Source organism: Bradyrhizobium sp. USDA 3262 (genome assembly GCF_054060035.1).
This window is the reverse complement of record NZ_JBSSCT010000001.1, coordinates 5,246,461-5,299,410: the sequence shown is the minus strand read 5'-3', so window position 1 is coordinate 5,299,410 and position 52,950 is coordinate 5,246,461. Positions and strand designations below refer to the sequence as shown.

At 61.9% G+C, this 52,950-nt stretch carries 66 protein-coding genes, 2 tRNA genes and 4 pseudogenes (2 of these 72 cut by a window edge); 49 read left to right on the top strand and 23 right to left on the bottom strand.

The annotated features are described in order from the left end of the window. The 14 genes and pseudogenes from ACVWYP_RS24440 to ACVWYP_RS24375 all read left to right on the top strand — a co-directional run. Window positions 1-240, top strand: the 3' portion of a protein-coding gene (locus ACVWYP_RS24440; protein ID WP_370143610.1) for a hypothetical protein. Its footprint begins 264 nt before the window's first position; the window shows 240 of its 504 coding nt (coding positions 265-504); the start codon falls outside the window, past its left edge; it ends in the stop codon at window positions 238-240. Between the two features lie 198 nt (window positions 241-438). Further along, window positions 439-768, top strand: a complete 330-nt coding sequence (locus ACVWYP_RS24435) for a hypothetical protein (RefSeq protein ID WP_304495111.1) — start codon at window positions 439-441, stop codon at window positions 766-768. Between the two features lie 30 nt (window positions 769-798). Next, window positions 799-4,231 (top strand): annotated as a pseudogene (locus ACVWYP_RS24430) (adenosylcobalamin-dependent ribonucleoside-diphosphate reductase). Then, window positions 4,231-4,527 carry a hypothetical protein gene (locus ACVWYP_RS24425; protein ID WP_456684321.1) on the top strand — a complete coding sequence of 99 codons (297 nt, stop codon included), beginning with the start codon at window positions 4,231-4,233 and terminating at the stop codon, window positions 4,525-4,527. The pseudogene ACVWYP_RS24430 and the gene ACVWYP_RS24425 overlap by 1 nt, the downstream one beginning before the upstream one ends. Next, window positions 4,430-4,759: a DUF6197 family protein gene (locus ACVWYP_RS24420; protein WP_456684150.1), complete on the top strand. Its 330-nt coding sequence runs from the start codon at window positions 4,430-4,432 to the stop codon at window positions 4,757-4,759. The genes ACVWYP_RS24425 and ACVWYP_RS24420 overlap by 98 nt, the downstream gene beginning before the upstream one ends. Then, complete coding sequence (locus ACVWYP_RS24415; RefSeq protein WP_456684149.1) at window positions 4,756-5,139, top strand: nucleoside triphosphate pyrophosphohydrolase family protein; 384 nt, start codon at window positions 4,756-4,758, stop codon at window positions 5,137-5,139. Before ACVWYP_RS24420 ends, ACVWYP_RS24415 begins: the two co-directional genes overlap by 4 nt. Window positions 5,140-5,202: 63 nt before the next feature. Next, window positions 5,203-5,592, top strand: coding sequence for a hypothetical protein (locus tag ACVWYP_RS24410; RefSeq protein ID WP_456684148.1), 390 nt, complete (start codon window positions 5,203-5,205; stop codon window positions 5,590-5,592). Between the two features lie 189 nt (window positions 5,593-5,781). Next, a complete protein-coding gene (locus ACVWYP_RS24405; RefSeq protein ID WP_456684147.1) occupies window positions 5,782-6,669 on the top strand; it encodes a TAXI family TRAP transporter solute-binding subunit in 888 nt (295 codons plus the stop codon). Between the two features lie 74 nt (window positions 6,670-6,743). Beyond that, window positions 6,744-7,241, top strand: a complete 498-nt coding sequence (locus ACVWYP_RS24400) for a hypothetical protein (RefSeq protein WP_304495106.1) — start codon at window positions 6,744-6,746, stop codon at window positions 7,239-7,241. Continuing rightward, window positions 7,238-7,408, top strand: a complete 171-nt coding sequence (locus tag ACVWYP_RS24395) for a hypothetical protein (RefSeq protein WP_456684146.1) — start codon at window positions 7,238-7,240, stop codon at window positions 7,406-7,408. The genes ACVWYP_RS24400 and ACVWYP_RS24395 overlap by 4 nt, the downstream gene beginning before the upstream one ends. After that, on the top strand, window positions 7,405-7,572 hold the full coding sequence (locus ACVWYP_RS24390) for a hypothetical protein (protein WP_456684145.1): 168 nt from the start codon (window positions 7,405-7,407) through the stop codon (window positions 7,570-7,572). Before ACVWYP_RS24395 ends, ACVWYP_RS24390 begins: the two co-directional genes overlap by 4 nt. After that, window positions 7,569-8,426, top strand: coding sequence for a thymidylate synthase (locus tag ACVWYP_RS24385; RefSeq protein WP_456684144.1), 858 nt, complete (start codon window positions 7,569-7,571; stop codon window positions 8,424-8,426). Before ACVWYP_RS24390 ends, ACVWYP_RS24385 begins: the two co-directional genes overlap by 4 nt. Continuing rightward, window positions 8,423-8,740 carry a hypothetical protein gene (locus tag ACVWYP_RS24380; protein WP_456684143.1) on the top strand — a complete coding sequence of 106 codons (318 nt, stop codon included), beginning with the start codon at window positions 8,423-8,425 and terminating at the stop codon, window positions 8,738-8,740. The genes ACVWYP_RS24385 and ACVWYP_RS24380 overlap by 4 nt, the downstream gene beginning before the upstream one ends. Next, window positions 8,737-8,967 carry a helix-turn-helix transcriptional regulator gene (locus tag ACVWYP_RS24375; protein WP_456684142.1) on the top strand — a complete coding sequence of 77 codons (231 nt, stop codon included), beginning with the start codon at window positions 8,737-8,739 and terminating at the stop codon, window positions 8,965-8,967. The genes ACVWYP_RS24380 and ACVWYP_RS24375 overlap by 4 nt, the downstream gene beginning before the upstream one ends. A 150-nt stretch (window positions 8,968-9,117) precedes the next feature. Here the strand turns inward: ACVWYP_RS24375 and ACVWYP_RS24370 are convergent. The 4 genes from ACVWYP_RS24370 to ACVWYP_RS24355 all read right to left on the bottom strand — a co-directional run bounded on the left by ACVWYP_RS24370 (window position 9,118) and on the right by ACVWYP_RS24355 (window position 11,550). Further along, window positions 9,118-9,194: transfer RNA gene (locus ACVWYP_RS24370), tRNA-Pro, on the bottom strand. A gap of 120 nt (window positions 9,195-9,314) precedes the next feature. Next, the gene (locus ACVWYP_RS24365) at window positions 9,315-9,752 is read right to left on the bottom strand and encodes a DUF192 domain-containing protein (protein WP_304500297.1); all 438 of its coding nucleotides are present in this window, start codon (window positions 9,750-9,752) and stop codon (window positions 9,315-9,317) included. A 163-nt stretch (window positions 9,753-9,915) separates the two neighbouring features. Then, window positions 9,916-10,578 (bottom strand): cold-shock protein, encoded by a 663-nt coding sequence (locus ACVWYP_RS24360; RefSeq protein WP_018271501.1) that lies wholly within the window; start codon window positions 10,576-10,578, stop codon window positions 9,916-9,918. Window positions 10,579-10,788: 210 nt separating this feature from the next. Beyond that, a complete protein-coding gene (locus ACVWYP_RS24355; protein WP_304500166.1) occupies window positions 10,789-11,550 on the bottom strand; it encodes an SIR2 family NAD-dependent protein deacylase in 762 nt (253 codons plus the stop codon). 251 nt (window positions 11,551-11,801) lie between these two features. On the opposite strand from ACVWYP_RS24355, the gene ACVWYP_RS24350 reads away from it, so the two are divergent. Beyond that, window positions 11,802-11,963, top strand: a complete 162-nt coding sequence (locus ACVWYP_RS24350; RefSeq protein ID WP_162832435.1) for a hypothetical protein — start codon at window positions 11,802-11,804, stop codon at window positions 11,961-11,963. A gap of 871 nt (window positions 11,964-12,834) precedes the next feature. Here the strand turns inward: ACVWYP_RS24350 and ACVWYP_RS24345 are convergent. Beyond that, a complete protein-coding gene (locus ACVWYP_RS24345) occupies window positions 12,835-13,278 on the bottom strand; it encodes a GrlR family regulatory protein (RefSeq protein ID WP_304500165.1) in 444 nt (147 codons plus the stop codon). A 73-nt stretch (window positions 13,279-13,351) separates the two neighbouring features. Between ACVWYP_RS24345 and ACVWYP_RS24340 the strand changes: the two genes are divergently transcribed. From ACVWYP_RS24340 to ACVWYP_RS24325, 4 genes are all read left to right on the top strand, one after another. Next, on the top strand, window positions 13,352-13,525 hold the full coding sequence (locus ACVWYP_RS24340) for a hypothetical protein (RefSeq protein ID WP_018271496.1): 174 nt from the start codon (window positions 13,352-13,354) through the stop codon (window positions 13,523-13,525). Window positions 13,526-13,593: 68 nt separating this feature from the next. Beyond that, complete coding sequence (locus ACVWYP_RS24335) at window positions 13,594-13,821, top strand: hypothetical protein (RefSeq protein WP_304500164.1); 228 nt, start codon at window positions 13,594-13,596, stop codon at window positions 13,819-13,821. A gap of 1,023 nt (window positions 13,822-14,844) precedes the next feature. Further along, entirely contained in the window at window positions 14,845-15,297 is a 453-nt protein-coding gene (locus ACVWYP_RS24330) for a VOC family protein (protein ID WP_028342102.1), read from the top strand. A gap of 357 nt (window positions 15,298-15,654) precedes the next feature. Beyond that, window positions 15,655-16,296, top strand: a complete 642-nt coding sequence (locus ACVWYP_RS24325) for a glutathione S-transferase family protein (protein ID WP_304500296.1) — start codon at window positions 15,655-15,657, stop codon at window positions 16,294-16,296. Window positions 16,297-16,314: 18 nt separating this feature from the next. On the opposite strand, the gene ACVWYP_RS24320 is transcribed toward ACVWYP_RS24325, so the two are convergent. From ACVWYP_RS24320 to ACVWYP_RS24310, 3 genes are all read right to left on the bottom strand, one after another. Next, complete coding sequence (locus ACVWYP_RS24320; protein WP_304500163.1) at window positions 16,315-16,563, bottom strand: hypothetical protein; 249 nt, start codon at window positions 16,561-16,563, stop codon at window positions 16,315-16,317. Window positions 16,564-16,693: 130 nt separating this feature from the next. Further along, a complete protein-coding gene (locus ACVWYP_RS24315) occupies window positions 16,694-16,951 on the bottom strand; it encodes a PilZ domain-containing protein (RefSeq protein ID WP_018271493.1) in 258 nt (85 codons plus the stop codon). Window positions 16,952-17,036: 85 nt separating this feature from the next. Beyond that, entirely contained in the window at window positions 17,037-17,246 is a 210-nt protein-coding gene (locus ACVWYP_RS24310; RefSeq protein WP_304500162.1) for a hypothetical protein, read from the bottom strand. A gap of 251 nt (window positions 17,247-17,497) precedes the next feature. Between ACVWYP_RS24310 and ACVWYP_RS24305 the strand changes: the two genes are divergently transcribed. From ACVWYP_RS24305 to ACVWYP_RS24210, 20 genes are all read left to right on the top strand, one after another. Continuing rightward, window positions 17,498-18,139, top strand: coding sequence for a methyltransferase domain-containing protein (locus tag ACVWYP_RS24305; RefSeq protein WP_051447968.1), 642 nt, complete (start codon window positions 17,498-17,500; stop codon window positions 18,137-18,139). A gap of 624 nt (window positions 18,140-18,763) precedes the next feature. Next, window positions 18,764-19,939, top strand: coding sequence for a tyrosine-type recombinase/integrase (locus ACVWYP_RS24300; RefSeq protein ID WP_304500161.1), 1,176 nt, complete (start codon window positions 18,764-18,766; stop codon window positions 19,937-19,939). Then, complete coding sequence (locus ACVWYP_RS24295) at window positions 19,936-20,370, top strand: hypothetical protein (RefSeq protein ID WP_304500160.1); 435 nt, start codon at window positions 19,936-19,938, stop codon at window positions 20,368-20,370. The genes ACVWYP_RS24300 and ACVWYP_RS24295 overlap by 4 nt, the downstream gene beginning before the upstream one ends. 82 nt (window positions 20,371-20,452) lie before the next feature. After that, window positions 20,453-20,647, top strand: coding sequence for a MerR family transcriptional regulator (locus tag ACVWYP_RS24290; RefSeq protein ID WP_304500159.1), 195 nt, complete (start codon window positions 20,453-20,455; stop codon window positions 20,645-20,647). A gap of 193 nt (window positions 20,648-20,840) precedes the next feature. Then, the gene (locus ACVWYP_RS24285) at window positions 20,841-21,536 is read left to right on the top strand and encodes a DUF3102 domain-containing protein (protein WP_304500158.1); all 696 of its coding nucleotides are present in this window, start codon (window positions 20,841-20,843) and stop codon (window positions 21,534-21,536) included. Next, complete coding sequence (locus tag ACVWYP_RS24280) at window positions 21,533-22,438, top strand: toprim domain-containing protein (RefSeq protein ID WP_304500157.1); 906 nt, start codon at window positions 21,533-21,535, stop codon at window positions 22,436-22,438. The genes ACVWYP_RS24285 and ACVWYP_RS24280 overlap by 4 nt, the downstream gene beginning before the upstream one ends. Next, the gene (locus ACVWYP_RS24275; protein WP_304500156.1) at window positions 22,431-23,729 is read left to right on the top strand and encodes an AAA family ATPase; all 1,299 of its coding nucleotides are present in this window, start codon (window positions 22,431-22,433) and stop codon (window positions 23,727-23,729) included. The genes ACVWYP_RS24280 and ACVWYP_RS24275 overlap by 8 nt, the downstream gene beginning before the upstream one ends. Beyond that, window positions 23,730-24,464, top strand: coding sequence for an ATP-dependent Clp protease proteolytic subunit (locus ACVWYP_RS24270; RefSeq protein WP_304500155.1), 735 nt, complete (start codon window positions 23,730-23,732; stop codon window positions 24,462-24,464). Then, window positions 24,461-24,739, top strand: a complete 279-nt coding sequence (locus ACVWYP_RS24265; protein WP_304500154.1) for a hypothetical protein — start codon at window positions 24,461-24,463, stop codon at window positions 24,737-24,739. Before ACVWYP_RS24270 ends, ACVWYP_RS24265 begins: the two co-directional genes overlap by 4 nt. Next, window positions 24,736-25,293 carry a hypothetical protein gene (locus tag ACVWYP_RS24260; protein ID WP_304500153.1) on the top strand — a complete coding sequence of 186 codons (558 nt, stop codon included), beginning with the start codon at window positions 24,736-24,738 and terminating at the stop codon, window positions 25,291-25,293. Before ACVWYP_RS24265 ends, ACVWYP_RS24260 begins: the two co-directional genes overlap by 4 nt. After that, on the top strand, window positions 25,286-25,726 hold the full coding sequence (locus ACVWYP_RS24255; protein WP_304500152.1) for a hypothetical protein: 441 nt from the start codon (window positions 25,286-25,288) through the stop codon (window positions 25,724-25,726). The genes ACVWYP_RS24260 and ACVWYP_RS24255 overlap by 8 nt, the downstream gene beginning before the upstream one ends. After that, window positions 25,723-25,956 carry a hypothetical protein gene (locus ACVWYP_RS24250; RefSeq protein ID WP_304500151.1) on the top strand — a complete coding sequence of 78 codons (234 nt, stop codon included), beginning with the start codon at window positions 25,723-25,725 and terminating at the stop codon, window positions 25,954-25,956. Before ACVWYP_RS24255 ends, ACVWYP_RS24250 begins: the two co-directional genes overlap by 4 nt. Window positions 25,957-25,977: 21 nt before the next feature. Next, on the top strand, window positions 25,978-26,181 hold the full coding sequence (locus ACVWYP_RS24245; RefSeq protein WP_369525577.1) for a cold-shock protein: 204 nt from the start codon (window positions 25,978-25,980) through the stop codon (window positions 26,179-26,181). Between the two features lie 479 nt (window positions 26,182-26,660). After that, window positions 26,661-27,347, top strand: coding sequence for a hypothetical protein (locus tag ACVWYP_RS24240; protein WP_304500150.1), 687 nt, complete (start codon window positions 26,661-26,663; stop codon window positions 27,345-27,347). Window position 27,348: 1 nt separating this feature from the next. Continuing rightward, window positions 27,349-28,491 (top strand): hypothetical protein, encoded by a 1,143-nt coding sequence (locus tag ACVWYP_RS24235; protein ID WP_304500149.1) that lies wholly within the window; start codon window positions 27,349-27,351, stop codon window positions 28,489-28,491. A 591-nt stretch (window positions 28,492-29,082) separates the two neighbouring features. Continuing rightward, window positions 29,083-29,433 carry a phage terminase small subunit P27 family gene (locus ACVWYP_RS24230; protein ID WP_304500148.1) on the top strand — a complete coding sequence of 117 codons (351 nt, stop codon included), beginning with the start codon at window positions 29,083-29,085 and terminating at the stop codon, window positions 29,431-29,433. Then, window positions 29,387-31,204, top strand: coding sequence for a terminase large subunit (locus ACVWYP_RS24225; RefSeq protein ID WP_304500147.1), 1,818 nt, complete (start codon window positions 29,387-29,389; stop codon window positions 31,202-31,204). Before ACVWYP_RS24230 ends, ACVWYP_RS24225 begins: the two co-directional genes overlap by 47 nt. Window positions 31,205-31,215: 11 nt before the next feature. Then, the gene (locus ACVWYP_RS24220; RefSeq protein WP_304500146.1) at window positions 31,216-31,614 is read left to right on the top strand and encodes a hypothetical protein; all 399 of its coding nucleotides are present in this window, start codon (window positions 31,216-31,218) and stop codon (window positions 31,612-31,614) included. A gap of 165 nt (window positions 31,615-31,779) precedes the next feature. After that, window positions 31,780-32,421, top strand: coding sequence for a DUF433 domain-containing protein (locus ACVWYP_RS24215; RefSeq protein WP_304500145.1), 642 nt, complete (start codon window positions 31,780-31,782; stop codon window positions 32,419-32,421). A 52-nt stretch (window positions 32,422-32,473) separates the two neighbouring features. After that, window positions 32,474-32,824 carry a hypothetical protein gene (locus ACVWYP_RS24210; protein WP_304500144.1) on the top strand — a complete coding sequence of 117 codons (351 nt, stop codon included), beginning with the start codon at window positions 32,474-32,476 and terminating at the stop codon, window positions 32,822-32,824. A gap of 88 nt (window positions 32,825-32,912) precedes the next feature. On the opposite strand, the gene ACVWYP_RS24205 is transcribed toward ACVWYP_RS24210, so the two are convergent. Together ACVWYP_RS24205 and ACVWYP_RS24200 are read right to left on the bottom strand one after the other, a co-directional pair. Beyond that, the gene (locus ACVWYP_RS24205) at window positions 32,913-33,047 is read right to left on the bottom strand and encodes a hypothetical protein (protein WP_304500143.1); all 135 of its coding nucleotides are present in this window, start codon (window positions 33,045-33,047) and stop codon (window positions 32,913-32,915) included. A 496-nt stretch (window positions 33,048-33,543) separates the two neighbouring features. Then, window positions 33,544-33,978, bottom strand: a complete 435-nt coding sequence (locus ACVWYP_RS24200; protein WP_304500142.1) for a hypothetical protein — start codon at window positions 33,976-33,978, stop codon at window positions 33,544-33,546. 535 nt (window positions 33,979-34,513) lie between these two features. On the opposite strand from ACVWYP_RS24200, the gene ACVWYP_RS24195 reads away from it, so the two are divergent. Next, window positions 34,514-34,756 carry a hypothetical protein gene (locus ACVWYP_RS24195; RefSeq protein ID WP_304500141.1) on the top strand — a complete coding sequence of 81 codons (243 nt, stop codon included), beginning with the start codon at window positions 34,514-34,516 and terminating at the stop codon, window positions 34,754-34,756. Window positions 34,757-35,068: 312 nt separating this feature from the next. Here the strand turns inward: ACVWYP_RS24195 and ACVWYP_RS24190 are convergent, their stop codons facing one another. The 5 genes from ACVWYP_RS24190 to ACVWYP_RS24170 all read right to left on the bottom strand — a co-directional run bounded on the left by ACVWYP_RS24190 (window position 35,069) and on the right by ACVWYP_RS24170 (window position 36,933). Continuing rightward, window positions 35,069-35,527, bottom strand: a complete 459-nt coding sequence (locus ACVWYP_RS24190) for a helix-turn-helix domain-containing protein (protein WP_304500140.1) — start codon at window positions 35,525-35,527, stop codon at window positions 35,069-35,071. A gap of 69 nt (window positions 35,528-35,596) precedes the next feature. Beyond that, window positions 35,597-35,857 carry a hypothetical protein gene (locus tag ACVWYP_RS24185; protein WP_304500139.1) on the bottom strand — a complete coding sequence of 87 codons (261 nt, stop codon included), beginning with the start codon at window positions 35,855-35,857 and terminating at the stop codon, window positions 35,597-35,599. A 264-nt stretch (window positions 35,858-36,121) separates the two neighbouring features. Then, window positions 36,122-36,196: transfer RNA gene (locus tag ACVWYP_RS24180), tRNA-Glu, on the bottom strand. 158 nt (window positions 36,197-36,354) lie between these two features. Then, window positions 36,355-36,504, bottom strand: a complete 150-nt coding sequence (locus ACVWYP_RS24175) for a hypothetical protein (RefSeq protein WP_016844593.1) — start codon at window positions 36,502-36,504, stop codon at window positions 36,355-36,357. Between the two features lie 84 nt (window positions 36,505-36,588). Then, on the bottom strand, window positions 36,589-36,933 hold the full coding sequence (locus ACVWYP_RS24170) for a hypothetical protein (RefSeq protein ID WP_304500138.1): 345 nt from the start codon (window positions 36,931-36,933) through the stop codon (window positions 36,589-36,591). Window positions 36,934-37,111: 178 nt separating this feature from the next. Here ACVWYP_RS24170 and ACVWYP_RS24165 point away from each other — a divergent pair, with 178 nt between their 5' ends. Next, window positions 37,112-38,344, top strand: coding sequence for a hydantoinase/carbamoylase family amidase (locus ACVWYP_RS24165; RefSeq protein ID WP_456684141.1), 1,233 nt, complete (start codon window positions 37,112-37,114; stop codon window positions 38,342-38,344). A 7-nt stretch (window positions 38,345-38,351) separates the two neighbouring features. Here ACVWYP_RS24165 and ACVWYP_RS24160 read toward each other — a convergent pair whose 3' ends face one another. Then, window positions 38,352-39,257 (bottom strand): sulfite exporter TauE/SafE family protein, encoded by a 906-nt coding sequence (locus ACVWYP_RS24160; RefSeq protein ID WP_304500136.1) that lies wholly within the window; start codon window positions 39,255-39,257, stop codon window positions 38,352-38,354. Window positions 39,258-39,611: 354 nt separating this feature from the next. Here ACVWYP_RS24160 and ACVWYP_RS24155 point away from each other — a divergent pair, with 354 nt between their 5' ends. The 5 genes and pseudogenes from ACVWYP_RS24155 (at window position 39,612) to ACVWYP_RS24135 (ending at window position 44,572) form a co-directional block, all read left to right on the top strand. Then, on the top strand, window positions 39,612-40,649 hold the full coding sequence (locus ACVWYP_RS24155; protein ID WP_304500135.1) for a PrsW family glutamic-type intramembrane protease: 1,038 nt from the start codon (window positions 39,612-39,614) through the stop codon (window positions 40,647-40,649). 78 nt (window positions 40,650-40,727) lie between these two features. Further along, window positions 40,728-41,297, top strand: a pseudogene (locus tag ACVWYP_RS24150) (acyltransferase family protein); the annotation flags it as partial. A gap of 181 nt (window positions 41,298-41,478) precedes the next feature. Continuing rightward, window positions 41,479-42,588, top strand: a complete 1,110-nt coding sequence (locus tag ACVWYP_RS24145; protein ID WP_304500133.1) for an acyltransferase family protein — start codon at window positions 41,479-41,481, stop codon at window positions 42,586-42,588. 88 nt (window positions 42,589-42,676) lie between these two features. Further along, window positions 42,677-43,250, top strand: a pseudogene (locus ACVWYP_RS24140) (HdeD family acid-resistance protein). 236 nt (window positions 43,251-43,486) lie between these two features. Beyond that, the gene (locus ACVWYP_RS24135) at window positions 43,487-44,572 is read left to right on the top strand and encodes a 3-deoxy-7-phosphoheptulonate synthase (protein WP_304500132.1); all 1,086 of its coding nucleotides are present in this window, start codon (window positions 43,487-43,489) and stop codon (window positions 44,570-44,572) included. A 66-nt stretch (window positions 44,573-44,638) separates the two neighbouring features. On the opposite strand, the pseudogene ACVWYP_RS24130 reads toward ACVWYP_RS24135, so the two are convergent. The 4 genes and pseudogenes from ACVWYP_RS24130 to epmA form a co-directional block, all read right to left on the bottom strand. Further along, window positions 44,639-44,885, bottom strand: a pseudogene (locus ACVWYP_RS24130) (hypothetical protein). A 43-nt stretch (window positions 44,886-44,928) separates the two neighbouring features. Then, complete coding sequence (locus ACVWYP_RS24125) at window positions 44,929-45,141, bottom strand: hypothetical protein (RefSeq protein ID WP_304500131.1); 213 nt, start codon at window positions 45,139-45,141, stop codon at window positions 44,929-44,931. A gap of 7 nt (window positions 45,142-45,148) precedes the next feature. Next, window positions 45,149-46,240: a lysine-2,3-aminomutase-like protein gene (locus ACVWYP_RS24120; RefSeq protein ID WP_304500130.1), complete on the bottom strand. Its 1,092-nt coding sequence runs from the start codon at window positions 46,238-46,240 to the stop codon at window positions 45,149-45,151. Then, the gene (gene epmA, locus ACVWYP_RS24115) at window positions 46,237-47,289 is read right to left on the bottom strand and encodes an EF-P lysine aminoacylase EpmA (RefSeq protein WP_304500129.1); all 1,053 of its coding nucleotides are present in this window, start codon (window positions 47,287-47,289) and stop codon (window positions 46,237-46,239) included. Before epmA ends, ACVWYP_RS24120 begins: the two co-directional genes overlap by 4 nt. Before the next feature lie 536 nt (window positions 47,290-47,825). Here epmA and efp point away from each other — a divergent pair. The 3 genes from efp (at window position 47,826) to ACVWYP_RS24100 (ending at window position 50,876) form a co-directional block, all read left to right on the top strand. Continuing rightward, window positions 47,826-48,392 (top strand): elongation factor P, encoded by a 567-nt coding sequence (efp, locus tag ACVWYP_RS24110; protein WP_016844580.1) that lies wholly within the window; start codon window positions 47,826-47,828, stop codon window positions 48,390-48,392. 128 nt (window positions 48,393-48,520) lie between these two features. Then, the gene (locus ACVWYP_RS24105) at window positions 48,521-50,125 is read left to right on the top strand and encodes a M23 family metallopeptidase (RefSeq protein ID WP_304500128.1); all 1,605 of its coding nucleotides are present in this window, start codon (window positions 48,521-48,523) and stop codon (window positions 50,123-50,125) included. A 328-nt stretch (window positions 50,126-50,453) separates the two neighbouring features. After that, on the top strand, window positions 50,454-50,876 hold the full coding sequence (locus ACVWYP_RS24100) for a DUF805 domain-containing protein (protein ID WP_304500127.1): 423 nt from the start codon (window positions 50,454-50,456) through the stop codon (window positions 50,874-50,876). Between the two features lie 21 nt (window positions 50,877-50,897). On the opposite strand, the gene ACVWYP_RS24095 is transcribed toward ACVWYP_RS24100, so the two are convergent. The 3 genes from ACVWYP_RS24095 to ACVWYP_RS24085 form a co-directional block, all read right to left on the bottom strand. After that, window positions 50,898-51,791, bottom strand: a complete 894-nt coding sequence (locus ACVWYP_RS24095; protein WP_304500126.1) for a dihydrodipicolinate synthase family protein — start codon at window positions 51,789-51,791, stop codon at window positions 50,898-50,900. A 147-nt stretch (window positions 51,792-51,938) separates the two neighbouring features. Continuing rightward, window positions 51,939-52,445, bottom strand: a complete 507-nt coding sequence (locus tag ACVWYP_RS24090; protein ID WP_304500125.1) for a cupin domain-containing protein — start codon at window positions 52,443-52,445, stop codon at window positions 51,939-51,941. A gap of 41 nt (window positions 52,446-52,486) precedes the next feature. Then, window positions 52,487-52,950, bottom strand: partial view of a carboxymuconolactone decarboxylase family protein gene (locus tag ACVWYP_RS24085; RefSeq protein WP_304500124.1) — the 3' portion only. 16 nt of this gene lie beyond the right edge of the window; the window shows 464 of its 480 coding nt (coding positions 17-480); its start codon lies beyond the right edge, outside the window; its stop codon occupies window positions 52,487-52,489.

Sequence of the window (52,950 nt, the reverse complement as noted above, 5' to 3'; positions counted from 1 at the left end):
TTCGGGTCGAAGGCGTCGAAGCGAGGGGCCGACGTGACCGAGATCGCGCGGACAAAGCGCATCGCCAAGGACACCGAAGAGTTTAGACGCCGCATGCTGGCGAAGGTCGATCCCGACGTGGAGGCGCCTCGCGAGAAGCGGCCCAAGCGGGCGTGGCCGAAGAGGCCGTTCCCGAAGAGAGGGAAAGATGAAGGCTCACGTTCGAGACATCAAGAAGGAAGCGCAGCAGCTGATGGATGATGGTGAGATAGACGAGTTCTATCTCGATCAGAACAGAAGACACTATGTGGTCCACTTCCGAGTCCGGACATCGTGGGCCCAGGTGCATTTCGCATCATCGCCGCGCACCCCGTACGTCACCAATTTCACCCGACAGCAGATCCGACGCCGCATTCGTTCTCTGCCTTGACGTTTGTTTGAATGCAAAAGGAGCACCAAGTGGAAGCAGCTACCGATATCCTGGGCGGCCTGATGAAGGCCTTCGCCTTCCTGGCCAGACCGAAGCCGGCACCCAAGCAGAAGTTCACCTACGAGAACTCCTACACCGCCATCCACGCACGGCGCCGGTTGACCAACGCCGAGAGCGCCGCCGTCGACTCATTGACCGATCAGCTGCGCGTGCTCGATCCGCGGAACGATGGTGATCGCATCAAGGAGATCCTCTCCGAGATCGGAAAGCTGCCGGTGAAGTTCGTCCCGCTCAAGCGCGAGACCCGCATCGATAACTCCAAGCGCTACCCGTACGCCTCGGCGAAGCGCGGCGGCTGAGTCCAACGTCAACGAGAAAAACAGTCCCTTATGAGAATCGACCGACTCTTCACTGCCGGCGTCAACTCGCCCTACGACAAGATCAAGTTCAAGCGGGCGACCAGCGAGATCAAGAACCCGGACGGCTCGATCGTTTTCCGCATGGAGAACATCGAGGTGCCGGAGCATTGGTCTCAGGTTGCCATCGACGTGCTCGCCCAGAAGTATTTCCGCAAGGCCGGCGTGCCGAACCACCTGGAGCCCGTCTACGAGGAGGGCGTGCCGATGTGGCTGTCGCGCCGCATCCCGAACCGCGCGTACTCGTCTCCCGACGCGGCCGAGAACGAGCTGACCTTCGGCTCCGAGACCTCAGCCAAGCAGGTGTTCGACCGCCTCGCCGGCTGCTGGACCTATTGGGGCTGGCAGAACGGCTACTTCGCCCCTGAGGGCACCAAGAAGGGCGACGCCTTCAAGCTGCGTGACGCTGAAGCCAACGCGCTCGCGTTCTTCGACGAGCTGCGCTTCATGCTGGCTCAGCAGATGTTCGCGCCCAACTCGCCACAGTGGTTCAACACCGGCTTGCACTGGGCCTACGGCATCGACGGCCCCGCCCAGGGCCACTGGTACGTCGCCGATCGCGATGTCGGCAACGGCAAGAACTACATGGAGTTCCGCTCCAAGAGCGCCTACGAGCGCCCGCAGCCGCACGCCTGCTTCATCCAGTCGATCGAGGATGATCTGGTCGGCGACGGCGGCATCATGGACCTGTGGACCCGCGAGGCCCGCCTGTTCAAGTACGGCTCCGGCACGGGCTCCAACTTCTCGAACCTGCGTGGCAAGGGCGAGAAGCTGTCCGGTGGCGGCCAGTCGTCCGGCATGATGTCCTTCCTCAAGATCGGTGACCGGGCTGCCGGCGCGATCAAGTCGGGTGGCACGACGCGGCGCGCGGCCAAGATGGTCGTTGTAGATGTCGATCACCCGGACATCCAGGAATACATCGGCTGGAAGGTTGAGGAGGAGAAAGAAGGTCGCAGCACTGGTGGCTGGCTCCAAGGCTGCCAAGAAGCACCTGAGCGCCATCTACGACGCCTGGGGCGAGAGCCGGGAGAGCCGGGAGAGCCCGAGCGTCAAGAGCGCTATCCGTGCGGCCCGTGCGGCGTTCCTGCCGGACAGCTACATCCAGCGCGTTCTCCAGCTCGCTGAGATGGGTCAGCCGTTCGACTTCCCGGAGTTCGACGTGGACTGGCAGTCTCCGGCTTACGAGACGGTGTCGGGTCAAAACTCGAACAACACCGTGTCGGTGACAGACGACTTCCTCAAGGCGGTCGATGCCGGCCACATGTGGCACCTGAAGTCGCGGACCACGGGCGAGACCGTCAAGTCGGTCCCTGCTCGCGATCTGTGGGATCAGATCTGCCGCGCCGCGTGGGAGTCGGCCGATCCCGGCCTGCACTTCAACACGACCATGAACGACTGGCACACCTGCCCATCTGGTGGTCGCATCCGCGCCTCCAACCCGTGCTCGGAGTACATGTTCCTGGACGACACGGCGTGCAACCTGGCCTCGGCCAACCTGCTGAAGTTCTACGGCAGGAACGTTCTGAAGACGGACGGCCCTTGGGAGTTCGACGTTGATGCCTTCATCCACGTCTGTCGCCTGATCCAGATCGTTCTGGAAATCTCGGTGACGATGGCGCAGTTCCCCTCCCGGGAAATCGCGCTGCTCTCCTACGAGTACCGCACCACCGGCCTCGGCTTCGCCAACCTCGGCGGCCTGCTGATGGCGATGGGTCTGCCGTACGACTCTCGCGAAGGTCGAGCGATGGCTGGTGCCATCTCTGCGATCATGACGGGCGTGGCCTACCGCACCTCCGCCGAGATGGCGCGGGAGCTGGGTCCGTTCGTCAAGTTCGAGGAGAACCGGGACGCGATGCTGCGTGTGATGGCCAACCATTACGCCGCGGCTGAAGCGGGTTCGACGCAGTTCGAGGGCCTCAGCATCTGTCCGCCTCGGCTGGACTGGGATGCCCTGCCCCAGACCGTGATGGCTGGCAAGGCCACGGCGATCTGGGCGGACGTGCTCGATCTCGGCATGCTCTACGGCTATCGCAATGCGCAGACGACCGTCGTCGCCCCGACCGGCACGATCGGCCTGCTGATGGATTGCGATACCACGGGCATCGAGCCGGACTTCGCGCTGGTGAAGTTCAAGAAGCTAGCCGGCGGCGGCTACTTCAAGATCATCAACCAGCAGGTCCCGGCTGCGCTCCGCAAGCTCGGCTACACGGAGACGCAGATCGACGCGATCTCGAAGTACGCCATCGGCACGGGCGTGCTGCCGTCGAAGTTCGACCTGGCCCTGCGGGCTGCGTCTATCATCATCCCGGAGGCCCAGGTCAAGTCGACGTTCGACATCCGCTTCCTCACGAAATGGAAGGAACTCGGGTTCACCGACGCCGAGCTGGAGAAGGCCAACACGGAAGTGTGCGGAACGATGACGCTGGAAGGCGCCCCCGGTCTCAAGCCGGAGCACTATCAGATCTTCGACTGCGCCAACCCGTGCGGCAAGCTGGGCACGCGGTTCATCGCGACCGAGGGTCACATCCTGATGATGGCTGCCGTTCAGCCGTTCATCTCGGGTGCGATCTCCAAGACGATCAACATGCCGAACACCGCGACCGTCGAGGACGTGGCGAAGGCATACCGGATGTCCTGGAAGCTCGGGCTGAAGGCCAACGCGATCTATCGCGATGGTTCGAAGCTGTCGCAGCCGCTCAGCTCCGCACTCGTCGACGACGAACCGACCGGTGACGAGCCGGCCGAGGCGCCGAAGACGCTGGTCCAGGTGGTCGAGAAGCTGGTGCGCAAGCGGGAAAAACTCCCGTCGAAGCGCGGCGGCTACACGCAGAAGGCAATCGTGGGTGGCCACAAGGTCTACCTGCGGACCGGCGAATATCCGGACGGTCGGCTGGGCGAGATCTTCATCGACATGCACAAGGAGGGCGCGTCCTTCCGGTCGATGATGAACGCCTTCGCCATCGCTGTGAGCCTCGGCTTGCAGTATGGCGTGCCGCTCGACGAGTTCGTCGACGCCTTCACGTTCTTCCGGTTCGAGCCCTCCGGGTTCGTCCAGGAGCACGACCGCATCCGGCAGGTGACGTCGATCATCGACTTCGTCTTCCGGGACATCGCGATCAGCTATCTCGGTCGCGATGATCTGGCCCACGTCACGCCTGAGGAGAGCAACCACACGGCGATGGGCACAGGCGTCGAGAAGCCGGTGACGGTGATCAACAACGTTGTGATCGCCGCTCCGGCCCCGGAGGAAAAGGAAATCGCTGACGCAGCTCCCGACAAGCGGGCTGTCGCCAAGATGTCCGGTTTCACCGGGGACGAGTGCGGCAACTGCCACAGCTTCACGATGGTGCGGAACGGCACCTGCCTGAAGTGCGAGACGTGTGGCGAGACGACCGGCTGCAGCTGATGCGCCTGTTCGTCGCCAAGAGGCACAAGCGCCTCTGGATCATCGACAAGGATACGGATCAGGCGGTCTACACGCCGCCTGATTTCGTGATCCTCCCGTCGAGAGTCCCAATGCACCACCTGGCGTACGACCTCATGAGGCTCGGCCGCCGCGACATCAGCCGGATTGCGTCATTCGAATGGGAGTTCAGCACGCGCAATGCACACCGAACTCGAAATTGTGGAGCGGTGCCTGTTGCTGTTCTCGAAGCCCGGACGGTGGACGCAAAAGACGTGCGCACGGGATCAACAGGGTAAGCCCTGCCCCGTGTTCAGCCAGGAGGCTCGCGCGTTCGACATCGAGGGCGCCATTCGCCGAGCGGCTGGCAAGGAAGACCGGGGCGCGTATGCGCGCTTCGTCAAGCTGATCAAGGATCAGCTCCACAAGCATCCGTTCGACTGGAACGATCAGTCGGGTCGCAACCAGCGAGACGTCGTCCGGATGTTCCAAGACCTCGCCGACGAACTACGATTCAAGGAGCAGACGTGAGCATCGTGAATACCAACATCGACACAAAGGAGCCGATCAGAGCCGAAGAGCTGATCCGTGGCTTCGACCTCTACCAGGCGCAGTCCATCAAGACGATCGCCTACGGCGACGACATGAAGCTCTGGTACCCGGCGCTGGGCCTCGGCGAGGCCGGCGAGGTCCAGAACAAGGTCAAGAAGATCTTCCGCGACGACGGTGGCATCCTCACCCCGAAGCGCAAGTCGGACATCGTCAAGGAGATGGGCGGAAACCTGTGGTATCTCGCTGCTCTCGCCCACGGCATGGGCATGAGCCTCGGCGATATCGCCCTCGCCAACATCATGGAACTGCGCGGGCGTGTCGATCGCGGCACACTGCAAGGAGATGGCGACGATCGTTGAGTTTCCTCTTGACGACCCGTTCGCTTGAATGCAAATAGGCAATGCAAACAGGAGCTAACTGACTTGGACGCAATCGCAGCAGAAAAGGCCGCCCTCGACTTCATCGTGAACGAGCTGGCGCGGCAGAACGCAATGTGGGGACCGGCCAACGAGCGCGTGGACGTCTCGAATGGTGAGCTGTTCCAAGCCGGCGTCGGCCAGCTGGACGCGGTGTTCGACCGCCGCAACCATGACGACACCGCCTTCGACGAACCGCCGCAGATCTATCCCGAGAACTGGAGCGGTTTTCGCAGCTACGGCGGCGACTTCCCGAACATCGGCGTCGGCGTCACTTTCCTCATCCAGGAGATGAAGAGATTGGCGATGAACGGAGAAGACCTCACGCGCCTGAGCCGCCGTCCGGACCAGGCCTATAACGCGGAGACGGGTTTGCCCAACCCGGTTAGCGCATGATCGTCGCGCTCCTCCTCAACCACGCCCTCGGCGCGCTCGGCCTCTATTTCGTGGTCACCGTCGCCGTCAAGATCGCCCGCGGTTATCCGATCCGCCGCTGGTTCTTTTGATGCCCTGACGTTTGCTCAAAAGCAAACGTTTCGATTTCGGAGAGCGGGCCCCATGGTGGGGCTCGCAAAAGGAGAAGAGATGAAGAAGCTGTTTTTGTTGCTCGCCGCTGCGACCCTCGGTCTATCGGCAGTCACCACCGCCGAGGCCGCTGACACGACGAAGTTCCGTCTCTGCACCGGCAACGCCAAGCTGAACTACTACGCCGCGGGCCAGCACCTGAAGCGCCATGCCCCGGGCATCGAGGTCATCGAGAGCAAGGGTTCGCTGGACAACCTCGACAAGGTCACGGCCGGCGAGTGCGACGGCGCGTTCGTGCAGTCCGACGCCCTGCTCGTCTATTCGAGCAAGAACGCCAAGGCGATCTCGGCGCTGCAGCGTGCCGGCGTGCTCTACCAGGAGCAGGCGAACCTGATCTGCAATCGCAAGGCCTACACCTCGGCGCGCATGGTCGACCTGAACGAGACCTACACGGTCGCGGTCGGCCCCGAAGGCTCCGGCGCCAACACGACCTGGGCCGCGTTCGTCATGGCCGACAAGAAGCGCTACGGCAAGGTCCGCACCACCGACGCGACCGGAACCCTCGCGCTCAGCATGGTCTCGGACGGCTCGGAAGCTCAGTGCGCGCTGATCATCACGGCGCTCAACGCTCCGTTCCTCCGCAACGAGGCGCCGCAGTACGCGGACAGCATCGTGCTGGTCGGCACCGATGACCGCGACATGGCGAACGGCGCGAAGGATGCTCGCGGCCAGCAGGTCTACACCTACGGTGAGATCCCGGCCGGCACCTACAAGGGCATCCAGCCCTCCGGCATGTTCGGATCGAAGGCGGTCAACACCATCCAGGTCGACGCCGTGTTCGTCGCCAACCGCGACTGGATCGCAGCTCACTCCTCGGAGTTCGAGAAGGTGCTGCAGGGCTTCGCCAACGCCAAGCCCGACATCGCGAAGCTGGTTCAGCCGAAGTAACGGCACCGACTACAGGCGGTCGCCCTCCCCGGGCGGCCGTCTTTTTTTTCGATTTGGATTTTCAGGAGCAGGACGTGACCGACACCATCGTGACCAAAGAACAGATGCTTGCCTACGTGGCCGACGCGAGACGACTGCTCGCCCAGGTGCAGGACCCGATCTGGGCTGTCACCCCCACGCAGACCGACGCCGAACACCTCGCCGACTACAAGTCGACTCTCGCCAGGACCCGCGTCGCCTTCCCGCAGATGGAAGAGAAGACGCAGATGAACATGGTCCTGGGCGAAGGCGGCATCGTCTACGCATTCACCGGGCACTCCCCGACCGCGGCGGACCGCGCCAAGGCCCTCGTCGGCTTCATCCGCACCATGCCCTTCCTGCTCGACAGCCTCGTGGCTTCGCTGGAGGCGAAGGAAGAGCACTCGGCTCGAGTCACCGAGCTGCTCCAGCACAACAACGCGCAGCTGACCGAGAACCGGGAGCAACGCGCGGAAATCCGGAGGTTAGAGTCGCGGATCAAGTGGCTCCTGGAGCTGGTCCCCGGTGAGCAAATCAAGGCGGTGAGCGCATGACCATGAAGGACATCCTCACCCTGCTGGTCGGTGTCGGGATCGGCCTCACCGTCGCGCTGATCCTCAGCAGCCAGCCGCATGACAACTGCCAAGCCCGCGTTTCGTCGGGGCACCTCTCGCTCTGTCTCGACAGCAAATTCCAGAAAGCCAAGGAACTGTTCCGATGACGAACGCAACGCTGAACCAGACCGAGGTCAAGTTCCTGCCGCCCGAGGAGGTCGGCGAGGAGCTGGCCGGCTGGTGGATCCTCGAACTGGAGCCGGCAGGCTGCTGGGACGCAATCGGTCCCTACGATTCCAAGGAACAGGCGGAAGCGCTGGTGAAACGATGAAGCAATACCACGACCTACTCTACAAGATCCTCAACGAGGGCGGCGTCAAGCGCGACAGAACCGGGACCGGGACCATGTCGATCTTCGGTCATCAGATGCGCTTCGATCTGAGCGCCGGTTTCCCGATGCTGACGACCAAACGCTTGCCCTTCAAGGCGATCGCCGTCGAGTTGCTCTGGTTCCTCCGCGGCGACACCAACATCCGTTTCCTGCACGACCACGGCGTCACCATCTGGGACGAGTGGGCTGACGCGAACGGCGATCTCGGTCCGGTCTATGGCGCGCAGTGGCGCTCCTGGCCTGCGTTCGAGAAGACCGGGGAGCAGACCATCAATCACGGCGAACGCTTCGGTCAGACGCTCAGCCTGGGCTTCAGCAAAACGATCGACCAGATCGCAAATGTCGTCGACACAATCAAACGCAACCCGGACTCGCGTCGCATGATCGTCTCAGCCTGGAACCCGGCTGAGGTCGATCAGATGGCACTGCCGCCCTGCCACTGCCTGTTCCAGTTCTATGTGTCGAACGGCAAGCTGTCCTGTCAGCTGTACCAGCGATCGGCGGACGTCTTCCTGGGCGTGCCGTTCAACATCGCTTCGTACGCCATGCTGACGATGATGGTCGCCCAGGTCACAGGTCTGCAGCCCGGCGAGTTCGTTCACTCGTTCGGCGACACGCACCTCTACCTGAACCACCTCGACCAGGCGCGCGAGCAACTGACGCGGGGCATGCGACCGCTGCCGGTGCTGAAGATCAATCCGGACGTCCGCGACATCTTCGCGTTCGAGCTGGGGCACTTCGAGCTGACCGGGTACACCCCGCACCCCTCGATCAAGGCCCAGGTCGCCGTATGAGGAGCAAGCTGGCGACCTCCTACTACTCGACGGCTGTCGGTCACGGTCAGATCGACGGCCTCTATTTCGGGACCTTCGGCATCCCCGGTAAGCCACCCATGTGGGTCCATGACCAGCATGGCCAGCCGAAGACCTTCCGCGATGCAGACCAGGCCTGCCTCGCCGGCTTCAAGGTGATGGTCACCCAGCTGAACCGGGCGCGCCAGGAGCAGGACTTCCGCGTCAAGGGCGCCAGGAACCCGACACGAAGCTGGACCGCTCCAGAGCGGCCCAACGAGCCCACAATCGAAACTGTATTTGGAAAGAAGAAATGACGGACGTCGACACCAACACGAAGCCGAACGCCTACCCGCAGGTCAGAGAGATGATCTCGGTCTCGGAGGTCTTGAAGCGGCTGCCGGTCAGCAGGTCGACCCTGCACCGCATGGTCAAGGAAAAGCGCTTCCCTCAGTCCCATGAACTGTCGCCGATGCGAATCGGATTCTTCCTCGACGAGGTGGTCGAGTGGCAGCGAAAACTGACCGAGAAGGCAGCAGCGTAGCGAGAGGCCGGGCCCAGTGCCCGGCTTTTTCTTTTCTGGACGTCCGAAACCGAGGCACGTAAAAAGGAAGCCCACGGGAAGCCCAAGCAAGAAAGGTAGCAGGAGCTGCTTTGGGTCAGATCAGGAAGTAATTGAATTTGTTGAGGGTTTTGGTCGGGGCAGCTGGATTCGAACCAACGACCTGCAGTACCCAAAACTGCCGCGCTACCAGGCTGCGCTATACCCCGACATTTCCGAGAAGCCCCGTGGATACACGCTTCAGCCAGCGCCAGCAAGGCGCCGGTGCGGGGCTTCGTGCGGCGAATCCGGCGCCGGTCTCCGCCCGGAAATCGCGTCAAAACCGGATGCTAACGGCCGCCGAACAGCGGATGGGCAATCCGGTCGCCGGGCTGGATGCCGTATTTCTGCGCGGTCCCGGCAATCACCTCGAGCACGCCCTTGGCGAGCCCGCGCGACGGAATGATCCTGGTCGAGAGCGGCTCGGTGTTTTCGGCGATCCGAAGGATGCGCCCGTCGGCGCGGATGAAGATCATGTCGAGCGAGATGTAGGTGTTCTTCATCCACATCGACACTTCCTGCTCCGGCGAGAAGTCGAACAGCATGCCTTTGCCGTCCGCGAGCTCCTTCCGGTACATCAGACCGGTTTCCTTCTCCTGCTCGGTGGTCGCCATTTCGACCGAGAAGACATGCACGCCCGATTTGGTGACGATCTCAAGCGGCTGGACGCTGGCAGCTTGCGCGGCCGGGACCAGCAGCGCGCCGAACATGATGACGAGCGAGGCCATCAGCCAGGGGCGAAGCCGCTCAACAATGCGAACGAAATCCATCGACAAATACCCACACCGGAGACAATTTTCCGGCGGACCCTAACCCGACGATTGCGGCAAATGCCAGAGCCGGGAAGGCTCGCCGGCGGCTCACGTTTCCGTCATGGAGTCCGTTCAGGCGCTAATGCGACGACAGCGCCGACGGACCGGTCTCCGGGTGGATCTCGGCGGCCATCATGCCCTTGGAGCCGGGCCCAAACCGCACCAGCACATACTGGCCGGGGCGCAGTTCGGTCATGCCGAAGCGGCGCAGCGTCTCCATATGCACGAAGATGTCGGGCGTGCCCTCGCCGCAGGTCACGAAGCCGAAGCCGCGCAGCCGGTTGAACCACTTGACCTGCGCGCGCTCGAGCCCGCTGGTCGCGGTCACCGTGACATGGGTGCGCGGCGGCAGCATCTGCGCCGGATGGATCGCCGTCGATTCGTCCATCGAGACGATGCGGAAAGCCTGGTAGCCCTTCGCGCGCTGCACGCATTCGACGACCAGCCGCGCGCCCTCATAGGCGGTCTGATAGCCGTCGCGCCGCAGCACGGTCACATGCAGGAGGATGTCGGGCCAGCCATTGTCGGGGACGATGAAGCCGTATCCCTTCGAGGCGTCGAACCATTTGATGACGCCGGAAACCTCGACGAGGTTGGCCGCGGTGTCGCCGAGACCGGAGAAGGCATCGATCGCCGGATCGCGCGGCGCGCTTCCATACTCGCCTTGACCAATCCTGCTTTGCCCAACTCCGCCCATCGGCGGTCCGCCGAGCTTCTTGGACTCAAATCCGTCCGACCCCATGACCCCGGACCCCACACATCAAATGCAGATCGCCGTCGTTGCGGCGCACCCTGTACACGCTGCTCTCCATGACCAACTCACTCGGACTGATTTTGGACGCGGCGCGAATCTCTCAACCAAAAGATAACACTCCCGCTTGCGGGGCATAGCTAAAAAACGATTCTTGCGGGAACTATGAACAGGCTTGCACAGCCGCGAATCAATCGGGCATCAATTGCCTACGAAAGGACCAAGCGTGTCGCCGATGTCGTGGCGGATCACCAGATCGGCGATGTCGTCCTGATCGGTCGGCTCGTTGTTGATGATCACGAGCCGCGCGCCGCTCTCCTTCGCCATCATCGGAAAGCCTGCGGCGGGCCACACCACAAGCGATGACCCGATCGCCAGAAACAGGTCGCAGTGCCTGGAGAGTTCCGCCGCGCGGCGCATCGCATCCTCAGGCATCGATTGCCCGAACGAGATCGTCGCGGTCTTCACCGGATCGCCGCAGTCCGCGCAGTCGGGCGCGCTGCCCGTCTTGTCGAACTGCTGCTTCACCCACGACAGCTCGTAGTCCTTGCCGCAGCCGATGCAGCGGCCATAGGTCGTGTTGCCGTGCAGCTCGATCACGTCGTCGGCCTTGAAGCCCGACGTCTGATGCAGGTTGTCGATGTTTTGCGTGATGATGCCGGGAACCTTGCCGGCCCGGTAGAGCGACGCAAGCGCGCGATGGCCGCGACCGGGTTTGGCCGCCGCAAAGGTCGGTTCCATCGCAAAGCGGCGTCGCCATGACTCGTCGCGCGCGTCCTGGCTGGCGACGAACTCGTCGAACGGAATCGGCCGGTTGCGGGTCCACAGCCCGCCGGGCGAGCGGAAATCGGGAATGCCGCACTCGGTGGAGATGCCCGCCCCGGTGAACGGCACGATGGATGACGCCTCGGCAATCATGTTGCCGAGCTGCTCGACGCCGCTGCGCAAGTCTTTTGCGATCACTGAAAACAATCCGGTTGGCCGCAGCGACTATAGCACGGCCCGACCGATTGCGAGTTCAACCGTTGCGCGAGCGATCGGCTGCCATCGAGATGCCTTGATCGATCGGCTGCGACCAGCCGCCTCGGCGCATACGCTTCGTCGCTCTTCCACCGCCTCAGCATCATCACATTCCTGCACTGGCTACTCCGCATTGACGCCCAATTCGCTGACGCCAATGCGCCCGGGACAGGACCACGGCCAGGAGGATGGGCATGACCGATCAGGAAGACCGCGTCGCGCGCGAGCGCGAGGAGATCGTCGCACGCGTTGCCAGCTTCAGGGCGACGCAGCAGAAGTTCGAGCGCGATCGCCAGGAATATTACGACAACACGCTCGGCAATGCCTGGAGTGGATTTCAACGCAAGACCGCTTAACGCAAGACCGCTTGTGCCCTGCCAGGCGACCGCGTTCATGGTCCGGGCACCGCGATTGCGCCATGAGAGGCGCAAGTGAGAAAGCCCGGAGCGGCGTGCTCCGGGCTCATGGCTATTGCCAGTGCGGCTGTGCGATGGTTCCGGTTCCCTGGAGCGTTTTCCTTTCCGATCGGATCGCTCGAAAACGCGCCAGCCATGCGATAGCGCAAAGCTACCATCGGATAGCGCTGGAACAAAAATACAACCTCAGAGATTAGCTTGACGAAGAACGAGGTTGGCGTCGATGCCGGCATGGATGGAACTGCTGCTTAACGTGATGGGCTTTGCCGGCTTCATCGGCATCGCGATGTATCACAAGCATCCGAACGGGAAGCTGCCGGACTGAGCGCCGGCGGCCCGTCTCCACTTGTCTCTCCCCGGCTTGCCGTCTTCAGTTTGCCTTCCGAGCCTCTCCCGCTGTCCGAACCAGCCGATCCGACTTCACGAGCACTTTGCCGCTCTCCGGCTGCGGCCGAAGCCAGAAGCTGATCGCGACAAAAGCTGAGCAGAACAGCAGCCCCACCACCATCACGCGCCGGTGGGTCGGTCGATCAGCACTGTGGAACGATGGCATCATGGCTGTCACCCGCAGCCATCCCAATCGCAATCGCAGGTGGTGGCAACACGATGCTGCCCTTAACCTAACCAGGTAGGGTTAGCGGTGGCCGGGTAATGCCTCGTCAGGGAAGTTCCGATCAGCCGCCGCAGCGGGATTCACAGCGATATCCCCCGCTTGTCCGCAGCAAATTCACAACACCAGTGGGTCCAATTATCCAACAAAATACGGATCTTGCTGCACCTTCGTCCACAGCCTCACGCCGTGTGTGCGCATTCAGGCATCCGCCAGCCGTTTCAGGGTGGCCCGGAAACCCAGGCTGCGGGTTCCAACCAACACGGTCCCGAACACTTCGGCCTCTTCACCGCTGAACGTGCCGGAGAATCCGCTCGTCACTTCCTGTCCGGCGAACAGCGGACGGGTGAACGGGTCGGCGAATGGCGAATGCTGGTTGGTGCTGAGATGTCCCTTCCAGGTGCCCTCGCCGAATGTATAGGCTCCGATCGACCAGAAATACGGCCCGCCGCCGACCAAGAGACCGTCGCGCAGGATCAGGATGCCGCTGTCGCGGCCCCTCACGCCGTCGGTCATGTGGATGTGGATCGAATAGAGCCCGTTCTTCATCGATCGCGCCGCCCGGTCCTGGCGGCCCGCAGTATGGCTCCAATCCGGCCGGCGTGCGAGCAGGCCGATACCGTCCGGCCCTCCGAATCGGCGCAAAACGCAGCTCCCGGGCGCTTACAAATCGTTAAGAAAGCCCTGACAAGGTTCGATCCTCCGGAGGGAGAGAGCCATGCTCGTATACCCCGTACCTGTCGAAGTGACGCAAGCCAGAGTGCAGCTCGTCGTCGACCAGACGGCGAAGGAGCAGCCGCGCATCATCAATGAGGATGTGCTGGATGTCTTCGCCGCGAAGAACCAGGCCGACCGTGAAGCGGTCGAGACCATCCTCGACATCAAGGTGTGAGAGCGGCGCCAGCCGACAGGAACCTCTCGACTGCGCGCGGGTCATCCTGGTGACGCCAGGAGGCACTCATGTGCAAACTTGTCGCGGTCACCGTCCTCACCCTGATATGCGGCGCGGCCTTTGCCCAGGATACAGGTCCCGCACCGCAGAGCGGCATGGAACGGCCTGAAAACACCAACGGAGCCACCCAGAGCGGCGCGATGGACACCACGGGGATGGATGTGAAGCGGGCCAACAAATCCGAGATGAAGGACACGACAAAGGACGCGGCGAAAAGGAACGACGCAAAAAAGTAGTTCCCCCGACCGAACGCCCGGGGAGCTGCAACCTTAAAAGACGACCTTCAAAAAAGGGGCGACCTTCAAAAAAGGAAGGAACGAATTTCTCGTTCCGCCGTTGGTTTGGCGAGCGATACAACGAGGGAGAAATCCACCGGAAATATCAGCTCAACAAGCCCCGTCAGCTTACTTCGGTAAACTGGCGGGGTTTTGGTTTGTGAAGCCGGCCAGCGGACCCAGCCAGCCGAAACCGCATTGAACAGCGCAACGGCACATCACGCGTGGTGCCGACAGCTCACCGCCCTGTCGGCTTTGGAAGGACCCCGCGAATCCCCCTCGCGGGGTCCTTCTTTGAACCTTTTGCACGGCGCGAAGACATAAAGGGCGCTGGGGATTTCAGGGCCCAGCATCCGGCGCAGCGCTGTGGGACGAACATACTCCGTCTACGCGGCGCTGTTGCATTTTATAAATTCAACCTTAAGTTTGGTCTCCAACAGTTGACGGCTCACGCCCTGAGAGATCCCCAGTCCGTCAGCTGGGAAAGCCCCGCATCCAGCCTGCGGGGCTTTCTATTTTCCGGCCCCAGGAACTTTCCGCGCGCAGCGACATTGTATGCCCGGTTGCCGGCACGATCTCCCCAAGGCCGGTCGGCATCAGACCTCGCGAGCCCACTCGCGGGGTTTTGCGCTTTAGAGGACGTCCAACCTCGCGCGTCCTTGATTGGCCGTGATCGGCAATCGGTGCGATAGAGGCCGCGCCTCCAAGGCTCGACCACAAGCCCCGTCCCAGAAATTTTGCTGGGCGGGGCTTTCTTGCATCCGCCGCTGCGCAAGCGTGTCGCGGCGCGCCCCGTCCATACCTGGCTGCGTGATCGCGCGGCGCAACGGGAGCCAGCGCTCGCGAAGGCGTGAGCATGCAAAGGCGAAATGCGGTCGGCAAAAGTCGCGCAAACCCCTGCCCCGCGCCGCGTTTTGCTGCTATTTCTTGCCCCGTCTCGCCCGAGCCCAAACAAAATCTCTGAATCTGCAGGAGGATAAAAAAATGCGCTATCTGCACACCATGCTGCGCGTCCGCAATCTCGATGTCGCGATGAAATTCTATCAGGACGCGCTGGGGCTGAAGGAAGTGCGCCGCATCGACAATGAGAAGGGCCGCTTCACGCTGTTGTTTCTCTGCGCGGAGGAAGATCTCCATCTGCTCAAGTCCCTGCCGCAGACCCGCGGCGCGCCGCTGGTCGAGCTGACCTACAATTGGGATGAGGAGAAATACGGCGAGGACCGCCATTTCGGCCATCTCGCCTACGAGGTCGACGACATCTACGCGACCTGCGAGAAGCTTATGAAGATGGGCGTCACCATCAATCGTCCGCCGCGCGACGGCAACATGGCATTCGTGCGTTCGCCCGACCTGCACTCGATCGAGATCCTGCAAAAGGGCGAGCCGAAGGCCCCGGCCGAGCCGTGGGCGTCGATGCCGAACACCGGCCACTGGTAAACACCGCGCCCGCACCCGCGTTCCTGTCGGCATTTCGCTTCTGCTGAAGCGCCGAGCGAACGCGAGGAACGCGAGGAACGCGACACGATCGTTGACGTTGCCTCCTCACAAGCATGCGAGGAGGCAACGATGGGAAGAGGAATTTTGCTTTGGCTGTTGGGTGTGCCGATCCCGGTGATCATCGTGTTGTGGTTGTTGTTCGGTCACTGACGGCGTCTTGATGCATAGCTATCAGCGAGGCTCTGCCGCGATGCGGCGGAGCCTCTTTTTTTGCTCTCGGTACAATTCACCCCGCGCTTTTCCCTGACGCTTCAGCTATGAACGCGCGCAAAGCACAACAGCGGGAAGAAACGCGTGATGGACAGCAAGCCGCAACTGACGATCTGGGGCCGGGCCAATTCGGTCAACGTGCAGAAGGTGCTCTGGTGTCTCGCCGAGCTCGACCTTCCCTATCAGCGCATCGATGCCGGCATGCAGTTCGGCAAGAACGATCAGCCCGACTATCTCGCGATGAATCCGAATGGCCGCGTCCCGACGCTGGTCGACGGCGACTATGTGCTGTGGGAATCCAATTCGGTGATGCGCTATCTCTGCATGGCCTATGGTCAGGGCGCGCCGCTCTATCCGCAAGCGCCGAAGGCGCGCGCCGCCGTCGACCGCTGGCTCGACTGGACGCTGTCGACGCTGCAGCCGGTCGACCGGCCGGTGTTCTGGGGCCTGGTGCGCACGCCGCCGGAGAAGCGCGACATGGTGCAGATCCAGAAGGACGCCGATGCCGAGGGCGAGGTGTGGCGCGTCGTCGAGGCGCAGCTTGCAAGGCGCCGCTTCATCGAAGGCGACCATTTCACGATCGCCGACATCGCGCTCGGCGCCTTTGCGCGGCGCTGGCTCGGCGTCGAGGGCGTCAGCAAGCCGAAGCTGCCCAATCTCGAACGCTGGTTCGGTGAAATCGCGGGGCGGCCGGCCTTCGTGCGCTTCATCGCGCCGCCGATGTCGTGAGCGCGGGCGGCAAGCCGCTCACCGTCCGCGGCCGGACATCCCGCCATCGACGCTGATACCGCCGCCGAGCTTCACGCAGGTGTCGGCGCCCTCGACCTTGACGAAGCCCGGTCCGTACGACGCGCAAGGATTGCTTCGTGTCGTGGATTTCGACGGCAAGGTTTTGCCGGCGTCGGTGGGCGTCTGGAAACTGCGGCGGTCGCCCTGCTGGGCGAACGCAGCGGCGGGAAGCAGGACGGCGATGATGGCAAAGCAGGTCTTGCGCATCCGCCCTTTTATCCTGCGCCACCGGATGAGGCTAGCTCATGATGCGATCGGGCAGAATTGCGGCATGAGCTTGCTTCTTTCTTGAGCATGATCTGTTCGGAAAACCGGATCCACTTTTTCGGATCAATCTCTACCGCACGAACTTGACGCCGAACGTCCTGCCCTCGCGCCACACCACTTCGCAGGCGCGCCCGGTGCGGGCGTCGCGCGAGAACGCCAGCCGCAGCTTGGCCGGCAGCGTGTTGTTGTCCTGGACCGTGATCTTGGCGCCCGACGAAGACATGTCCTCGACCACGCAGGGCCGCGCGGCGAATCCGCCGTCGAGCGTGATCCAGCCGGATTGCCGCAGCGATTTGCGCGTTTCGCGCTTCCTGGTCCCTGGAGCCATCACATCATCCCGGGCCCAGCCGTATCGCCGTTGGCTTTACAAAGGGTTGCGAAAGAGCGGCGGATTGCAGCGATCTCAGGATTGTTCACATCTGCCAGCGCGGCACGGCGCCGTTGCAAATCTGGATTTCGAAGTCGGTTCGGACTCCGCAAGTGACATCCTGGCTGACTTGGCTGATCTGCTGCATGGCTTGGTACCAAGCGGAGCGCGGCTGCCTGGCTGTGGCCAAGTGCTGCGGTGACGTCGTTGCCGCAAATGCCGCCAGCGTTCGCGCGATAGTCACATCGTCGCTCATCAAGGACGCAGTCTTGGCAACGAACTCAATTGATGAAGCGACCTTGGCCCTCTCCGTTTGGTGGCGAGTCCGCGCGGCTTGGGCCGCAGCAAATCTCGATCGCTAAACGCCGCACTTGATCGGATTGATCGTGGTGCGTATGCTGTTTTCTTTTGAAGGGAGCGGGCGACTGCTGCACATCTCTTTTCCGTTTGCTGGGGCTCAGTTCGATATTTGCAATACGGTAGTGTGCCACCTTCAAAGGAAAAACAATGGACGGTCTCTCGCCAACCACCATTCGGCAACTTTACGAACACGCTCTCGATGCGCCCGGTCCAAAGACGTGGTGGATCACGCGCCTCGCGATGTACAAAGCGCTCCATCGCGCTCTATCGGAATATGACGGAAACGAAAAAACTTGCCTGTCGATATCCGGATCGAAGGGACTCGGTGTTGAGCTGGGACTGACCAAAACGAAATACACAGAGGTCAGCTATCCTGATGCCAACTTCATAGATTTGCCATTCGAGAGCGACACTTTTGACTTCTGTGTCTCGGATCAGGTTCTCGAACACGTCGAGGGCGACCCCCAAAAAGCATTCTCTGAATCAATCAGAGTTGTGAAGCCGGGCGGCTACGTCTGTCACACGACCTGTTTCGTCAATGGCATTCACGCGGCGCCGAAGGACTTTTGGCGCTTCACTCCGGAATCGCTAAGGCTGTTATCTGACAAGGCGAACGCCGAGTCGATCGCTTGTGGGGGATGGGGCAACCGCGAGGTGATCAACTTGATGGCGTCCCCGCTTCGGATGAAACCCATCCCGGACGATCCTGCCAATCCAATTTACCAATTGGCATTACGAAATGAGCCGAGCTGGCCGATCGTCGTGTGGATTATTTCCAGGCGAAATTGATCCAGCAATTCGCACAGTCGCGCAGCAGGTCGAAAAAGTCATCGGTCTGCCCTGACGTCATGTTCCGAGCAGCGCCAATCGCGATCGTAAGCCCCCAATCAAGAAGCAGTTGCGGCAATTGCAGGTCTGACGGCAGAGCAAAGACAAGCGCCAGTTCACCCTGGACCGTTCCGGCCCCAAGCGCGGCGATCGCCCGCGCTTGGGGATCACTTCACGGAGCTGCTGATAGAGCTGTCGTCGCGAGATTGACCGGGTGATGCGCCGAAAATATCAATCTGGACGCGTAAAGGTCTGATTTTGTGGAGTCTTCACTTTGGCCGTGATGGCGCTCCCTAGCGGAATCGAACCGCTCTCTCCACCGTGAAAGGATTGGTTCTCTGTCTTTGGCTGTCCACAGCTATTTCCCCAATCTTTGAGACATCAAAGGCTTATCTTTCTCCGAGGCCATCGCCGCCTATTGACGTCTACCCCCATATATTAGACATCTGTTGGACACGAGGCGGTTGCCACCGTGGGGCAGATGCTATGGCGCGCACGATCAAGGACGCCTTATTGGACTCGAGAACGGCCCGCAGTCGCCTCCGGGCGCGCGGGAAACCGTACTGGCGAGGGTTGGAACCGGGATTGCATCTCGGCTACCGAAAGCCGCTCAGCGGCGCCGGCAGATGGCTGGCGCGGCACTACATCGGCCATCAGGCTTACGAGGTCGAGACGATCGCCACCGCGGACGATTTCTCAGACCCCGACGGCGTGGCCATCCTCAGTTTCGGGCAGGCCCAGACGTTGGCGCGCTCCCGGATGGTGGCGCGCGCTCACACTGCGGTCGGCAAGACCAAGCCCCTCACCGTCAAAGACGCCATAGACAACTACACCACATATCTCGAATCGAAGCGCAGCAGATCAGGACGTGAGGCGCGCTATGCGGCTGACGCCTTCATTTTGCCGGTGCTGGGCGCAGTCGAGATCAACGCATTGACGCCGGAACAAGTGCGCTCGTGGCTCTCCAAACTCGCCAAGGCTCCGGCCCGCATCCGGACGAAAAAGGGTGAACAGCAGCAGTTTAAGACGACCGACGATCCGGAGAACCAACGGCGGCGGCAATCGTCAGCAAACAGGATTCTGACGATCCTAAAGGCCGCGCTCAACCTCTGTGCCCATGACCACCCGAAAGCCATTCCCTCCGATGCCGCGTGGCGTCGGGTAAAGCCCTTCAAGGGCGTAGACGCGGCGCGCGTGCGATTTTTAACGATGAAGGAAGCCGAGCGGTTGCTGAATGCCTGCGAACCGGATTTTCGGCGCTTGGTCCGGGGCGCATTGGAAACCGGCGCGAGATATGGCGAGCTATGCGCGCTCGCGGTCGCTGATTTTTACCAAAACAGCGGGACTGTTGAAATTCGCCAATCGAAGTCGGACAAGCCGCGACATATCGTGCTGACGGCGGATGGCGTGGATTTTTTCCGCGACATCACGAAAGGCCGGATAGCCAGCGATCCACTGTTTGTGAGAGGCGATGGCGAAGCGTGGTTGGCTTCATGGCAAAAGGATCCGATCGCCGAAGCGAGCAAGGCCGCGAAGATCGAACCGCCGATCAATTTCCACGGTCTAAGGCACACATGGGCCTCGCACGCCGTCATGAACGGTGTGCCGCTCATGGTGGTCGCGAAAAATCTTGGTCACAGCACAACGCGCATGGTCGAGAAGCACTATGGCCATCTCGCGCCGAGCTTCGTTGCTGATGCCATCCGGTCAGGCGCGCCGCGGTTCGGAAAAACATCGTCAAATGTGGAGTCGATCGGATGATCGACAAATCGCAAATCGCCGAGACCGAGCCCGCTTGGTTCAAACCACTTTTGGAGCGCTACCGCGAGGAGTGGGAAGCCGGCGATACGCGCAGCCTAGCGGAGGCCGTCGCGCTCTGCGGCTGGAACGGCCTACCGCTACCGGAATGGTGCGTCGAGCCGGTTATCGCGGGGCTTGAGCTATTCGCGACGCACGGAGGTCAGGGCAGATCGCAGTCGCCAGCATCAAGACTCAAGGCAAAGCAGGATCATCAACTCCGATACGCCCTGGTGGAGTTGGAACTGAACTGCGCCGATGCGAGCGGCAAGAGGCCGACGCTTGTACAAGCCTATGCTGCTGTAGCTGAGAGGCTTAGGGGCCAAAACATCACCGCCCGCACCGTCAAGGCGAGCCACGATTTAATCAAGAAACAGAAACAGACAGTCAAATAGCCGATTTGATTGTCGGGACGCGAAGGCGTCTCGTGGTCCATCTCTGTCCCCACCGAAACACTCGGCATGGAGACAGACAAGCATGGACGCCTATACCGTCGATGAATTCGCGAGGGCGCATCGCATCTCGCGCGCAATGGTCTACAAGTTGTGGGCGCAAGGGATTGGCCCGCGCACCATGAAGGTTGGATCGCGCACGCTGATCAGCCAAGAAGCCGCTGCTGATTGGCGCAGGTCCCGTGAGCAGGTCAGCACGACCGTGGAGGCCGCCGCCTGATGCAGCCTCACATGGAAAACCCGGCGCAACGTGATGGCGCCGGGCTTCCGAATTCCGATCTGCTTGGAGGCTCGATCGGTTCGGAAGTTAACCCCTCGCTCCGTGAGAAGCAAGCAACTCGTATCGTCCGGCTGTATCGCGTCAGCTACGCAGTCGCCACGACGATCGCGGCCCTGGCTTGGGGGTGCGCGAGATGAGCAACCGGCTTCCGATTCTGGCAGCAGAAATCAACGCGGCCCATGAGAAGTTCAGCACCGCCGCCAAGACGGCGCTGGATCACGCAATTGTTGTCGGCGAAAGACTGATTGAAGCAAAACCGCTGGTCGGTCATGGCAAATGGCTACCTTGGTTGAAGGCGAACTGCGCCATGTCGGAACGACAGGCGCAAAAGTACATGCGCGTGGCCAAGGCGAAATCCGCCCTCGGGGCGGATTTGACAATCAATGCCGCGATCGAGGCACTTTCGACGGCTAAGCCGGTCAGCCTTCTTCCGCCTGCCGGCTTCATCAAGATCGGCGAGCGCGAGTCCCTGACCGTGGTGGTCGCGCCCTCCTACCAGCACCCCGGCTTCTTCTACGTCGTGAGGTTCATTCAGAACAACGACAAGACCGGCGAGTTGATTGGCGGCCGACGTCCGATCCGCCACGATCACGTCGAGGCGATGTTGATGGCCATGGTCGACAACATCGACGACTTCGTGTGGCAGGACGTGCCGTCGGCGGCTTGGGTTTACAATGAGCTGTTGTTCGATACGCCAGCGGCCTATCTCAATTCCTTCTGCTTGGCCGACACCGAGGACCGTGTCGAGCTCGTGAGCCTCGCCGAAGGCGCCGAACCCATCGACTTTGGGGTTCATATTAGGCGTCAAGTAATGGAGACGCCGCAATGAAAAGGCGGGCGTCCTCAATCGCCATCAGATCCGCTGCGAAAGCCCTGGGCGGCGACGTCTCCGGCCGCAACAACGTGCTGTGTCCGGGGCCCGGTCATTCCGCTCGCGACCGGTCCCTTAGCGTCACCTTCGACGGCGACGACTTCGTGGTGTTCTCCCATTCCGGCGACGGCTGGGCAGAATGCCGGGATCATGTGCGCGGGCGTCTTGGCCTGGGCGAGTCTAGAATTCCGCTCCGGAATTCTAGAAGGCGATCTCAACTGGAACGCCCACTAGAGGCGCCAGCCGAGGACCGCGACCGCACCGAGCGCGCCCTCGCCATCTGGCAGGAGGCTCGCCCGATCACGGGAACACCGGCCGAGATCTATTTGGCTGGCCGCGGCCTTTCATACGACGGCGAGGCTCTGCGGTGGCATCCGGCCTGCCCGTTCGGCAAGGGCGAGCGTTACGGCTGCATGATCGCCATCATCCGCGGCGTCGTCGACAATGAGCCGCAGGCGATCCACCGGACGGCGATCGACGCCAACGGCCACAAGATCGACCGTAAAGCTTACGGGCCGATTGGCGGCGGTGCCGTCAAGCTGACCGACGACGCGGACGTGACCACGGTTATCGCCATTGCTGAGGGCATCGAAACTGCCCTGTCGATTCGCCATCTGCCCGAGCTCAGCACGATGCCAGTGTGGTCGCTGATCAGCGCCAACGGCACCGCCGCTTTCCCCGCCCTGCCCGGCATCGAGGCGGTATGGATCGCCGCGGACCAAGACGTCTCCGGCACCGGCCTGAAAGCCGCCCGCGCCGCCGCCGAACGCCTCGAGGCCGCCGGCATCGAAACCATCATCATAGTGCCGACCGAGGCCGGCGCCGATCTCAACGACATCAAGGTGCCGGCCAATGCTTAATCCCGAAAAGAATCCCCCCGGTTTCCCGAGGGCGGAAGGCGTCGAAGTCATCCGTATCGCACCAAAGGTGCTCAAAGAAACCAAAGATGCTCAACAAAATGAGTTGGGCACCTTTGAGCAAGGCGAGCACCTTTGGCCCACGTCGCAGCCCGACACCATCGTCATGCGTCGGGTTGCCGATGTGAGTTCAGAGCCAATTCGTTGGCTTTGGCACCCCCGTATCGCCCTGGGAAAACTTACGCTGATCGCCGGTGATCCGGGACTCGGCAAATCCCAACTCACCGCGTACCTCGCTGCGGTTGTCACCACGGATGGCCGGTGGCCGAACGATGACGGCCGACCCGTGGCAGGGCACGTACTCATGCTTTCCTGCGAGGATGATATCGCCGACACAATCCGTCCGCGTCTTGAGGCGGCCGGTGCTGATCTTGAAAAGGTTCATGTCATCGAGGCAGTGCGCACTGGCGAAGGCCGGATGCGCGGTTTCAACCTGGTAGCAGACCTCGCACACATCGAGGCTGCTCTAAAAGCCAATCCGGATATTCGGCTTGTCACTGTTGATCCGATCACCGCCTACATGGGGCCGACTGATACCCACCGAACGGCAGACGTTAGGGCAGCGCTCTCGCCCCTCCAGACGCTTGCCGCTCAGTACGGCGTGGCGGTGGTCGCAATCAGCCATCTGAACAAGGCTTCAGGTACCGGAAAAAGCATCAATGCGGTGACCGGATCCAATGCATTCGTCGCCGCGGCGCGCGCCAGCTTCCTCGTGGTCAAGGACGACGAAGACGAGGATCGCCGGCTCCTAGTCGAAAGCAAGAACAACCTCGGCAAGGCTCCATCGCTGGCGTTCCGCATTGCGGTCGCAAGCATCCCCGGTGACATCATGGCGCCATACGTCATGTTCGACGCAGGAATCGTCGATGTCACGGCCGATGAGATGCTGAACCGCACCCCGAACCATGAAGGTGACGACGGTGCAGTCGGCGAAGCCGAACGGTTCCTTAGGGATGAGCTTCTAGGCGACGGCAAGTCACCGAAGGATCTGCGCAAGGCAGCGGCCGATGCCGGCATCTCATGGGCGTCGATCCGGCGCGCGGCCGGCCCCGATCGCGTCGGCGTCGAGAAGAAGAAGCAGGGTTATGGCGCCGCTGGCGGCTGGGTCTGGAAGCTCCCCGCAACATCAAAGGTGCTCACAAAGCCCATAGATGCCCAACTCAAAACGTTGAGCACCTATGAGAGAGTTGAGCACCTTTGGCCCAGCGACGCCTGCGGTCAGTCTGAGGAGTAAATGAGCACAACTTCTGACTTGGGATTTGTCTCAGGGCCAATCGGAAACCTCGCCTTCGACGCGGTGCCGCAGACCTTTGCCCCGGGCGTCTTGCAACTCGACCTCATTGGACAGGTCGGACCCGACAAGCCAATCTCCCTGGCTGGCATACAACGCCGGCTGGCCACAGACTTCTGCCACCTGCACATCCGGATCATGTCGACGGGGGGCAACTCCGACGAGGGTCTCCGGATCTATGAGTACCTGAGAGCACTCCCGCAGCCGATCTCGGTGATCGCGAGAGGGCAATGCTATTCCGCTGCCTTGGATGTCCTCGCTGCCGGGTCCTATCGGCTGGCCACTTCCGATTGCGTCCTGCTCTTGCATCCGACGTCGCGTTCTCGCGATTCCTTGCCTGAGCGGGTGACGTCCGACAGTTTAAATCGGGCGGCGATGGATCTCGCGAAAACTGACGGGCGCATCGTTGATCTCCTTCATGCCCGCACCGGGTTCGATCGTGATTTTTTTGCCACCGAGATATTGACCGAGGACCCTCTTTCTGTCGCGCAAGCGCTTGTGTGTGGACTCGTCCATGAAGTCGAAGGTCTGTCGGAGCAAGTGGATCCGAACTGGCCGGAGATCATCAAATCATTGCCAACCGGTTTGCACATAGCTCCCAGGCTACGCACTGCGAACTACTTAGCTGCATGCGCGACCGCCGCATCGCTCTACGGTCGGAGCTCCGCGCGCCCTTGAAGACTAAATCGAAATCAACCGAACGGGTCCGACGTTTTCGCGAGCGGCAGGCCAATGGCAGGTTCCGCGTTGTCATGGATCTCGACGAAGCGGAAAGGGACGCGCTTGAAGCGGCCGGAGTTTTAAAGGACTGGAATTCGGAAGCGGAGAACCGCGAGGCCATCGCGTCAACAGCGCTCCTGCTGCTCCGGCAATGGCTCTCGCGGGAAACGCGTTTCAAGAGGCTATCCGAGGATCTGCTATCACCTGAATCTAACCAGGAAGAGGACGAATGAACGTAGCTACCGCACTTTCAAAACTCTTGCCGTCGTCGCTCGTCTGTCCGGGCATTGACTCAATTGTCGCTGCCGTCGCGAAGCCCGTAGCGCTGCTCGATGCCGAGTGTGCGTTGTCGGAGCGTGTTGCACTTGAAGCCTCGCTGACCAAGCGCCTCGGTGAGATCGCGGAGCGTCTCAACTTTCGCTCGCCGCTACCCCGGATGGCTCTTTCCAAGACTGAGCAGGAAGAGCTTGAAGCCGAGAGCGCTCTTCTCAATCGGCAAATCCTGGACGCCCGCAACGAGGCGAGCGAACTTCGCCGTCGAGTCATGCAGTTCAAGCCAGAGTATGCTCGGTCTGTGGCGACTGCTCTTGCTCCCTTCCGTCGCAGTGCGGCTGAACAGTTACTCGACGCCGTCGGCCTAGCGGAGCAGGCCCTTGCCGATATCGACAGATCACACCGGGCATTGACCGCGGTCGGTATTGCCTCGCCCGCTGCGTTTGCGCTGCCACTCGCGGCGGCACTGAAGTCGCTAGCAGAGAGGGTGATTGTGGAGACTCGCAATGGCTAGACGATATTTAATCGACGGCGTGTCGATGACTGCAGAGGAAGTTGGCGCGATCAAGAATCCCACCGAATCCCAAAAGAAGCAGTTCATCGCACAATCGGGCATCTCCGATGACAAGCTGCGGGAAATCAAGGCGATGGTCGATACGCTGTTTCCGGTCATCCGCGAGTACGTAAAAAAGAACCTAACCCCATTGGTGGATCGCGTGGCCGAACTTCAGCAGAAGATGGTCGAATTGGAAGAGCGCCCGCTTGTACCTTGGGCCGGGACTTGGGATTCTGCGAAAGAGTTCAAACGCAATACTTTCTGCAGTGACCGCGGCGCGATGTGGTTTGCAATGGCCGACTCGAAAGGCGTGCGCCCCGGGTCTGGTGACGGCGTTTGGCGGCTTGTCGTCAAGGCCGGACGCGACGGACGGGATGCGGCGGCGCGATGAAACCTCAAGATATATCTCTTGCTCGCGCGTGCATGGAGCTCAACCTCAGGGTTCTCGACAGCGGCGGACAATATCCACCAATCATCGACGCCACGCTCTGCGAAGATCAGAGAACCGTGTTGCTGGAAGCACCTGACGGCCAAGGGAATTGGGTAACCGCGTCGTACGAGCTCGACCAGCCGACCACGGAAGAAGCCTTCGACGAATATCGTCGAAGCGTGTTCGATTAACCGATAGGACCGCAACACACTATGCATACCGGACGAATCAAAATGTGGGACATCGATCGCGGATTCGGTTTCATCCGACGCGATGACGGCGGCCCGGATACGTTTGCGCACATCAAGCATCTTGCCGGAGTATTTCGGCCTGAATCCGGGCAAGCGGTGGCGTTCGAATTGGTGATCGACGAGCGCAACGGCCGCGAGCGCGCGGATGCGATCAGGCTTACGTAATGGCAGACGTCAACGATCTGGTGGCCGCGGATGTACCGGCACCGACAAAGGAGACTGAGCGCGGCGAATTGCCATGCTCAGTCTCGTCGCTGGCGACAGCCGCTCAGCACACGGTTCTGACGATAGTAGGCAGATGGAATTTTGTAGGTTTGAAGTCATTCACTAGGAGAGATCTAGCAAATGCCTACTCTCGATAACTGCATCAATTCAATCTACGAACCGGGAAACATCGGGTCGAGCAGTGGTCAGCCGCCGACAACTATTCGGGTCGGGACGATCTACACGCCCGGTAACTATGATCCGGATGCGGTCACGTACTCCCACGACTTCGCAAAATTCTACAATAGCTTTGTTCATCACCACAGGGTTCGATAATGAGCGGCGCAGCAACCACGAAGCCATATAAAGACGGAAACGCTGGCTCCTTCAGCGGCCGAGAATGGGACGAGAGCGGGACTGGGACCGGGCCGTTCTCTGCAATGCCCGTGCTGAGCGACGGAGCTGGTGGGACACTTGCAAAGGCGGAGGACGCGCCAGCGGCGTCCGGCGATCCTGGTCTGGTTATTTTGGGCGTCCGGCGCGACACCGCAGCGTCGAGCTCGGGGACGGACGGTGATTATTCAACGTTCAATTTCGACTCGAGCGGGAAGCTTTGGGTTCATGCTGATGCGACCGTAACCGGCGGAATCGGCGGCGATACCGCCAACGATGCTGTTGATAGCGGCAACCCCGTCAAGGTTGGATCGAAGGCGATAGCCGGGCTGTCCACCGCAACGCTTGTGTCGGCCGCCGATCGCGTTGAGAATTATGCTGGGCTTGATGGAGCCCAGATCACTCGCCCGCATTGTGGGCTAGAAGACATCGTCAGCGGAAACGCGGCCGATACTTCAGGTAATTCGACGTCATGCATATCGGCGCAGGGATCGGGCATCAAAACCTATCTGACGTCGGTCATCCTTTGCAACACGTCAGCGACTGCGATCACGGTCGATATCAAGGATGGATCGACTGTGAAGGTCTCGCTCCCGGTCCCGGCCGGAGGAGGGTGCATTTTCAATCCTCCGGTGCCTATCCCAGGCTCCGCCAACACGGCCTGGAATTTCGATGGATCAGCCGCGGCAACAAGCGTGACCTGTTCGATGGTTGGCTTTAAGTCAAAGGTCTGAGATGGCTCTTCAATCGCTTCCCGGCGCTAGGAATTTGCTTGGCCCTCTGCCGTATCTTGTGCCGTCGTCTGGTTTCAATGCCAACTTTATGACGGGCAATGGGAATGAAACTTACATCATCGGGCGGATGCGGACGTCGGACGGCAATTCGCATACGATCGATACCACGGGTTCGTCAGCGATCGGCTGGCGCAATATCGGCGTGGTATTCTCTAGCGGCACGACGGTCCTCAATGTCGGTCTTGCCGCGGTCGATACGACGAACGGCTCTCCGGGTCGCCCGGTAAACAGTGCCGGCGCGACGACGTTCGACGTTAAATGTGCTCACACGACGGCGACCACTACGCCGGGTAATAACGCTTGGGTCACGAGCGTTCCGACGACCGGGTCGAAGACGATCGCAGACGGCGATCTTGTCGCATTTGCAGTGCAGTACTCGGCGCTGGGCGGATCGGACTTCTGCCAGGTCGCGTATGGTCGCGCTGCGAGCAATAACAGCGTGCTATTCCCGTTTGTGGGCACGTACCAAGGTTCGTTTTCCGGTGTTCAGGGTAGCGTCCCTGGGATCATCGTCGTATTCAACGACGGTGCAATCGGCTATTTCGATGCCAGTGACGTCGTGTCGGTCTACAACAACCAGAACTGGAACAACACGTCCGGCACCAAAGAGTACGGGCAGCTGTATCAAATGCCGTTCCCGATGAAGGTGTGCGGCATGTACGCCTATATGTCAGGCAGCGGCGACCTGAACTTCAACGTGTATAGCGATCCGCTCGGAACGCCTGTCGCCCAGGTATCTCATGCCTACACGAACAAGATTTCGGTGACGACCGGCAACCCGGCGTGGGCCTTTGATTACTTCCCGACGCCGTATCAAGTCGCGGCGAACCAGCCGATCGGGGCGGTCATCCAACCGAGCACGTCCACGAACGTGCAGCTGTATTACAAGACCATCGCCAACGCCGCGCATCGCGCGTCTGATCTATGGGGGACCAGCGGCTATGGGATCAGTCGAGCGTCCGGCGCGTTCGCAAACACGAACTCGAGTCTCGACCACTACTATGTCGGGTTGCTCGTCAGCGCATTTGACGACGCGACCGGCGGAGGTGGCGGCGGTTCGGGCGGCTATGTGATCGGCTCCTGAGGTAAGGGTGGGACGTACGACAATGAGTACATCAAGCCAGAACTTGTCTGATCGGCGAAGCTGGCAGCGCCTATATTGGACATCTCGATGGCGAGCCATCCGTGCGGCACAATTGAGTGTCGAACCGTGGTGTCGCTTCTGCACCCAAGCCGGCGAGCGTGTGCGAGCCACGGTTTGCGATCACGTCGAGAGGCACAACGGGGATCCCGTCAAGTTCTGGGCTGGTCCGTTCCAAAGTCTATGCGAGCCTCACCACAACGCCTCGAAGCAACGTGCGGAACGACGTGGATATAGCGGTGCTGTTGACGAGTCGGGTTGGCCGACGGACCAGCGGCACCCCGCGAACAGCGGTCGAGTGGCCCCACCAGCTAGCCCCCCACCGGGGGTGGGAAGCAAAACTCAAGCGATGGACCCCGGCATCGCACGGGGACATTTCCATACAACGTCGCGTTTCTGAAAGGACTTTTGTTCGTGAAAGGGAGAAGACCAACGCCGACACACCTAAAACTGGTGAAGGGCAATCCTGGTAAGCGTCCGCTGAACTCGAAGGAGCCGAAATCCATGCGGTCTCGTCCGTCGGCGCCCCTGCACTTGAGCGACAAGGCCCGCGAGACCTGGGGATACGTTACCGGTCTACTTGATCGCATGGGTGTGCTGACGGAGGCCGATGGCGTCGCGTTGGAAATGTTGTGCGAGGCCTATGCTGACTTTTTGGCCGCGCGAGCGGAGCTCAAGAATGTCGGCAGCGAATATTACGAGACGTCGACCGCCAGCGGCGACACCATGTACCGAGTGCACCCCGCTGTCGCACAGCGAAACGACGCTGACCGGCGCATCCGGTCTTGGTTGGCGGAGTTCGGGATGACCCCTAGCGCGCGCGCGCGAGTAAAAACAGATGGCACAGAAGACGAAGACCCCGCGGGCGCCTACTTTGCGTCCTGACCCAGCAACGGCATATGCGTTGGCTGTCGGCGCCGGAAAGATCGTCGCCGGCCCCCACGTTCGCGCGGCCTGCAAGCGGCATCTGCAGGACCTCGAGACGGCAGAAGTGCGCGGTCTGGTGTGGGATACTGCCGCCGTCAAGCGCGTGGTCGGGTATTTCCGCGATGTACTAACCGTGGAGATCGAGGACACCGCGGACTACGGCGCTGTGACCAGTCGCGCCGTGCCGTTCGTTCTCCAGCCCTGGCAAGCGTTTATTGTCGGCTCCCTGTTCGGTTGGAAGCGGTCAGACGGGCTCCGGCGGTTCCGGCGTGCCTATATCGAGGCTGGCAAGGGGTCTGGAAAGTCGCCGCTCGCTGCCGGCGTCGGCCACTATATGCTGACGGCATTGGGCAAGCTGCGCGCAGAGGTCTACTCAGCGGCCACCGACAAGGATCAGGCCGCGATTTTGTTCCGTGATGCTGTCGCGATGTGGCAGCGCTCGCCGCAACTACATAAGCGGCTGCTTCCATCCGGCGTCAACCCCGTGTGGCAACTGACCGATACCGCCCGATCTTCATTTTACAAGCCGATAAGCAGTGACAAGCGTGGCAAAAGCGGGATCCGCCCCTTCTGTGCATTGGTGGACGAGATCCATGAACATCCCAACAATGAAGTTATTGAGATGCTGCGCGCCGGCACCAAAGGCAATAGGGACGCGCTGATCTTCGAGATCACTAACTCAGGCTTCGACCGCAAGTCTGTGTGTTTTAGCGAGCACGAATACTCAATCCGCGTGGCGCACGGCGAAGCAGAAAACGACGCGTGGTTTTCGTATGTCTGCGCGCTGGATGAGGGCGATGACCCGTTCGAAGATGAAGCATGCTGGCCGAAGGCAAACCCCACTCTCGGTGTCACCATCCAGCCGCAGTTCATTCGCGAACAGGTTAACGAAGCGAAGGGTATGCCCAGCAAAGAGGCAATGGTCCGACGTCTTCATTTTTGCGAGTGGACGGATAGTGTCACCGCTGCCTTCTCCCGTGCTGCCCTCGAGGTGGTCTTCGGCGAGGTAGACGCGGATGCACTGACCGAGCGGGGATACCCCTGTTTTGGTGGCCTCGATCTTTCCAGAGCAAACGACCTTACCGCGTTCACGCTGACATGGTTGCTCGATAAGACCGTCGATAAATGGCGGTTTGCATCGCGAACTTGGTTTTGGACCCCTAAGGATACTCTGCATGAGCGCGCCAAAGCTGATCGGGCGCCGTACGCACTTTGGGTCGATAAGGGATTCATGGAAGCGGTGCCTGGCCGGCGCATTGGCTACGGGTGGGTCGCGGATGCACTCGGCACAATTTGCGCCAAGTATCAGCCGGTTTCTATTGGCTGCGACCAGTACGGGCTCGAAAATCTAAGAGAGCAAATGACCGAGCGCGGGCTTTCGCTTCCGTGCGTTGTGCATCCGCAAGGATTTCAGAAGCGCATTATCTCCGAGACAAAGGGGAAAGCCGAGACTGGCGCTGAAGAGATCTATCTTTGGATGCCGGACAGCATCAACAAACTGGAAGCCGCGATTATTGAGGAGCGGATCGTTATCGAGAAGAACCCGGCCCAAACAATGTGTCTGGCCGGGGTGATTTATGAATCGAACCGAACCGGACACCGCATGTTCGCGAAGGACAAGGCGACAAATCGCATCGACGGAGCTGTCAGCCTTGCAATGTCGATAGGCATCGCGACATGCAGCGGTGGCGAGAGGCGGCCTAAGAAATACCAATTGATTTTTGTGTAGGAGAGATATCGATGAAGACCTTTTGGCTATCCGCGAATCTGGAGGGCGCGTCACTCCAGACTTTGGTCAAATCCGATTTGATCGATGATCTAGTCTCGAATTGGCACGAGGCGGCGGAGAAGGTGAGCGAGAAGAACTGTGATCCGGATCTCAGTGGCGTTACGAAGGACTTCATCATCTCAGCGCTAAAGAAGGGAGCGCACCACACAGAACCGGACGTTGGAAATCTAGTGGCGCAGGCGCTTCTCTGGTTCGCCGTCAAAGGAGAGCTTGGCGAACGGATATTGCCCTTCATGCGAGAGGGCGGACCGAACACGAAGGTCCACACCGAAATCACCCCTCTCCACGGCGACCTCTATAATTTTCGAACGACTGTGGACCAGAAAACCGCCGCCGCGATGCAAGCCTGATCCGCCTCTATTTCGCGATCAGCTTGCGCTCGGCGACCCCCCGTCCTCGCTGAAAGAATTTCGCTGAGCCGCCCAAAACTTAAGGTTTCTGAAAGAGATAATCGGGCTTCACTCATGGTTGAAATAACCCCTTTTTCTAGAGTAAAGCGAACGCTAGAATATCCTATGCCTCGCCCCGACTCAAATGTGGTGGTCTCGGCCTTTACAGAAGACCAAGTCGTGCGCCTGACTGGCATTAGCATCAGTCAGTTGCGCTACTGGGATCGTACTGACTTTTTTCGGCCGAGCCTTGCGTACGAAGACCGTCGTGCTGCTCATAGCCGAATTTACTCGTTCCGCGATATAGTGTGCCTCAAGGTTGTTAATTCAATCCGCAATGAGTCGAGCGTGCCGCTTCCGCGGCTTCGCGCCGCGAAAGAGAAGCTACGTCACCTTGGCGATGATCTGTGGGCGAAAACTACGCTGTACGTTCTGAATCGGCGAATAGTGTTTTTCAATCCGGAGACTGATCGCAAAGAGGATGTAGAGACCGGACAAGCCATTCTAGAGATCCCTCTGAAGGTCGTGTCAGGCGATATGGAATCGGCCGTGCGCGCGCTGAGTCGCAGACCCAAGACCGAAATTGGTCGGATTGATCGTCATCGTAACGTGATGAGTAATCAGGAAGTTATTGCAGGAACGCGCATACCCGTGCGCAGTGTGAAGGCGTTCGCGGACGCCGGATATTCAGTAGATGCCATCCAGAAGGAATATCCAACTCTCACCGAACAGGACATTAGAGCGGCAATCAAGCACGCCGCGGCTTGAGCCTGATCGGCCTGTCCTCCGCGTCTTTTTCGACGCGGGCGTTCCCGATTCGGTGGGTGATATGCTTAGAGGCCGCGGACATTTCGTTATTTTGTACCGCGAAGCGTTGCCAGAACGCATCGACGATGACGTCGTTTGCTCTACGGCGCTCGCCAATGACGCGATCTTGCTCGCCATTGATCCGGACATGAAGCGCTTCCCCAAGCGCTACGGCATAAGCCACGGCAGTACCAGGTACGCTAAACTGAGCTTAATCTGGGTTGGCTGCAACGAGGTGCTTGCGGCGAAGAGGATTGAGCAAGCCATGAGCCTAATCGAGCACGAATGGAAGAAGAGCGACGAAAAGGCATCCCGGCGGCTTTGGATCGAAATCGGCCCCCACAGCATAAAAACCAATAGATAAGAGATCCGGATGTTACCGCCGGATGAGCGGGCCAACGACCGCCACGGGCGCCCATGCAGGATAGATCCCCCCTCCCACGGCGCTCAGCTCATCGCTCGGGCGCGGGCCAATAGGCATTCACTGTCTGAAGTCCAGCGCGCTTGAAGTAGTCGTAGAAATTGCCGGATCCAATCACGGCGTCGATCAACGCCCAGATCGTGTACTGGCGCTCCGGAATGTCCATGGTGCCGTACCGCGGAACGGGCAGGCCTGCCCGCGCGCCATCCACCAAAACTCGCAACTCGCGGAGAACGGGGACATTATTATATCGAAAATCGACCCAGCTTGAGCTCGCGTTCCGATCGGCAAATTTAGTCGCCCAGTCCTCTTGGAAATTTTCGAGGTGAGTCAGGGCCTACCGCGATCGAGATCCGCAGATCGGTTCGCAAGACAAGAAGCGAGTGATGCTCATCGACAGTGACCCATGGGACCGGGTGCCCGCCACCACTGACCTGTTGAATGTCTTGCGCGAAGGTCGGACGACTTATGCTCGTCCATTCGCCCGGCTCGCTAGTTTCTATCTTCGACAGCAACTCTTCGAGTGTCATCCGCGGCAAACTCCTTTGGGTTGGTTCTCGGTTTACTATACCGGCAAGGCGGGCAGCGGGAAGCCGCAAGTGACGATGGTAAAACGGCGAAACCGGTTCACCGCGTTTTGCTCTAGCCCGGATTCATCCGAGTTACAGCGGCGAATAGCCTGTCTGACGCCTCGTCGTGCGACGCCTTTTTTGCGCTAAGCTCGCGCTCCTCGAGATTTGTGCATACGCCATCTGCCGCGGCTTCATGCGCCATCGACACGAAGTCGCCGTGCGCTTTAGCCGCGTGAGCTGCCAGCTTGTGGAAATTTTATCGGCTGACTCGTGATCCTGGTCGCGGAACACGACCTCGGCGCCGCGCCTTCGAGCCCATCCCTTTAGGATTGCGTCGCCGGCAGCCTCGTCCAGCTCCATCGCGCGGTAAAGCGTGATGTGCCGTTCGTCGTCATCCTCGTTTCCCCAGCGGCTGAGCTGGGACGTATCGACGCCGGTAAGGTCCGATACCGCGTGTTGTCCGCCGGCCCTCTGTATTGCGTGCTTAACGAGCCGCTTGGCTTCCTTCTTAAAATGGTCGCTCATGGCAATTTCCGCCTATGCAATTGACGTGAAACCAGGCCGTCCAAATGATTCCATCCTCGGCATTGAAAGGGGTAACTTCAATGACCGAGATTCAAATGATCCTCGCGCTCCAGGCTCTCTCAAATCTGCTGATCGCATTCGTTATCTGGCGCACGGGCCGGAATCCTAACGCAACCTAGAGGCGCGCGGAAGGGGGCGTGCGCCGCATCATGGGTTAACGGGGACGGCGGGGACCGGAAACGCCAATGTTACCGGCGGGTTGAAGTCAAACCCGCCGGACAATGCACCCATCACCCTTGCTGAAGTCGGCATCGACAAAAATCTCGCCGATCGCGCCCGGAAATACGCGGCAATGCCCAGTATTCGGCCGGCGTCGCCTTGTCCTGGTAGAGCATTGGATAGTTGATCTTCTCGCTATAGATTGGGTCGGAGCTGACATTGAAGCGCTAGCTCTCGTGGGATTGCGGGCGGCTTCAGCGAGCGCTGTAAATAAGCCTCCCCGTCGAAAAGACTTATGTAACTGCCGCTCTTGCGCATGAAGAAGGACTATCCCACCAAGATCACGTTCGGTGAAATGCGCCGGACCGGCGCAACGAGCATCATTGTTTTCTGCAAGGACTACAGGTGCTCGCACAACGTCCAAATGGACGCCTCGCGGTGGCCTGACGAGGTGCGCATTTCCGATGTTGAGCCGCGGTTCGTCTGCACGGTTTGCGGCAAGCGAGGCTCGAACATCCGTTCGGTAGACGCGCCGGCCAGGATGGGTACGCGCGGCTGACAGGGGGACGCTGCCCTAGTTTGGCCGAAATGGCCCGCATGCTGGTGCGCGCCATTCAAGGGGCTAATCCATTGTGTGGTAAGCCTTGGTGGTGTCGTCCGGCAACGTCGTCGCCAAGGCTCTCGCGCCCTGGGCGTGTGGATGGCGTCGTCCTTAAAACCAGCGAGTCTAACGCGGTTGGTCCGGATGCGTCGTGCTCCGTAACAAAACCCTTGATGACTTCCGTTTCGCCGTCGGGCCATAGAATATCGATCCTCCAGCCGGTGCCGGGATTTTTGCAAGCCATGAACCGGGGGAGCTTGAACGGCCTTTCTATGGCGTGCCGAAGGTCGCGGCCGAACGATACCGCGAGCTCTTTGCCGGTAGAATCGCAACCCTGCCGGTGCTGCACTTCGCAAGGTGATTGCGAACGCCGCTGGTGTCGCCGTCTAACAGCCAATCAAGAGAGACATCATACTCCCTTGCGAAGCCCAAAAACCAATTCCCTCGTTGCGGCCTACCAGCTTCGTATCCGCGATAGGTTCGCAGCGAAACGCCGAAGCCCGCCGCTGCCCGTTCTTCGGAAATATCCAGTGCGAGGCGCGTCACTCGCAGCCGGCGTCCGGCAGCTATCCAGTCAAAGGGATAAAGTGCCTTTTCCCTAGCCTTGGTGGCGACGGTCGCGGCAATGCGTTTGGCAATGTGCGCAGCGGATTGTTTCCGTCCAGCGAGGGGGTGGCTCTTCGAGAGTTCTCGCGGTTCTGCTCGCCTGAAGTCTATAACGTCGCTCATGGCGCTAATTCCCTGTGTCGTTGAAATGATGAAATTTGCGTACCGGGGCCGAGAGCGCCGCCCCCAATTTCAATTTGCTACTCCGAGCGATAGCTGGGCAAACTCCGGTCGCTCCGAATTCTCCCCGTTTAGAGCTTCAAACGCCGCTTGCGTACAGTTCTGCGACGCGTGGATCAGGAGATCGGCCCGCATCACGCAACTGAAAAGCCATTGCATCTGGCCACCTCGCATGACGCCGTAAACGACGCGGACGTTTGGCCCGTCGGCCTCCGTCACGACCTTGGTGGCGTAGAATTCCGGAAGTCCGTAGGTGTCAGGAAAATCAGTCATAGGTGCCCCTCTCCCGTGCGTTGAAAGCGCCTGGGCGGGCAGCCGGTCGGAGTCGTGGTATGGATTGAGTCGGTCATCGGCGGCCCGCGTACGGCTGTTGGTGACAAGTCGCGGTCGGATGTTGGTAGCATCCGGCCGCGGCGGTCTAGGTTGCGGCCGTTGGAACACGCCGTCAAGGGCGAGGCTGGGTTCTGATTCCACGCACGGATATTAGACACTCATTGGACGCGGATCTGAGCGCGACCAGTAAGTTATTGATTATATTGGCGCTCCCTAGCGGAATCGAACCGCTCTCTCCACCGTGAAAGGGTGGCGTCCTAACCGATAGACGAAGGGAGCAAAACTCCCGGCAAATCAATACGTTAGACGTGAGATGCGCCGGACTGGCCACAGCCCTCAAGCCGCGACGGGCGAACGTATAGTGGCGATTGGCCGGGCGGGCAAGCGTTCAGAGCGCTTTTCCCGGATTGCAGGTCACGCTGCAGGTCACCTGGAGATCACCTGCAGGACAATCCGGCCTCGATCGAGGTCCAGAAGCCGCAATGCGTCGGCACATGCGCATGCGCCCGCGAACCGCCGACGTGAATCAGGATTGCGGCGGCAAGCGCGACGACGACGACGGGAACAATGAATCTTCGGATCGACATGCGCCTGCGCATCGACCGACATCGTGGCCTAACTAAGGCCCGCGAGCCGGCGGGACGTCCGACAACAGCGCTCAGCGCCAGCCGCTAGTGATTGCTGGCGACGTCCTGACGATTATTCGGCTGCGACGCCACGGGCGTCCGCTTGATGCAGGTGCTGCAGATCACGAGCTTGCGCGCCAGCCGTTCGTCGGCGTCCGCTTCCGACAGTTGCGCGCCGGATGTGTCCGCTACTGCGGGCGACGCGTTGCGCGCATGGCGCCGCGGCTGCGGGAGATTGGGGTCCTGTCCGGCACCGTCCCAGGCCAGCGGACCTGTGCCCGGCGGCGGCGTGGTCATGCTGTATTGCTGCGAAACCTGAGCGCAGGCGCCGAGCGCGATCGGAAAAAACAGCACAGCGGCCTTGCGAGCCCAGTTCCGGAATGCAGACATGATCACACTCTCACGCTATTCGTACTGCGACCTAAGAGCAGAACCGCTAAGAAATCGTTTGCCCTGATTGTTCCGTCGCACCCAACCACGACGGCATCAAGACGGGATTGAGGCGCCAAGGAGCAAATCGAGGCGCAAATCAAGACGCGAAATCAAGACGGCAATCCGGAGTCCAATCATGCCAGGCATCAACGGTCGCTTCGACGGCAAGCGCGTGCTCGCCGATCTGAACGCGCTGCGCGCGATCGGCGCCTACAAGACCGGCGTGCACAAGCCGACATTCTCCGAACCGCATCTGCGCTCGCTCGACTGGCTCGCGGCGCGTTTGCCCGACGCCAGTCTCACCGCAACGATCGACGGCATCGGCAATGTGCTCGGCTCCAGCGCAAAGGCTGGACCAAAGCTGCTCGCCGGCTCGCATCTGGAGAGCCAGAACCATGCGGGCTGGCTCGATGGGCCGCTCGGAGTGATCTACGCGCTGGAGGCGGCGCGCGTCATCAATACGGATCCGGACGCAAACGGCGCGGTCGAGGTCGCCGCGTGGTGCGACGAGGAAGGACATTTCGGCAGTTTCCTCGGCAGCCGGTCGTTTGTCGGCGCGGTGACCGAAGCCGACATCGATGCAGCCCGCGACCGCTCCAGCGATCGCACCATGCGCGATGCATTGCGCGACGCAGGCTTCGCCGGCCGCCCGCGCCTCAACGCCGAGGCCGGCCGCCACATCGACTATCTCGAAGCGCATATCGAGCAAGGCGACACGCTGGAAAGCAGCGGGCTCAAGATCGGTGTCGTCACTTCGATCGTCGGCATCTGGCAGTATCGCATCACGTTCACCGGCGAGCAGAACCATGCCGGCACCACGCGGATGGCGGTGCGCAGGGACGCCGGCCTGGCGCTGGCGCGGTTCTGCGTCGCGGTCGACGACAGCTTCCCTGCCCTGTCGGGACCGCGCACGGTGTGGACCACCGGCCGCATCACGCTGGACCCGGGCGCGCCGAGCATCATTCCAGGCGGCGCCGAGATGCTGTTCCAGATCCGCGACGACAATCCCGAGGTGATCGACCGCCTCGAACAACAGCTGCATCGCCTGGCGGCCGAGGCCACCGCTCAAGGCCGCTGCGGCGTGAAGGTTGAGCGCATCCGCACCGGGGTGCCCGCGATGATGACGCCCGCATTTCAGGATGCGATCGAAGCCGCGAGCGCAGCCTGCGCCGGCGGCAAATCGATCCGCATGCCGAGCGGCGCCGGCCATGACGCCCAGGTCCTCGCCACCATCATGCCGGCGGCGATGCTGTTCGTGCCGTCGATCGGCGGCATCAGCCATCACTGGAGCGAGAACACCGACGACGCCGACATCGTCACGGGTGCCGAGGTGTTTGTTGATACCTGCCGGCGCCTGCTCGCAGGTTAGAGCACCTTCAGGTCGGACCGCTCCGGTTGCCCGACTTCAGCGAAGCCAACGCGTGCGAGCTCTGCACGGTGCTTCTCCTCGCGGTGAAGAAGACGTACAGCAAGCAGATGTCGATCAGGATCGTGCCGGCCATGACGCTGTAGGCCCACGGGCTTTCCATCAGCTTCACTTCGATCAACACGCGCGACAGGCCGAATCCCACGACCCACGCATCAAAGCTCATGCAGATCCGGCGAAACGTCTCGGCGTCCAGCCGCCGGATCAGCCAGGCACCGAGCGGTATGCCGAGGACAACGCAGGGAACGAGCACGAACAAGAGGCTCCGGCTCTCGTCGATGAACAGACCGAGCTTGTAGTACGCGATTGCAGTCAGGCTGGACTCCGTCACCCGAACCAGTGCGAGACCGGCCCGAAACTCATCTTTGACGAGGCCCTGATTGTTGAAAAGGATCGCCAGCGGCGGGCCCGAAATGGTCGTGACCGAGTACAAGACCCCGAGCATCGTTCCAAAAGGCAAACCGACCAGCCATTTCGACTGGATCGGCCTCCGCCAACCGGCCGCCTGCAGCAGAATGAGCGGCAGAATGATCGAGTAGGTGGCGAACTTGGTCCAGCCGGGCTGAAGCGACGTCAGCGCAAAGGCTCCGACCGCGATGCCGGGCAGCATACCGATGAGAATAGGCAGCACGCGCCGCCACACGGCCGGAACACCGCTCAGGTTGATACACAGAACATACAGATTGACGAAGACTTCGACGAGGACCACCGCGGGATTGAGGACGCGGTTGGTGTAGAAGACGAGTGCGACCGGCACCGTGAGCGAGGAAAACCCGTAACCAAGCGCGCCATTCACAAACGCCGCAAACAGCGCGATCACGGCAAGAACGATCACAGCAGAATCAATCGAAAGCATCTCTGGCTTTTACCGGATCAGTCGCCTTGCCCACGGCATTATAGCCCAACGAAGGGAACGCGGTGCCGAAAGCTGATTGGACCCACAGGTCGCGATCCCATCCATCGTCGGGGTACCAAAGCTCCTGCGCCTGGAAACGCCATGGGCCTGCCTCCCGTCAGGAACCTGTCCGGGAGCCGCCCTCCCCCTTGAGCTGATCAAGGCCCGCCACGGCACCTTTCCAATCCGCTTTCGTAAGGCACCGTGGCATATTGGTCACGAGAACGGCATCAGACCGATTTGCAATCCGCTGAACTTGCTGCCATTTCTTCGGCACGCATCGCTTTGGTGCCATCAAAGGGGCCCGTCCGGCTCATGTTGTTGCTTGAGTCGCTTCCAACCGTCATCGGCGCCGCCGCCATTGCCCCCGCATTGCTGGTGTTGTGGCTCGTCATCGCCGCCGACGAGCGCCCCGGACCGCCGGTGCAGGTGTGGCTCGCCTTCGTGCTCGGCGCGGCCAGCATCTCGCTGCTCGGCCTGGCGCGAATTCCGTTCAATGCGCTGCTCGCCATTCCCGACAATCCCTGGGCGACGCAGGCGGTGCGTGCAGTCTTCGGGGTCGCGGCACCGGAGGAGATCGTCAAGGTTCTCGTCATCGTCGTCATTTCGACGCGGCGCCGCGCCTTCGCCGATCCGATGGATACGGTGGTCTATGGCGCGGCCGCCGGACTTGGATTTGCCGCCTATGAGAACCTCGCCTATCTGGTCCAGCACAAGGACATGTGGCGCGCGCTCGCGGCGTTGCGCAGCGTGCTCACGGTGCCGTTCCACGGCGCGCTCGGTATCATCGCCGGCGCCTATCTTGCGATCGCGCGCTCCGGCGGCGCGCTCGGCGCCTACCGGGGTCACCGCGACTGGGCGCGCATGACGAACTGGGCGCTGGTGCTGGTCGCGCCGGTCGCGCTGCATGCGGCGTTCGATTTTCCGCTGCTGGCGCTCCAGCGCATCCCCGATCTCGGCTCGACCACGCGGCTGCTGCTCGGCTCGGCCAGCGTGCTGATCGGCTTCTCCTCGATCGGCTTTGCAATCCGCCTGGTGCGACGCCTCGGCAAGCATCATGCGCCGCGCACCGACGTTGCGCGCGAGCGGCTCAGCCAGCTGCGGCGGATGTGGGCGCTGCTGCTGATCGGCGGCGGCGCCGGTTTTGCCGGCGTCTCCTTCCTGCTCACCTCGCTGCATCATTGGTACGTCAATCCCGAGCGCAATGCGTCGTTCATCCTGGTCCCGATCGGCTTCACCTCGATCCTGATCGGACTGGCGCTGCTGATCGCGACCACCGCGGTCTACTTCCTCGGCCGCAACCGGATGCGGACCGCCTCGGAGGGCTTTCCGTCCGCACCCGGTCAAAGCTAGCGCCCCGGCCGGCACCGCTCCCCTTGCAAAACAACCTCGGCAGGTTCAGGGAGAGACACAGACAGGCGCGAGAGGACGATGGGGCACAACTACAAGAATTATCGGCCGGATATCGACGGCCTGCGGGCCGTTGCCGTCTCGTTGGTCGTGCTCGGCCACGCGTTCCCGCAATATGTTCCCGGGGGTTTTGTCGGGGTCGATATCTTCTTCGTCATTTCCGGCTACCTGATCACCGGGATCATCTATGGCGACATTCAGAACGGGAGCTTCAGCCTTGCGACGTTCTATGCGCGTCGCATTCGCAGGATTTTTCCCGCCCTGATCGTCGTCTTGATCGCCGCCTTCGTCGCCGGATGGCAACTTCTGATGCCGAGCGAGTTGGTGGCCCTTGGAAAGGAGATTGCGGCAGGCGCGGGTTTCTCGGCAAACCTGCTGTTCTATTCGGAGGGTGGCTATTTCGATGCGGCCGCGCAAACGAAGCCGCTGCTCCATCTCTGGTCGCTCGGCATCGAGGAACAGTTCTATCTTGTCTGGCCTTTGCTGCTGTGGGCGCTGATGCGATGGCGGATCGCCGCCGCCGCTCCCCTTGCCCTGATCTTCATCGCATCGCTTGTCGCAAATATCCTGGTCGTTCGAACCAACCCTGAAGCCGCATTCTACCAGCCGTTCACGCGGGCGTGGGAGCTCGCAGCCGGAGCATTGGTGGCCGTCTGCCTTGCCCAACGGATTCTCCGCGGCGCGCGATCTTCTCGGATGGTCCGCGCTCGCAGTGATCGCGGCGGTAACCGCGTTCTATTCGCCCTCCATGACCTACCCCGGGATCGCGGCGGTGGCGCCGGTCGCCGCAGCAGCTGCCCTCATCATGTCAGGTCGCAATCGATTTCTCTCGAACCGTACTGCGGTCGCGATCGGGCTGATCAGCTATCCGCTCTACCTCTGGCATTGGCCGATCCTGGTTTTTGCGGCGAGCTTCAAGGGTCGTCCCCTGACTTTGGCCGAGAACGGGCTGGCCGTTGGGGCCAGCTTCATTCTGGCCTGGGCAACCTATCGCTACGTCGAGCGCCCAATCAGGTTCGGGCAGTGGCGGGTGGCGCCGGTCCTTGCGGCATCGATGGTGGCCGTTGCATCGGTAGGAGCGTTGGCGATCGTCGACGGCTTTGCCTTTCGGCTTCCGGCGATCGTTCGCGAAGCCGGCGCCATGACCGTATCCAGGGACTTCCTGAGATACGGCGAATGCCATATCTCCGCTTCCGCCGATCCCTCGTTTGATCCGAGTTGCGTCGACGCCAGCAAGCGCCCGCTTGTTTTCGTATGGGGCGATTCGACCGCCGGCATGCTTGCCGCCGGGCTGCGGCAAGTCCAGGGCGATCAATTCGGATTAGCCCAGTTCACCGTCAATTCCTGCCCGCCGCTCTTCACCGCGCAGGCCGAGACCATTCCGTTTTGTGTTCAAACCAACCGCCACATCGTTGCTGCGGTTACCCGTTCGCACCCCGATGTCGTGCTCCTGCACCTGGTGTGGAGCAGCGAACCCGCCGCCGACGATCTCCGCCCGACGATTGCCGCCCTCAGACAGGCCGGCGCCGTTCGTGTCATCCTGGTCGGCCCTGTCCCGGTCTGGACCGACACGGTACCCCATCTGACGGTGCAATATTTCCTGCGCCATCACGCATTGATCCCGGAACGCAGCCACGACGTGCGATTGACCAAGCAGACTGACGACAGGGTTGGGCAGATCGCCACCGATCTCGGGATCGAATATCTGTCGCCCTATGACGAGCTGTGCAACGCGGACGGATGTCTGACGAGGGTCGGGACCAGCGCAAACGACCTGGTATCGGCCGACTTCCTGCATCTGTCGCCGCGCGCCTCGCGATATCTGGCGGCCAGGCTTGTGCCAAGGATTCTGGCTGTCGAAAACCGCCATGCGGAACGATGAGCGCACAGCTATTGCTGCCGCAACTGACGGGCTGACCATTTGTAACGGGTTAGGATAGACTGCACAGGCGCAGATCCGGAGAGCCGCGATGACCCTGTCCAACGACCTCGACAAGCTGCGCTCGGAAATGCAGGCCGCGGTGAAGGCGCACTGGAAGGCGTTCCTGTTCGAAGGCATCCTGCGTCGTGATCCTCGGCATCGCCGCGATGATCGTGCCGACATTCGCGAGCCTCGCCGTCACCATCTTCCTCGGCTGGATGTTCCTGATCTCAGGCATCGGCGGGCTGATCGTGACGTTCTGGGCACGCAACATGCCGGGCTTCTGGTGGTCGCTGATTTCGGCCGCGCTCGCTGTGCTTGCCGGCATGGTGCTGCTCGCCCGTCCAATGCAGGGCGTGCTGACGCTGACCATCGTGGTCGGCGCCTATTTCGTCGCCGAGGGCGTCGCCACCGTCATGTACGCGCTGGAGCACCGCCGCGAATTGTCGGGACGCTGGTCGTGGCTGCTGATCGCCGGCCTGATGGACATCGTGATCGCCTTCTTCATCATCGCCGGCTTGCCGGAATCCGCAGGATGGGCGATCGGCCTCCTCGTCGGCCTCAATCTGATGTTCGGCGGTGCGACCCTGATCGGCATGGCGTTGGCGGCGCGCAACACCTGACGCCGAACCGCGGGGGGCTTGCTTTTGGGGGGTGACAGCCCTAAATCCCTGCGCTATAGAGCCGCCCCATGATCACATCCGCCACCAGCTATTTTTGGTACTTTAGCTACGACAGCTCGCTGGCGGCAGAAGGATCGCGCTCAATCTGAAGAATTGCAGCAAACGTCCAAAACAAGCCGCCAGACCTGGCGGCTTTTTTGTGTGCCGGCAGGTCCCGAACTCCAAAGGAGCCAGCCGTGTTGAGTACGACAGACGATCTTCGCATCAAGGAATTGAAAGAGCTCAGTACGCCCGAAGAGGTGATGCGGGAGGTTCCGCGCACCCTGACGGCGACCCGGGTGGTGATGGGCGCCCGCAACGCCGTCCACGCGATCCTGAACGGCACCGATGACCGCCTGCTGGTCGTCGTCGGCCCCTGCTCCATCCACGATCCCGCGGCGGCCGTCGACTACGCCGAGCGCCTCGCCAGCCTGCGCGAACAGCTCGCCGACCGCCTCGAGATCGTGATGCGGGTCTATTTCGAGAAGCCCCGCACCACCGTCGGCTGGAAGGGGCTGATCAACGATCCCGATCTCGACGGCAGCTTCGACATCAACAAGGGCCTGCGGCTCGCCCGCAACGTGCTGTCGGCAGTGAACAATCTCGGCCTGCCGGCCGGCACCGAATTCCTCGACATGACGACGCCGCAGTACATCGCCGATCTGGTCTCCTGGGCCGCGATCGGCGCGCGCACCACCGAGAGCCAGATCCATCGCGAGCTGGCTTCCGGGCTGTCCTGTCCGGTCGGCTTCAAGAACAGCACCGACGGCGGCGTGCGGATCGCGGCGGACGCGGTGAAGTCGGCCTCGCACCCGCATCATTTCATGGCGGTCACCAAGGGCGGCCGTTCGGCGATCGCCGCCACCAGCGGCAACGAAGACTGCCACGTCATCCTGCGTGGCGGCCGGGCGCCGAACTATGATGCCGCGAGCGTCGATGCTGCCGCCGCCGAGCTCGGCCGCGCCGGTGTCGCAGCGCGGCTGATGATCGACACCAGCCACGCCAACAGCAGCAAGAAGCCGGAGAACCAGCCGGCAGTTGCCGCCGACATCGCGCGCCAGGTCGCAGGCGGCGAACAGCGCATCATCGGCGTGATGATCGAGAGCAATCTTGTTGCGGGACGCCAGGACGTCGTGCCGGGCAAGGCGCTGACCTACGGCCAGAGCATCACGGATGGCTGCATCGACCTCGGGACGACGGCTGACGTGCTGAAGCAGTTGGCCGATGCCGTCGACGCAAGGCGCAGCGTGCGGCGTGGTGGCCTGCAGGAGCGTTCGGCCTGACACGGCCGGACGGATTGAGCGTTGCCGGCGGGGCGTACATCGCGCTCCGCCGGTCTCTTCCGTGGCTTAGCAGCCGCGGCAGATGCTCTTGATCTTCTTGTCGAGCGCCGCGTCTTCCTTGTTGGCCTGACTGTTCGGATCGCTGATGTTCTTCTCGTTGCCAACGTCGCCGCGGCGCGGCTGACGATGTCCGATCGGCGGCCTCCGGGACCGTCCCGCCCTTCTGCATGGAGGACGATCCGCCCTGCTGCTGCGCCCATGCCTGGGACGTGCCAAGCTGGGGCGCTCCGGCCGCAACCATCATCAGAGCCATCAACAAAACTGTCTTCCGCATCTCGCGTCTCCGCTTCTCAACCCTATCGCGCCCGTTCCGGGAACTCGACGGTAGCACAGTTGCGTCGCCCCTGCGCTGCGCAATCCTGTACCTTCCGTATATCGGCCATCGTGCCAAGGAGCCAGATTCCCGCGGCGACCAGCACCACAAAGAAGCCGAACATCACAGCATTTTCGATGCTGCGGTTGCCTTCGTCCTCGGGCGGCTCCTGCCGTCCGTCCCTGGCCCCGCTCATCGCCGCCTCAGGATTGCGGCGGGTAAAGATGAACGTCGCCGCAATAATCGACGATACGGTAGCGCCGTTCCACCGGAACTTCACGTTCGCGGGAAGCCGGCTGCGACAAATAGCTCGGGCCGATCGGCGCCTTGCCGTAGCCGCCGGGGATGTCGAGCACATAATCCGGCTGACAAAGTCCGGAGACACGCCCGCGCAACGCCCGCATCAATTCCTGCCCGGCTTCGATCGTGGTGCGCAAATGCGCGGTGCCGGGCGCAAGGTCGCCGTGATGCAGATAATAGGGCTTGATCCGGCACTCCACAAAGCCGCGCATCAACGCCTCGAGCGTCGCAGCATCGTCATTGACGCCGCGCAGCAGGACGGACTGGCTCACCAGGGGAATGCCGGCGTCTGCAAGGCGCGCGCATGCCGTGCGGGCATTGTTGCTCAGCTCACGCGGATGGTTGGCGTGGATCGCAATCCAGGTCGTCGCGCCTTCGACCCGCAATGCCGCGACCATCTCGGGATTGATACGGCCCGGATCGGCGATCGGAACACGGGTGTGGAGGCGAACGATCTTCACATGATCGATGTCGGCGAGATCGGCCATGATCTCGGTCAGCCTGCGCGGCGACAGCATCAAGGGATCGCCGCCGGTCAGGATGACTTCCCAGATCTCCGGATGGCTGCGGATGTAATCCAGCGCCGCGCGGTAGGCGTCATCGGACAAGGCCGAGGCCTTTCCCGGCCCGACCATTTCGCGCCGGAAACAGAACCGGCAATACACCGCGCAGACATGGACGAGCTTGAACAACACCCTATCGGGATAGCGATGCACGATTCCGGCGACCGGCGAATGCGCATCGTCGCCGATCGGATCGGCGTTCTCGCCCGGCTGCTCGACGAGTTCGTCGGCGCTCGGGATGAACTGCCGCGCGATCGGGTCGGCGGGATCGGCCGGATCGATCAGCGCGGCGAGCTCCGGCGTCACGGCGACCGCGTAGCGCGCAGCGACCCGCTCGAGCCCGGCAAGTGCTGCGACCGGCGCGAGCCCGGCATCGACCAGCTCGCGCGGCTGTCGCAGCGTCGCCGCCAGTTTTGGATCGATCCTGTTCATGTCTCTCCTGCAGGCGGTGTCCAGACCACCTGATCAATTCGTGGCGCGCCGCTCGCCAGCATCACCAGCCGGTCGAAGCCGAGCGCGACGCCGCTGGCCTCCGGCATCTGGCCGACAGCGGCAAGGAAATCGTCGTCGAGCGGATAGCGCTCGCCATAACGGCGGGCCTTCTCGTCCATCGCTGCGGTGAAACGATGGCGCTGCTCGGCCGCATCGGTCAGCTCGCCAAAGCCGTTGGCGAGCTCGACGCCGCAGGCATAGACCTCGAAACGCTCGGCGACATCAGGATCGCCGGCCTTGGTGCGCGCCAGCGCGGCCTCTGGCGAGGGGTATTCGAACAGCACCGTCAGACGGCCCTGCCCCAGTTGGGGCTCGACATGCTCGACCAGCACCTTGCTGAAGATATCGGACCAGGTGTCGTCATCTGCAACCCGCACCCGCGCTGCCGCCGCCGCCGCAAGCGCCTCGCGATCGCCCGCGCCGCCCGTGATCGTCGCCAACAGATCGATGCCGGCGAAGCGCTCGAAAGCTGCCGCGACCGTCAGCAATTCCGGCTCGGCAAAGGGATCGGCCGTCCTGCCACGGAATGAAAACCGCCCGATCCCGGTCGCCTGCGCCGCATGGGCGATCACGACGATCGTGTCGGCCATGATGGCGTCATAGCCGGCATTGGCGCGGTACCATTCCAGCATGGTGAATTCGGGCAGATGCAGGTCGCCGCGCTCGCGGTCGCGGAACACGCGCGCGAACTCGTAAATCTTCGGCTCGCCGGCCGCGAGCAGCTTCTTGCAGGCGAACTCCGGCGAGGTGCGCAGATAGCGCGGCGCATGCGAGCCATCGGCCTGCCTGAGCTCGGTGCGGGGCGCGTGCAGATGGGTCTCGTTGCCCGGCGAGATCTGCAGGATCGCGGTCTCGACCTCGGCAAATCCTTGCTCCTCGAACCAGGCGCGCACCGCTCGCGTGATCGCGGTCCGCGCCTGCAGGAACGGCCTGCGGTCGACAAAGCGCTGCGGCGTCCACCAGGGCGACGGCTGGTCATGAGCTGTCATCACAAGGGTATCCCCATGGATTCAACATCAACGAGCCGCCATCCGCACTCAAAGGTCTTGCACAATCGATTGATTCCACACAAGTTCATAACCCCGCACAGCCCCCGGCCTTCGCGGAACGCGGCGAGGCTGGTCCCTTCTTGTCGAAAGACGCGCACCTTGTCCATGCGCGCCCGGCTGAACCTGAACGACGGCTCGCACGTCCCATCCGGCGACCGATAAGCCACTCGGCGAGGAGAGGAAACGCCTTTCCCCCGGGGTCGAGGACTGGCGCTGCCTCTACGATCTGAAGACCGGCACATTCTCGGTTCCTGCGAGCTTTGCCGAGCACAACCGGACGCACTGAAAACGCCCGATCCGGCCCGAAAATAGGGCCGATTGGGACGGCCGGGACGGTTCGCAACCTTGCGAATTCGGCCGCAAAAGACTGGCATCTCAGGGACAAATCAGTATGTTGCAGCCCGAAATCGCCGCCATGGCCGAGGGGCTGCCGATCCGGTTGGCGCCCTTAGGCTCTCAAATCCAGGAAAACACCTTTGAAAGTCATCGCCAGTTCCATCCGCAAGGGCAACGTCATCGAGCAGGACGGCAAGCTCTATGTGGTCCTTTCCGCCGAGAACATTCATCCCGGCAAGGGCACCCCGGTCAGCCAGATCGAAATGCGCCGCATCGGCGACGGCGTGAAGGTCTCGGAGCGCTACAAGACCACCGACCAGGTCGAGAAGGCCACCGTCGAGGACCACAACTACAACTACCTCTATGAAGATGGCGACGGCTTCCACTTCATGAACAACGACAACTACGACCAGGTCCAGGTCTCCAAGGAGATCGTCGGCTCGTCCGCGCCGTATCTGCAGGAGAACATGACCGTGAAGCTCTCGATGCACGAGGGCAACCCGGTCGCGATCCAGCTGCCGCAGCGCGTGACGCTGGAAGTGGTCGAGACCGAGCCGGTGACCAAGGGCCAGACCGCCTCCTCGTCCTACAAGCCGGCCATGCTGTCCAACGGCCTGCGCACCGGGGTGCCGCCGCACATCACCACGGGCACCCGCATCGTGGTCATGACCGAGGACGGTTCCTACGTCGAACGCGCCAAGGACTGAGCGCTTGAGGCGCGGTGGGATTTGAAATGAATCGTCACCGCGCCTCAACTTGTTGGTTAAGCATCAACTTTACCGAAAACCGCTACACACTTTTCCGGAACTTGCTTTAGTCTCTCGGGCGATCAAACATGAGCCCGGGGAGTGCAGTGAGCAGGAAGGTGGTCAGCTTCGTTAGTTGCTGGCTGGCAGCCCTGCTCGCGCCTCTTCCCGGCGCGCATGCCGACGAATTCCGAACGCCATCGATCTCGGCCATGCGGGTCGAATGGCGTGCCGTGCTCGACCAGTTGCGGCAGGAGATCGGCAGCCGCCCGGCCGTCGCCGCCGGCTTCACTTTCGCCGGACAACGCCGCGTTCCCGCCACCGATCCGCGGGCGACGCCTGCGCTGGTGCAGTTGAACGCGGTGACGGCGCCGCTGTTTCCCGGCATCGCGCAGAGCCCGATCCCGGTGCTGCTGCCGTTCGATCCCGCCAGCTATCTCGACGCGCGGCAAAACGGTGCGCCGGACAGCCTGTCGATCGCGCGCTACCAGGCCGACTTCCGCGCGGTCGATTTCTTCCATGCCGGTGCCTCGGGCTACGATGCCGTGTTCTCGCTCGACCCCGGCGCCGGTGACGGCATGCCGCCGCGAACATTTGCGAAGCCGGTCGAGGTGCAGATTTCCGGCTCGATCCTGGTCTACGACCTCGCCGACCGGCTCGGCGGCAAGGGCGAGCCGGTCAAGACGCTGGCCGCGCAGTTTCCGGACCTGCGCCGCTTCATTCGCGAGGGCTATGTCCGCTACGCCTTCACCCGCTTCGGGATTCCCTATGTCGTGTCGATCCAGTGCCTCGACAGCGCGCCGCGGCCGAAGCGGCTGGCCTGCCGCGAGGCCTATCCGGTCGTCGAGCGCTTTCTGAAGGCTTTGCGCATCGCCGGCGGCCAGCCTTCACCGCCGCGCAGCGACGTCGCCTCCGACATCGCCGAGCGGCCCGCCGCGCAATCCACCGACTTCACCTACCACCCGAGCGGCGACATCGTCGCAGGCAGCGGCGGCCGCAGGCAACAAGGTGGTCACGCCGACTTCACCGTCTATTCGCAGATCCGCTTTCCGCTCGAGAGGGCGCCGGCCTTCGCGCACTCGCAATCCTTCGCCAGGCGCAAGCCCGGCGCGGCCGTCGACGCGTATCCCTGGCAGGACAATTTCTGCGAGGCGCGCAGCTTCGAGGTCGGCCAATGCGCCAGCGGCTACGGCCATCAGGGCCAGGACATTCGCCCCGGCGCATGTCCTGTCGACAGCAAGGATGGTTGCGATCCCAAACAGCAGGCGGTCGTTGCGGTGCGCGACAGCATCGTGATCCGCTCGCCGCAACAGCAGGCCGCGACATTGCAGGTCAACACCCGCACCGAGCACGTCCGCTTCCGCTACATGCACATGAACCCGTCAGTGATGGATGGCGACGGCCTGCTCAACGGACGCCGCGTCAGCGAGGGCGAGAAGATCGGCGTGGTCTCGAACTATCTCGACCACCCCAACGGCACCTCGCGGCATCTGCATTTCGACGTTCAGGTGTTCACGCGCGACGGCTGGCTGTGGGTCAATCCCTACACCACGCTGGTGTCGGCCTATGAGCGGCTGATCCGCGGCCGCGGCCGCGAGATCGGACCGGAGCCAGGACCTGCGGCCGCCGTGGCCCATGCCCTGCCCGACGACGTCCTGCATCGCATCGACACCCAGGAGGGTGGCGGCAATTAGAGTGTTGTCGAGCGAAGTGGACACCGGTTCGGGGCGCACTGCCAAAATATCGAAAACAACCCCATGCAAAGTAGCCGGCGGCTGCCGTCGTTCGACATGACACCTTGACACGTCGGGCAAATCAGCGGCATTATTCCATTATTCCGAAATTGTGCAAACGCCCACCGCAGGTTCCATTCGGAATCGCATCGATGCGCGCCATGTCGCGGCGACAATTGCCAGCTTGAATGATCATGATGGAAGCAGCAATCCGCGGGAACCCGTCCCGCTTTGACCATCGGACGCAAGTCTCTATCAGATGCCCGTTCAGGCTGGACCACAACCAAGCATGCTCTCGACCTTCAGCTGGTTCTTTCTTTCGGTGAAAGGCCGCATCAGCCGGCAGGAATTCGGCCTGGGATTTTTCGGCCTCGTGCTGGTCGACATGCTCGTCATTCGCATCGGCGTGAGGCTCGACCCCGGTCCACGGTACTACGACAGCAGCCCGCCCGCCGACGACCTGTCCGTCCTGCGCTTGCTGCTCATGCTGTCATTGTGGCCGTTTGCCGCGATGCTCGTGAAGCGGCTGCACGACCTCAACGTCTCGGGCTGGTGGGCGCTGACGATCCTCGCCATTCCCCACCTCGCCGCCGCGCTGCACGTCAAATACTGGATCCCCTATCTGGCGCTCGTCGCAACGCTGAGCGTGCTGCCGGGATCGAAGGGTGACAACCGGTTCGGCCGCGATCCGCTGGCGCGTGCCGGCATCTAGCGCCTTGCGCCGCGGTTGCGATCAATCGATCTCGATCGCAGCCAACGTCTCCTTGACCCGCCTCTGAGCGTCCGCAGGGAGCGGCAATATCGGACGTGGAGGCTCCGCCGCACAGATCCCTCTGAGATTGGCAAGTGCGTAGACGACACGCAGACTGGAATATCTCCTGAACAGATCCCAAATCGGCTGCAGACGCCCGTTGAGCTCTCGCGCCCGGGCCGCATCGCCGCTCGTCGCGGCGCGAACGATGTCCACGCAGACCTTCGGGAAGATTCCTGCGACAACGCTGTACCAGGTATCTCCGCCCGCCAGCAGCGCCTCGGTGCAATTCCAGTCGGCGCTGTAACCCAACGCAACGCCGTCCGGAACGACAGCCCGCAATTCCCTGAGATGGCCCGCCACCGTCGAAGCATCCAGCGCCGGACTTTTTACCGCGACGATTCCGTCCACACGCCCCAACCGGCCGATGAGCGCCGGCGTGAATTGAAAATGAGTCGTTCCGGGATTGTCATAGATGCAGATCGGCAACCCGCTCTCGCGAGCCACGGTTTGAAAATGCTCAAAGACCTCGTCATCGGTCAGCGGCGTATAGGAAACCGCCGCCAGCAGGCCTGTCGTCGCGCCCGCATCGCGCGCATCCTGGGCCAGCCGCACTGCGTCGTCGGTGCGCAGTGCGCCGATGCCAACCAGTATTGGTGTGTTGCCGTCTGCCAAGGCGGTGGCCGCCTGCACGGCGCGCCGCCGCTCATCGCGGCTGAAATACGGATATGAGCCGGTACTTCCGAGCAGCCCGACCGAATCCACCTTCGCCGCAATCAATGGGTCGAGCAAGGCGCGGAGCGCCCCCACATCGACCCGTCCATCCCGGTTCGAAGGCGTTATCGGAAAGGCAGAGAGCCCCTTCAGACTGATCATCGGTTCGTCCCTCGTCGGCAACCGTCGCCGTAACCTGCCGCGCAATCAATCGACGCGCCCCGTCGCGCGCAAGGTCCAGTTTCACGCGAACTGGGCACCAAACTGGTCCAGTGCGCACGTATTGCAGAACGAGCGCCCAACCGATCGCTATTCGAGCATCGTGGTCAGCTGCGCGCCCTCGTCGGCCACGAACACCGCGATCAGCTCCGCCGGCTCCGTGGTGCTCGCATTGGCCGAGACCATGTGGGTCGAGCCCGGCGGCTCGAAAAAGGACTGGCCGACCTTGAAGGTCTCGACCGGCCCGCCGCCGAGCTGGGAGCGGATTTCACCCTTGGTGATGTAGGCCGTCACCGAACCGGAATGGCGGTGCGGCGGCGTGAAGCCGCCGGGACCATAGAACACGCGCACCACCGTAACGCGCTTGCCCGCGACATTGGGCAGCGCGTGCGAGGTGATGACCTCGACCTTGTCGAGCGGCGACGCTGCATTGGCGCTGGCGCACAGCGGCGCGATCACAGAGGAGATCGCGTCCATCGGGGTCGGCAGTGCCTTGCCGATCACGAAGGCGGAGGCCAGCCCCGCGATCACGGCCAGCGCGACCGGCCGCGGCGGCCGCGCGAATGGAAGAGATGGGGTCATTGCCATCGAGGTCATTGTTTTTCTCCCTGCCAGTTGCCGTTTGATCCGTCTCGACGTTACGAAGCCGCCGCGTCCGCGCGCTGCCGGCGCGGCGGCGGCGTCCAGCGATAGGCCGCGCCGAACCGGTTCCAGACGTTGATCGATGCGATCGCCGAGGTCAGGTACGTCAGCTCCTGCTCGGAGAATTCGGCGATGGCCTGCGCATAGACCTCGTCGCTGACGCCGTTCGGCAAGGTGGTCAACGCTTCGGTCCAGACTAGCGCAGCGCGCTCGCGCGGCGTGAACTGCGGCGCCTCGCGCCACACCACGACGAGGTTCAGCTTGTCGGCGGGCACGCCGAGGCTCTCGCCCTGCAGGATGTGATACTGCACGCAGAAGGCACAGCCGTTGATCTGCGAGGCGCGCAGCTTGACCAGTTCGAGCAGCTGCTTGTCGAGGCCGGCCTTCGCCGCGAACTGGCCGAGTGCGCGCACGGCGGCGAAGACGTCGGGCGCGAGCTTCTCGAAGTCGGTGTATTCCT

Coding starts and splice junctions, on each gene's coding strand:
- ACVWYP_RS24105 (WP_304500128.1), top strand. CDS start 48,521: ATGAGCCCGGGGAGTGCAGTGAGCAGGAAGGTGGTCAGCTTCGTTAGT.
- epmA (WP_304500129.1), bottom strand. CDS start 47,289: ATGACAGCTCATGACCAGCCGTCGCCCTGGTGGACGCCGCAGCGCTTT.
- ACVWYP_RS24215 (WP_304500145.1), top strand. CDS start 31,780: ATGCCTCGCCCCGACTCAAATGTGGTGGTCTCGGCCTTTACAGAAGAC.
- ACVWYP_RS24120 (WP_304500130.1), bottom strand. CDS start 46,240: ATGAACAGGATCGATCCAAAACTGGCGGCGACGCTGCGACAGCCGCGC.
- ACVWYP_RS24295 (WP_304500160.1), top strand. CDS start 19,936: ATGATCGACAAATCGCAAATCGCCGAGACCGAGCCCGCTTGGTTCAAA.
- ACVWYP_RS24305 (WP_051447968.1), top strand. CDS start 17,498: ATGGACGGTCTCTCGCCAACCACCATTCGGCAACTTTACGAACACGCT.
- ACVWYP_RS24380 (WP_456684143.1), top strand. CDS start 8,423: ATGAGGAGCAAGCTGGCGACCTCCTACTACTCGACGGCTGTCGGTCAC.
- ACVWYP_RS24280 (WP_304500157.1), top strand. CDS start 21,533: ATGAAAAGGCGGGCGTCCTCAATCGCCATCAGATCCGCTGCGAAAGCC.
- ACVWYP_RS24185 (WP_304500139.1), bottom strand. CDS start 35,857: ATGACTGATTTTCCTGACACCTACGGACTTCCGGAATTCTACGCCACC.
- ACVWYP_RS24315 (WP_018271493.1), bottom strand. CDS start 16,951: ATGGCTCCAGGGACCAGGAAGCGCGAAACGCGCAAATCGCTGCGGCAA.
- ACVWYP_RS24290 (WP_304500159.1), top strand. CDS start 20,453: ATGGACGCCTATACCGTCGATGAATTCGCGAGGGCGCATCGCATCTCG.
- ACVWYP_RS24125 (WP_304500131.1), bottom strand. CDS start 45,141: ATGAGCGGGGCCAGGGACGGACGGCAGGAGCCGCCCGAGGACGAAGGC.
- ACVWYP_RS24340 (WP_018271496.1), top strand. CDS start 13,352: ATGCTCGTATACCCCGTACCTGTCGAAGTGACGCAAGCCAGAGTGCAG.
- ACVWYP_RS24320 (WP_304500163.1), bottom strand. CDS start 16,563: ATGCGCAAGACCTGCTTTGCCATCATCGCCGTCCTGCTTCCCGCCGCT.
- ACVWYP_RS24310 (WP_304500162.1), bottom strand. CDS start 17,246: ATGAGCGACGATGTGACTATCGCGCGAACGCTGGCGGCATTTGCGGCA.
- ACVWYP_RS24205 (WP_304500143.1), bottom strand. CDS start 33,047: ATGGACATTCCGGAGCGCCAGTACACGATCTGGGCGTTGATCGACGCC.
- ACVWYP_RS24270 (WP_304500155.1), top strand. CDS start 23,730: ATGAGCACAACTTCTGACTTGGGATTTGTCTCAGGGCCAATCGGAAAC.
- ACVWYP_RS24390 (WP_456684145.1), top strand. CDS start 7,405: ATGACGAACGCAACGCTGAACCAGACCGAGGTCAAGTTCCTGCCGCCC.
- ACVWYP_RS24425 (WP_456684321.1), top strand. CDS start 4,231: ATGCGCCTGTTCGTCGCCAAGAGGCACAAGCGCCTCTGGATCATCGAC.
- ACVWYP_RS24420 (WP_456684150.1), top strand. CDS start 4,430: ATGCACACCGAACTCGAAATTGTGGAGCGGTGCCTGTTGCTGTTCTCG.
- ACVWYP_RS24165 (WP_456684141.1), top strand. CDS start 37,112: ATGCCAGGCATCAACGGTCGCTTCGACGGCAAGCGCGTGCTCGCCGAT.
- ACVWYP_RS24405 (WP_456684147.1), top strand. CDS start 5,782: ATGAAGAAGCTGTTTTTGTTGCTCGCCGCTGCGACCCTCGGTCTATCG.
- ACVWYP_RS24360 (WP_018271501.1), bottom strand. CDS start 10,578: ATGGGGTCGGACGGATTTGAGTCCAAGAAGCTCGGCGGACCGCCGATG.
- ACVWYP_RS24090 (WP_304500125.1), bottom strand. CDS start 52,445: ATGACCTCGATGGCAATGACCCCATCTCTTCCATTCGCGCGGCCGCCG.
- ACVWYP_RS24220 (WP_304500146.1), top strand. CDS start 31,216: ATGAAGACCTTTTGGCTATCCGCGAATCTGGAGGGCGCGTCACTCCAG.
- ACVWYP_RS24375 (WP_456684142.1), top strand. CDS start 8,737: ATGACGGACGTCGACACCAACACGAAGCCGAACGCCTACCCGCAGGTC.
- ACVWYP_RS24245 (WP_369525577.1), top strand. CDS start 25,978: ATGCATACCGGACGAATCAAAATGTGGGACATCGATCGCGGATTCGGT.
- ACVWYP_RS24170 (WP_304500138.1), bottom strand. CDS start 36,933: ATGTCTGCATTCCGGAACTGGGCTCGCAAGGCCGCTGTGCTGTTTTTT.
- ACVWYP_RS24255 (WP_304500152.1), top strand. CDS start 25,286: ATGGCTAGACGATATTTAATCGACGGCGTGTCGATGACTGCAGAGGAA.
- ACVWYP_RS24160 (WP_304500136.1), bottom strand. CDS start 39,257: ATGCTTTCGATTGATTCTGCTGTGATCGTTCTTGCCGTGATCGCGCTG.
- ACVWYP_RS24325 (WP_304500296.1), top strand. CDS start 15,655: ATGGACAGCAAGCCGCAACTGACGATCTGGGGCCGGGCCAATTCGGTC.
- ACVWYP_RS24335 (WP_304500164.1), top strand. CDS start 13,594: ATGTGCAAACTTGTCGCGGTCACCGTCCTCACCCTGATATGCGGCGCG.
- ACVWYP_RS24350 (WP_162832435.1), top strand. CDS start 11,802: ATGACCGATCAGGAAGACCGCGTCGCGCGCGAGCGCGAGGAGATCGTC.
- ACVWYP_RS24275 (WP_304500156.1), top strand. CDS start 22,431: ATGCTTAATCCCGAAAAGAATCCCCCCGGTTTCCCGAGGGCGGAAGGC.
- ACVWYP_RS24100 (WP_304500127.1), top strand. CDS start 50,454: ATGCTCTCGACCTTCAGCTGGTTCTTTCTTTCGGTGAAAGGCCGCATC.
- ACVWYP_RS24190 (WP_304500140.1), bottom strand. CDS start 35,527: ATGAGCGACGTTATAGACTTCAGGCGAGCAGAACCGCGAGAACTCTCG.
- ACVWYP_RS24330 (WP_028342102.1), top strand. CDS start 14,845: ATGCGCTATCTGCACACCATGCTGCGCGTCCGCAATCTCGATGTCGCG.
- ACVWYP_RS24095 (WP_304500126.1), bottom strand. CDS start 51,791: ATGATCAGTCTGAAGGGGCTCTCTGCCTTTCCGATAACGCCTTCGAAC.
- ACVWYP_RS24155 (WP_304500135.1), top strand. CDS start 39,612: ATGTTGTTGCTTGAGTCGCTTCCAACCGTCATCGGCGCCGCCGCCATT.
- ACVWYP_RS24365 (WP_304500297.1), bottom strand. CDS start 9,752: ATGGCCTCGCTCGTCATCATGTTCGGCGCGCTGCTGGTCCCGGCCGCG.
- ACVWYP_RS24225 (WP_304500147.1), top strand. CDS start 29,387: ATGGCACAGAAGACGAAGACCCCGCGGGCGCCTACTTTGCGTCCTGAC.
- ACVWYP_RS24200 (WP_304500142.1), bottom strand. CDS start 33,978: ATGAGCGACCATTTTAAGAAGGAAGCCAAGCGGCTCGTTAAGCACGCA.
- ACVWYP_RS24250 (WP_304500151.1), top strand. CDS start 25,723: ATGAAACCTCAAGATATATCTCTTGCTCGCGCGTGCATGGAGCTCAAC.
- ACVWYP_RS24235 (WP_304500149.1), top strand. CDS start 27,349: ATGGCTCTTCAATCGCTTCCCGGCGCTAGGAATTTGCTTGGCCCTCTG.
- ACVWYP_RS24385 (WP_456684144.1), top strand. CDS start 7,569: ATGAAGCAATACCACGACCTACTCTACAAGATCCTCAACGAGGGCGGC.
- ACVWYP_RS24395 (WP_456684146.1), top strand. CDS start 7,238: ATGACCATGAAGGACATCCTCACCCTGCTGGTCGGTGTCGGGATCGGC.
- ACVWYP_RS24240 (WP_304500150.1), top strand. CDS start 26,661: ATGCCCGTGCTGAGCGACGGAGCTGGTGGGACACTTGCAAAGGCGGAG.
- ACVWYP_RS24285 (WP_304500158.1), top strand. CDS start 20,841: ATGAGCAACCGGCTTCCGATTCTGGCAGCAGAAATCAACGCGGCCCAT.
- ACVWYP_RS24260 (WP_304500153.1), top strand. CDS start 24,736: ATGAACGTAGCTACCGCACTTTCAAAACTCTTGCCGTCGTCGCTCGTC.
- ACVWYP_RS24195 (WP_304500141.1), top strand. CDS start 34,514: ATGAAGAAGGACTATCCCACCAAGATCACGTTCGGTGAAATGCGCCGG.
- ACVWYP_RS24175 (WP_016844593.1), bottom strand. CDS start 36,504: ATGTCGATCCGAAGATTCATTGTTCCCGTCGTCGTCGTCGCGCTTGCC.